Source organism: Pseudomonas sp. VMV1, assembly GCF_056790235.1.
This window is the reverse complement of the sequence record NZ_JBXGSE010000005.1, coordinates 226,691-282,028: the sequence shown is the minus strand read 5'-3', so window position 1 is coordinate 282,028 and position 55,338 is coordinate 226,691. Positions and strand designations below refer to the sequence as shown.

General features: G+C 64.3%; 53 protein-coding genes (1 of these 53 running past the window's edge). 25 read left to right on the top strand and 28 right to left on the bottom strand.

Annotation, left to right across the window (positions count from 1 at the left end; all coding sequences use genetic code 11):
- Positions 1-53: 53 nt before the first annotated feature.
- The 6 genes from ACUCV0_RS17505 (at position 54) to ACUCV0_RS17480 (ending at position 5,583) form a co-directional block, all read left to right on the top strand.
- Positions 54-362 (top strand): PepSY domain-containing protein, encoded by a 309-nt coding sequence (locus tag ACUCV0_RS17505; protein WP_482213257.1) that lies wholly within the window; start codon positions 54-56, stop codon positions 360-362.
- Positions 302-658, top strand: a complete 357-nt coding sequence (locus ACUCV0_RS17500; RefSeq protein WP_482213256.1) for a PepSY domain-containing protein — start codon at positions 302-304, stop codon at positions 656-658. Before ACUCV0_RS17505 ends, ACUCV0_RS17500 begins: the two co-directional genes overlap by 61 nt.
- Positions 659-1,324, top strand: coding sequence for a response regulator transcription factor (locus ACUCV0_RS17495; protein ID WP_323149134.1), 666 nt, complete (start codon positions 659-661; stop codon positions 1,322-1,324).
- Positions 1,321-2,664: a sensor histidine kinase gene (locus tag ACUCV0_RS17490; protein WP_482213255.1), complete on the top strand. Its 1,344-nt coding sequence runs from the start codon at positions 1,321-1,323 to the stop codon at positions 2,662-2,664. The genes ACUCV0_RS17495 and ACUCV0_RS17490 overlap by 4 nt, the downstream gene beginning before the upstream one ends.
- A gap of 67 nt (positions 2,665-2,731) precedes the next feature.
- Positions 2,732-4,408, top strand: a complete 1,677-nt coding sequence (locus ACUCV0_RS17485) for a methyl-accepting chemotaxis protein (protein ID WP_482213254.1) — start codon at positions 2,732-2,734, stop codon at positions 4,406-4,408.
- A 125-nt stretch (positions 4,409-4,533) separates the two neighbouring features.
- Positions 4,534-5,583 (top strand): AI-2E family transporter, encoded by a 1,050-nt coding sequence (locus ACUCV0_RS17480; RefSeq protein WP_059314981.1) that lies wholly within the window; start codon positions 4,534-4,536, stop codon positions 5,581-5,583.
- A 189-nt stretch (positions 5,584-5,772) separates the two neighbouring features.
- On the opposite strand, the gene ACUCV0_RS17475 is transcribed toward ACUCV0_RS17480, so the two are convergent.
- Positions 5,773-6,642, bottom strand: coding sequence for a MurR/RpiR family transcriptional regulator (locus ACUCV0_RS17475; RefSeq protein ID WP_271654949.1), 870 nt, complete (start codon positions 6,640-6,642; stop codon positions 5,773-5,775).
- Positions 6,643-6,805: 163 nt separating this feature from the next.
- On the opposite strand from ACUCV0_RS17475, the gene zwf reads away from it, so the two are divergent.
- The 4 genes from zwf to rluB all read left to right on the top strand — a co-directional run bounded on the left by zwf (position 6,806) and on the right by rluB (position 10,992).
- The gene (zwf, locus tag ACUCV0_RS17470; protein WP_059314979.1) at positions 6,806-8,275 is read left to right on the top strand and encodes a glucose-6-phosphate dehydrogenase; all 1,470 of its coding nucleotides are present in this window, start codon (positions 6,806-6,808) and stop codon (positions 8,273-8,275) included.
- A complete protein-coding gene (gene pgl, locus ACUCV0_RS17465) occupies positions 8,262-8,972 on the top strand; it encodes a 6-phosphogluconolactonase (RefSeq protein WP_059314978.1) in 711 nt (236 codons plus the stop codon). The genes zwf and pgl overlap by 14 nt, the downstream gene beginning before the upstream one ends.
- A 20-nt stretch (positions 8,973-8,992) precedes the next feature.
- The gene (locus tag ACUCV0_RS17460) at positions 8,993-9,631 is read left to right on the top strand and encodes a bifunctional 4-hydroxy-2-oxoglutarate aldolase/2-dehydro-3-deoxy-phosphogluconate aldolase (protein WP_482213253.1); all 639 of its coding nucleotides are present in this window, start codon (positions 8,993-8,995) and stop codon (positions 9,629-9,631) included.
- 308 nt (positions 9,632-9,939) lie between these two features.
- Positions 9,940-10,992: a 23S rRNA pseudouridine(2605) synthase RluB gene (rluB, locus tag ACUCV0_RS17455; protein ID WP_059314977.1), complete on the top strand. Its 1,053-nt coding sequence runs from the start codon at positions 9,940-9,942 to the stop codon at positions 10,990-10,992.
- A gap of 31 nt (positions 10,993-11,023) precedes the next feature.
- On the opposite strand, the gene ACUCV0_RS17450 is transcribed toward rluB, so the two are convergent.
- The 5 genes from ACUCV0_RS17450 to ACUCV0_RS17430 form a co-directional block, all read right to left on the bottom strand.
- Complete coding sequence (locus tag ACUCV0_RS17450; protein ID WP_313649379.1) at positions 11,024-11,947, bottom strand: GGDEF domain-containing protein; 924 nt, start codon at positions 11,945-11,947, stop codon at positions 11,024-11,026.
- Between the two features lie 173 nt (positions 11,948-12,120).
- The gene (locus ACUCV0_RS17445; RefSeq protein WP_059314975.1) at positions 12,121-13,122 is read right to left on the bottom strand and encodes an NADP-dependent oxidoreductase; all 1,002 of its coding nucleotides are present in this window, start codon (positions 13,120-13,122) and stop codon (positions 12,121-12,123) included.
- Between the two features lie 57 nt (positions 13,123-13,179).
- On the bottom strand, positions 13,180-14,364 hold the full coding sequence (locus ACUCV0_RS17440; protein ID WP_434774245.1) for a benzoate/H(+) symporter BenE family transporter: 1,185 nt from the start codon (positions 14,362-14,364) through the stop codon (positions 13,180-13,182).
- Positions 14,365-14,372: 8 nt separating this feature from the next.
- Positions 14,373-14,978: a LysE family translocator gene (locus tag ACUCV0_RS17435; protein WP_313649377.1), complete on the bottom strand. Its 606-nt coding sequence runs from the start codon at positions 14,976-14,978 to the stop codon at positions 14,373-14,375.
- Between the two features lie 108 nt (positions 14,979-15,086).
- Positions 15,087-15,548 carry a MarR family transcriptional regulator gene (locus ACUCV0_RS17430; protein WP_313649376.1) on the bottom strand — a complete coding sequence of 154 codons (462 nt, stop codon included), beginning with the start codon at positions 15,546-15,548 and terminating at the stop codon, positions 15,087-15,089.
- Positions 15,549-15,628: 80 nt separating this feature from the next.
- Between ACUCV0_RS17430 and ACUCV0_RS17425 the strand changes: the two genes are divergently transcribed.
- Positions 15,629-16,798, top strand: coding sequence for an aminotransferase-like domain-containing protein (locus tag ACUCV0_RS17425; protein WP_482213252.1), 1,170 nt, complete (start codon positions 15,629-15,631; stop codon positions 16,796-16,798).
- A gap of 1 nt (position 16,799) precedes the next feature.
- Entirely contained in the window at positions 16,800-17,399 is a 600-nt protein-coding gene (locus ACUCV0_RS17420; protein ID WP_482213251.1) for a glutathione S-transferase family protein, read from the top strand.
- A gap of 45 nt (positions 17,400-17,444) precedes the next feature.
- Here the strand turns inward: ACUCV0_RS17420 and ACUCV0_RS17415 are convergent, their stop codons facing one another.
- From ACUCV0_RS17415 to ACUCV0_RS17405, 3 genes are all read right to left on the bottom strand, one after another.
- Positions 17,445-17,867: a hypothetical protein gene (locus tag ACUCV0_RS17415; RefSeq protein ID WP_237140510.1), complete on the bottom strand. Its 423-nt coding sequence runs from the start codon at positions 17,865-17,867 to the stop codon at positions 17,445-17,447.
- A gap of 339 nt (positions 17,868-18,206) precedes the next feature.
- Entirely contained in the window at positions 18,207-19,106 is a 900-nt protein-coding gene (locus ACUCV0_RS17410; RefSeq protein WP_482213250.1) for a manganese catalase family protein, read from the bottom strand.
- 40 nt (positions 19,107-19,146) lie between these two features.
- The gene (locus ACUCV0_RS17405) at positions 19,147-19,659 is read right to left on the bottom strand and encodes a ferritin-like domain-containing protein (protein ID WP_059314968.1); all 513 of its coding nucleotides are present in this window, start codon (positions 19,657-19,659) and stop codon (positions 19,147-19,149) included.
- Between the two features lie 350 nt (positions 19,660-20,009).
- On the opposite strand from ACUCV0_RS17405, the gene ACUCV0_RS17400 reads away from it, so the two are divergent.
- Entirely contained in the window at positions 20,010-22,883 is a 2,874-nt protein-coding gene (locus ACUCV0_RS17400; protein ID WP_482213249.1) for a sensor domain-containing phosphodiesterase, read from the top strand.
- On the opposite strand, the gene rbsD is transcribed toward ACUCV0_RS17400, so the two are convergent.
- Genes rbsD through ACUCV0_RS17370 form a run of 6 tightly spaced genes read right to left on the bottom strand, consistent with a single transcriptional unit; the run spans position 22,880 to position 28,700 of the window.
- A complete protein-coding gene (gene rbsD / locus ACUCV0_RS17395) occupies positions 22,880-23,284 on the bottom strand; it encodes a D-ribose pyranase (protein ID WP_482213248.1) in 405 nt (134 codons plus the stop codon). The two genes, ACUCV0_RS17400 and rbsD, sit on opposite strands and share 4 nt — an antisense overlap.
- Positions 23,281-24,189: a ribokinase gene (gene rbsK, locus ACUCV0_RS17390; RefSeq protein WP_313649676.1), complete on the bottom strand. Its 909-nt coding sequence runs from the start codon at positions 24,187-24,189 to the stop codon at positions 23,281-23,283. The genes rbsD and rbsK overlap by 4 nt, the downstream gene beginning before the upstream one ends.
- Positions 24,179-25,198 carry a LacI family DNA-binding transcriptional regulator gene (locus ACUCV0_RS17385; RefSeq protein WP_271654936.1) on the bottom strand — a complete coding sequence of 340 codons (1,020 nt, stop codon included), beginning with the start codon at positions 25,196-25,198 and terminating at the stop codon, positions 24,179-24,181. Before ACUCV0_RS17385 ends, rbsK begins: the two co-directional genes overlap by 11 nt.
- On the bottom strand, positions 25,198-26,175 hold the full coding sequence (locus tag ACUCV0_RS17380) for an ABC transporter permease (RefSeq protein WP_059314964.1): 978 nt from the start codon (positions 26,173-26,175) through the stop codon (positions 25,198-25,200). Before ACUCV0_RS17380 ends, ACUCV0_RS17385 begins: the two co-directional genes overlap by 1 nt.
- Positions 26,172-27,728: an ATP-binding cassette domain-containing protein gene (locus ACUCV0_RS17375; RefSeq protein WP_313649678.1), complete on the bottom strand. Its 1,557-nt coding sequence runs from the start codon at positions 27,726-27,728 to the stop codon at positions 26,172-26,174. Before ACUCV0_RS17375 ends, ACUCV0_RS17380 begins: the two co-directional genes overlap by 4 nt.
- A gap of 15 nt (positions 27,729-27,743) precedes the next feature.
- On the bottom strand, positions 27,744-28,700 hold the full coding sequence (locus ACUCV0_RS17370) for a sugar ABC transporter substrate-binding protein (RefSeq protein ID WP_059314962.1): 957 nt from the start codon (positions 28,698-28,700) through the stop codon (positions 27,744-27,746).
- A 207-nt stretch (positions 28,701-28,907) separates the two neighbouring features.
- On the opposite strand from ACUCV0_RS17370, the gene ACUCV0_RS17365 reads away from it, so the two are divergent.
- A complete protein-coding gene (locus tag ACUCV0_RS17365; RefSeq protein WP_059314961.1) occupies positions 28,908-29,456 on the top strand; it encodes an adenine phosphoribosyltransferase in 549 nt (182 codons plus the stop codon).
- Between the two features lie 403 nt (positions 29,457-29,859).
- On the opposite strand, the gene ACUCV0_RS17360 is transcribed toward ACUCV0_RS17365, so the two are convergent.
- From ACUCV0_RS17360 to pnuC, 5 genes are all read right to left on the bottom strand, one after another.
- Entirely contained in the window at positions 29,860-30,165 is a 306-nt protein-coding gene (locus tag ACUCV0_RS17360) for a putative quinol monooxygenase (protein ID WP_059314960.1), read from the bottom strand.
- A gap of 64 nt (positions 30,166-30,229) precedes the next feature.
- Positions 30,230-30,778: a GTP cyclohydrolase I FolE gene (gene folE, locus ACUCV0_RS17355; protein WP_059314959.1), complete on the bottom strand. Its 549-nt coding sequence runs from the start codon at positions 30,776-30,778 to the stop codon at positions 30,230-30,232.
- Positions 30,779-30,841: 63 nt separating this feature from the next.
- Positions 30,842-31,396 (bottom strand): Smr/MutS family protein, encoded by a 555-nt coding sequence (locus ACUCV0_RS17350; RefSeq protein ID WP_059314958.1) that lies wholly within the window; start codon positions 31,394-31,396, stop codon positions 30,842-30,844.
- Between the two features lie 37 nt (positions 31,397-31,433).
- A complete protein-coding gene (locus ACUCV0_RS17345) occupies positions 31,434-31,961 on the bottom strand; it encodes an AAA family ATPase (RefSeq protein ID WP_313649679.1) in 528 nt (175 codons plus the stop codon).
- Entirely contained in the window at positions 31,958-32,521 is a 564-nt protein-coding gene (pnuC, locus tag ACUCV0_RS17340; RefSeq protein ID WP_482213281.1) for a nicotinamide riboside transporter PnuC, read from the bottom strand. The genes ACUCV0_RS17345 and pnuC overlap by 4 nt, the downstream gene beginning before the upstream one ends.
- Positions 32,522-32,787: 266 nt before the next feature.
- Between pnuC and ACUCV0_RS17335 the strand changes: the two genes are divergently transcribed.
- The 3 genes from ACUCV0_RS17335 to ACUCV0_RS17325 all read left to right on the top strand — a co-directional run bounded on the left by ACUCV0_RS17335 (position 32,788) and on the right by ACUCV0_RS17325 (position 35,992).
- Complete coding sequence (locus tag ACUCV0_RS17335) at positions 32,788-33,624, top strand: undecaprenyl-diphosphate phosphatase (RefSeq protein ID WP_482213247.1); 837 nt, start codon at positions 32,788-32,790, stop codon at positions 33,622-33,624.
- Positions 33,621-34,121 (top strand): DUF1294 domain-containing protein, encoded by a 501-nt coding sequence (locus ACUCV0_RS17330; protein ID WP_482213246.1) that lies wholly within the window; start codon positions 33,621-33,623, stop codon positions 34,119-34,121. Before ACUCV0_RS17335 ends, ACUCV0_RS17330 begins: the two co-directional genes overlap by 4 nt.
- 74 nt (positions 34,122-34,195) lie before the next feature.
- Positions 34,196-35,992 carry a gamma-glutamyltransferase family protein gene (locus tag ACUCV0_RS17325; RefSeq protein WP_482213245.1) on the top strand — a complete coding sequence of 599 codons (1,797 nt, stop codon included), beginning with the start codon at positions 34,196-34,198 and terminating at the stop codon, positions 35,990-35,992.
- A gap of 132 nt (positions 35,993-36,124) precedes the next feature.
- Here ACUCV0_RS17325 and mqo read toward each other — a convergent pair whose 3' ends face one another.
- Together mqo and ACUCV0_RS17315 are read right to left on the bottom strand one after the other, a co-directional pair.
- Entirely contained in the window at positions 36,125-37,621 is a 1,497-nt protein-coding gene (gene mqo, locus ACUCV0_RS17320; protein WP_313648585.1) for a malate dehydrogenase (quinone), read from the bottom strand.
- 455 nt (positions 37,622-38,076) lie between these two features.
- Positions 38,077-39,666: an ABC-F family ATPase gene (locus ACUCV0_RS17315; protein ID WP_059314953.1), complete on the bottom strand. Its 1,590-nt coding sequence runs from the start codon at positions 39,664-39,666 to the stop codon at positions 38,077-38,079.
- A gap of 361 nt (positions 39,667-40,027) precedes the next feature.
- Between ACUCV0_RS17315 and ACUCV0_RS17310 the strand changes: the two genes are divergently transcribed.
- Positions 40,028-40,210 (top strand): hypothetical protein, encoded by a 183-nt coding sequence (locus ACUCV0_RS17310; protein ID WP_313648586.1) that lies wholly within the window; start codon positions 40,028-40,030, stop codon positions 40,208-40,210.
- A gap of 706 nt (positions 40,211-40,916) precedes the next feature.
- On the opposite strand, the gene ACUCV0_RS17305 is transcribed toward ACUCV0_RS17310, so the two are convergent.
- Positions 40,917-41,150 (bottom strand): hypothetical protein, encoded by a 234-nt coding sequence (locus tag ACUCV0_RS17305; protein ID WP_313648587.1) that lies wholly within the window; start codon positions 41,148-41,150, stop codon positions 40,917-40,919.
- 157 nt (positions 41,151-41,307) lie between these two features.
- Between ACUCV0_RS17305 and ACUCV0_RS17300 the strand changes: the two genes are divergently transcribed.
- Positions 41,308-41,568 carry a hypothetical protein gene (locus tag ACUCV0_RS17300; protein ID WP_271654925.1) on the top strand — a complete coding sequence of 87 codons (261 nt, stop codon included), beginning with the start codon at positions 41,308-41,310 and terminating at the stop codon, positions 41,566-41,568.
- Positions 41,569-41,886: 318 nt separating this feature from the next.
- On the opposite strand, the gene ACUCV0_RS17295 is transcribed toward ACUCV0_RS17300, so the two are convergent.
- A complete protein-coding gene (locus ACUCV0_RS17295) occupies positions 41,887-42,285 on the bottom strand; it encodes a response regulator (RefSeq protein WP_059314948.1) in 399 nt (132 codons plus the stop codon).
- 227 nt (positions 42,286-42,512) lie between these two features.
- On the opposite strand from ACUCV0_RS17295, the gene ACUCV0_RS17290 reads away from it, so the two are divergent.
- A complete protein-coding gene (locus ACUCV0_RS17290) occupies positions 42,513-42,707 on the top strand; it encodes a hypothetical protein (RefSeq protein ID WP_059314947.1) in 195 nt (64 codons plus the stop codon).
- A gap of 62 nt (positions 42,708-42,769) precedes the next feature.
- Here the strand turns inward: ACUCV0_RS17290 and ACUCV0_RS17285 are convergent, their stop codons facing one another.
- Positions 42,770-43,978, bottom strand: coding sequence for an MFS transporter (locus tag ACUCV0_RS17285; RefSeq protein WP_059314946.1), 1,209 nt, complete (start codon positions 43,976-43,978; stop codon positions 42,770-42,772).
- The gene (locus tag ACUCV0_RS17280) at positions 43,975-45,183 is read right to left on the bottom strand and encodes an MFS transporter (protein WP_313648590.1); all 1,209 of its coding nucleotides are present in this window, start codon (positions 45,181-45,183) and stop codon (positions 43,975-43,977) included. Before ACUCV0_RS17280 ends, ACUCV0_RS17285 begins: the two co-directional genes overlap by 4 nt.
- A gap of 64 nt (positions 45,184-45,247) precedes the next feature.
- On the opposite strand from ACUCV0_RS17280, the gene ACUCV0_RS17275 reads away from it, so the two are divergent.
- Entirely contained in the window at positions 45,248-45,733 is a 486-nt protein-coding gene (locus tag ACUCV0_RS17275; RefSeq protein ID WP_323148505.1) for a DUF192 domain-containing protein, read from the top strand.
- A 358-nt stretch (positions 45,734-46,091) separates the two neighbouring features.
- On the opposite strand, the gene ACUCV0_RS17270 is transcribed toward ACUCV0_RS17275, so the two are convergent.
- Positions 46,092-47,447, bottom strand: coding sequence for a substrate-binding domain-containing protein (locus tag ACUCV0_RS17270; protein ID WP_482213244.1), 1,356 nt, complete (start codon positions 47,445-47,447; stop codon positions 46,092-46,094).
- Between the two features lie 69 nt (positions 47,448-47,516).
- Positions 47,517-48,329 carry an exodeoxyribonuclease III gene (xthA, locus tag ACUCV0_RS17265; protein WP_482213243.1) on the bottom strand — a complete coding sequence of 271 codons (813 nt, stop codon included), beginning with the start codon at positions 48,327-48,329 and terminating at the stop codon, positions 47,517-47,519.
- Positions 48,330-48,507: 178 nt separating this feature from the next.
- Here xthA and ACUCV0_RS17260 point away from each other — a divergent pair, with 178 nt between their 5' ends.
- The 4 genes from ACUCV0_RS17260 to ACUCV0_RS17245 all read left to right on the top strand — a co-directional run.
- Positions 48,508-50,184: an autotransporter assembly complex protein TamA gene (locus ACUCV0_RS17260; protein ID WP_482213280.1), complete on the top strand. Its 1,677-nt coding sequence runs from the start codon at positions 48,508-48,510 to the stop codon at positions 50,182-50,184.
- Positions 50,181-53,873 (top strand): translocation/assembly module TamB domain-containing protein, encoded by a 3,693-nt coding sequence (locus ACUCV0_RS17255; RefSeq protein ID WP_482213242.1) that lies wholly within the window; start codon positions 50,181-50,183, stop codon positions 53,871-53,873. Before ACUCV0_RS17260 ends, ACUCV0_RS17255 begins: the two co-directional genes overlap by 4 nt.
- Before the next feature lie 79 nt (positions 53,874-53,952).
- A complete protein-coding gene (tpx, locus tag ACUCV0_RS17250) occupies positions 53,953-54,453 on the top strand; it encodes a thiol peroxidase (protein WP_271654920.1) in 501 nt (166 codons plus the stop codon).
- Between the two features lie 159 nt (positions 54,454-54,612).
- On the top strand, positions 54,613-55,338 hold the 5' portion of the coding sequence (locus ACUCV0_RS17245; protein ID WP_059314938.1) for an MdtA/MuxA family multidrug efflux RND transporter periplasmic adaptor subunit. Its footprint extends 510 nt past the window's final position; the window shows 726 of its 1,236 coding nt (coding positions 1-726); its start codon is at positions 54,613-54,615; its stop codon lies beyond the right edge, outside the window.

Here is a 55,338-nt window from a genome sequence, read left to right as displayed (position 1 = left end):
TGGCGAATCGCTACTCTGGACCCAGATCGAACTGCAACCAGAGAGGAATCACCATGAAAAAGCTGACCACCATCGCTGCTGCCGCCTTCCTGCTCACCGGCGTGGGCGTAGCCCAGGCCCGCGACCTCGGCCCCGACGAAGCCCTCAAGCTGCGTGACAGTGGCAAGATCAAGAGCTTCGAGGTGCTCAACCAGGCCGCCATTGTCAAGCACCCGGGTTCGACGACCCACGAAACCGAGCTGGAAGAAGAATACGGCCGCTATGTCTACCAATTGGAACTGCGTGACCCCAAAGGTGTGAAATGGGATCTGGAACTCGACGCCACCACCGGCCAAGTCCTGAAAGACCAGCGCGACGACTAGGTGTCGCGCTGGTCGGGCTGCTGTTGCTCGGCAGCCTGCCACCCCTGATCCAGGCTCGCGATCTGGATCAGGACGAGGCCTTGAGGCTTCGCAAGGAAGGGGTGATCCGCCCGTTGGAATCCCTGTTGCAACAGGTCAATGCTCGTTATCCCCAGGCACGGCTGCTGGAGGCCGAGCTGGAGGAGGAGGACGGCCAGTATCGCTACGAGATCGAGATTCTCGTCGATAATGTGGTCCGCGAGCTGGAAATCGGCGCGATGGACGGCGCTATCATGAAAGACGAGGTGGACGATTAGATGCGCTTGCTGCTGGTGGAGGACGACGTAGCCCTGGCCGACGAGATCGCCGCATTCCTTGCCCGCCAGGGTTATGCCGTCGACTGGCTGGCGGATGGTCGGGACGCGGCCTGGCAGGGCGCCCAGGAGCCCTATGATCTCATCGTGCTCGACCTCGGCCTGCCGGGGCGACCAGGCCTGGAGGTGCTCGGCGAGTGGCGCGCCGCCGCCCTGGCAACCCCGGTATTGATCCTGACCGCCCGTGATAGCTGGGCGGAGCGTATCGAGGGTCTCAAGGCCGGTGCCGATGACTACCTAACCAAGCCTTTCCATCCCGAGGAGCTGGGCCTGCGCATCGCCGCGCTGCTGCGGCGGGTGCGGGGCGTGACCAATCAGCCGTTGCTGCAGGCCGCGGGGCTGGCGCTGGACGAGGCGCGCCAGTGCGTGGTTCGCGGCAGCGACACCATCCCCCTGAGCGCCGCGGAGTTTCGCCTGCTGCGCTGCTTCCTGCTGCATCCCGGGCAGATCCTGTCCAAGACGCGCCTGAACGATCATCTTTACGATGGTGAGAGCGAGCGTGATTCCAACGTCATCGAGGTGCACGTCAACCATCTGCGGCGCAAGCTGGGGCGAGACGTCATCGAAACACGCCGCGGTCAGGGCTATCGCCTGGGCGGTGTGGATTGAGGTCCATCCAGGCCCGGCTCAGGATCGGGCTGGTTGCCATTCTGCTGGTGGCGGGGCTGCTGCTGGTGCTGAGCGGTGCCTGGCTGGTGGACCACGCACTGCGGCGCTATCTGGAAACCGGGTTGCGCGGTGAGACGGAAAACCTGCTGGCTGCTCTGGTGCGCGGCCCTCATGGCCTGCAGTTGGACGAAGGCCGCCTGGGCAGTCTGTACACCCGGCCCCTGTCTGGCCGCTATTTCCTCATCGAGATTCCGGCGCTGGATATCCGCTGGCGCTCGCGCTCGCTCTGGGATGCCCAGCTCGAGACACCGTCCGCCGAAGGCCTGACCGAGTCGCTAGCCGACGGACCTAGTGGCCAGCAGCTGCTCACCTATCGTGCCGACTATCAGCGCTATGGCCAGCGCGTGAGGGTGACCGTCGCCGATGACTACAATCCGCTGTTGGCGAGCCTGACCCGTATCCTTGGCCTCGGTGCCCTGTTAGGGCTGGCGACGCTGCTGCTGGTGTTGCTCCTGCAGCGGCTCATCGTCCGCCGCGCGTTGCGACCGCTGGACCAGGTGCGCGAGCAGATCGCCCAGCTGCATCAGGGGCGGCGCACGGCACTGGACGCCACGGTACCTGCCGAGCTGGTACCGCTGGTAGCCGAGATGAATGGGTTGCTGCGACACACGGATGAGGGCCTCAAGCGCGCGCGCCACGGCATTGGCAATCTGGGGCATGCGCTCAAGACGCCCCTGGCGGTGCTCACCAGCCTGACCGAGCGCCCCGAGCTGCAGGCGCTGCCTGATCAGCGCGATGTATTGCGCGAGCAGCTGGCACGCATCCGTGAACGGCTGGAGCGGGAGCTGCGGCGTGCCCGGCTCGCCGGCGAGGCCCTGCCCGGGGCGCACCTGGAGGTCGCGGAGCTACAGGAGCTCTGCGCGTTGCTCAGGCGCGTGCATGGCGAGCACCTGACCTTCGACTGCCAGCTACCGGAGGGGCTCCGCCTGCCCTGGGATCGGGAGGATCTGCTGGAGTTGTTTGGCAATCTGCTGGACAACGCGGGCAAGTGGGCCACGCAGCGGGTACGCCTGGAAGTCCGGCAGGAGGAGGGGTATCTGATCTTGGTCGAGGACGATGGTCCGGGCGTACCGGAAGGTGAGCGTCAGGCCATCTTGAGTCGCGGCAGCCGCCTGGATGAAGCCGTGGCGGGCCACGGTCTGGGACTGGGAATCGCGCGGGACATCGTCGACGGTTGCGCTGGAACCCTTGAGTTAGAAACCTCGGCGCTCGGTGGGCTCGCCGTGGTCATTCGGCTGCCGGCACCAGGAGTGGGTAAAAAAAATTCGTTCGAGAGGTGACTCCGCGGTCAAGTTCGCGGGCAGGAGGCCGATAACGGCCCAAGCTCTTGCGACCAAGGAGAAACCCATGAGCCTGAAAGTCAAAGTTACCCTGTTGGCCTTGCTACCCGTCTGCCTGTTTACCCTTGTACTGGGTGGCCTGTCCTACTGGGTATTGCATGAGCAGGCACTCAAGGATGTCACCGACGCCCGCGAGCGGCTGATGGCCCAGAGTCGTAGTGCGTTGCAGAACACCGTCGAGACGGCCATGACCGTGGTCAAGCCGTTGTACGACAAGGCCGCGGAAGGTGATGCCGAGGCGCGCAAGGAGGCCATCCGCCTGTTGTCGTCGATCAGCTATGGCAAGGACGGCTATATCTTCGGCTACGACTCCAACGTCGTCCGGCTGTTCAAGGGCAATGACCCGGCCGGCATCGGCAAGAGCTTCAAGGACAACCGCGATCCTGCGGGCGTCTACCTCAACCAGGAGTTGGTGCGTGCCGGCAAGGACGGCTCTCACTTCAGCCGCTACAGCTCCTCGCTGCCTGGCAACAAGGACATGCTGGTCCCCAAGCTCGCCTACACCGATTACCTGCCCAAGTGGGACCTGGTGATAGGGTCGGCGGTAAACCTGGACGGTGTGGACGCCGAGGTCGCGGCGGTAGCCGATCAGGTCGCCGAGCGCACCCGTGCCCAGCTCTGGCTGATCCTCGGCGTGGCCGGCGTGCTGCTGGTGGTAATCGGTATCGTGGCGCACGTCTTCGCGGCGCGGACCCTGAGACCCCTGGCGCAGATCCGCGAGAATCTCGACGACATCGCTGCCGGGGAGGGCGATCTCACTCGCCGCCTGCCGGTCAACGGTCGCGACGAGATCGGTGAGCTCGCTGCCTCCTTCAATCGCTTCGTCGATCGGATCCAGGGCACCATCAGCCAGGTCGTCGACATCACCCAGCAATTCACCGGTCTGCTCGGCGATGTCGCTCGGCAGGCCCAGCACACCGATCGCGACATGCAGCGTCAGCGCAGCGAAACCGATCAGGTGGCCACCGCCATCAACCAGATGTCCGCTGCAGCCCAGGAAGTGGCCAGTAGCGCGCTGAAGGCCTCGGAGGCGACCCGGGAGACCGAGGAGCAGGGCCGTCTGGCCCGGGAAACGGTTGCCACCAGCGTGACGCGCATCCATGAACTGGTCGAAGAGGTCCGCCAGAGCAGCGTCTCCCTCGACGGCCTCAAGCAGGATGTGGGGGCCATCGTTGGCGTTCTGGATGTGATCCGCGCCATCGCCGAACAGACCAACCTCCTGGCCCTCAACGCCGCCATCGAGGCAGCCCGGGCCGGTGAAGCCGGTCGCGGCTTCGCCGTCGTGGCCGACGAGGTGCGGGCGCTGGCCAGTCGCACCCAGCAGAGCACCCAGGAGATCCAGGGCATGATCGATCGCCTGCAGCAGGCGACGGGACGTGCGGTAGGCGCCATGGAGCGCTCGGGTGGCATGGGTGAGGCGACCACCGCCCAGGCCGAGCAGGCTGGCACCGCGCTGGCCGCCATCAGCGAGCTGATCGCCACCATCAACGCCATGAACATCCAGATCGCTGGCGCCGCCGAGGAGCAGACCGCGGTGGCCGAGGAGATCAATCGCAGCGTCCATACCATCGCCAATGCCGTCGACAGCATGGCTCAGGGTGCTCAGCAGGGGGCCCAGAGCACCGCCGGGATGGTCGGCCTGGGCGAACGCCTGAACGGGTTGGTCCGCCAGTTCCGTGTATGATCCGGAGGCGCGCCGGAAGCTCCGGCGCGCCTCTCCAGGCCGAGTTGGGGGTGCTTATGGGAACCCCACGGCTTCCGAGGCTCTAAGCAAGGCCTGTCTTCCTTGTTTGGAATCGCGAAACGCCAATGAAAAGTGCTCGGCTGGAAAACAAGACGTTCCTGATCCTGCTGGTGGTGGTCTCGCTGGCCTTCGTCTGGATCCTCACCCCCTTCCTGGGCGCGGTGTTCTGGGGGGCCATCCTCGCCATCCTGTTCGCCCCCCTGCAGCGCTGGTTCGTCAGCCGCTTCAACAACAGACGTAATCTCGGTGCCCTCTGCACCCTGTTCGTGATCCTGCTCATCGTCATCCTGCCGGTGGTGTTCATCGCCATTTCCCTGGTGCAGGAAGGCTCCCTGCTCTACCAACAGATCAGTAGCGGTCAACTCAATTTCGGCCAGTACTACCAGCAGGTCTGGGGTGCGCTACCGGACTCGGTCCGTGGCGTCCTGCAGCGCTTTGGCGCTGGTGACCTGGATGGCATCCGCCAGAAGCTGTCCACCGGCGCCATGCAGGGCAGTCAATGGGTCGCCACCCAGGCGTTCAGCTTTGGCCAGGGCACCTTCCAGTTCCTCATCGGCTTCGGCGTGATGCTCTATCTGCTGTTCTTCCTGCTGCGCGACGGTTCGCAGCTGGTGGCGATGATTCGCAAGGCCATACCGCTCAGCGACATGCACAAGCGCAGCCTGATGGCCAAGTTCACCGCCGTGGTGCGCGCCACGGTCAAGGGCAACATCATCGTCGCTGCAGTACAGGGCGCTCTGGGTGGTTTTATCCTGGGTGTGCTGGGGGTCCAGGGCGCGGTGCTCTGGGGTACCCTGATGGCCTTCCTATCGCTGTTGCCCGCGGTCGGCTCGGCGCTGATCTGGGTACCGGTGGCGATCTACTTCCTGGCGACCGGTTCGGTGCTCAAGGGAGTGATCCTGATCGTCTTCGCGGTGGTGGTAATCGGCCTGGTGGACAACATCTTGCGCCCTATCCTGGTGGGCAAGGACACCAAGATGCCCGACTACGTGGTGCTGATCTCCACCATCGGCGGCATGTCGCTGTTCGGTCTCAACGGCTTCGTCATCGGCCCGCTGATCGCGGCGCTGTTCATGTCGACCTGGGACCTGTTCAGCCACCGCGACGACATCTGAAAACCCGCTTGCGGTCTGCCTGGTGTCGGCCAGGCGTCGTTGAAAATGCGCTGGAAGGCAGCCCTGTTGGAAGCTCGTTTACTAAAGGTAAGCGGGCTTCCTCGGGCGGTTTCGCGGGCTCGTCCAGATCTTGTTCGATGCCGGTGTGCGAGCTCGCAAGCAGGCTTTTACTTGCAGGTCTGGGTGCCCTCAGCCCTGGTCCGGCTCCGAGGGATAGCGGGTCGCGACCAGGCTTTCCTTGACCTTGCGCAGGTGCGGCTGGAAATCCACGCCGCGCTTGAGGGTCACCCCGGTCGCCAGGATGTCCAGCACGGTGAGCTGGATGATCCGCGAGGTCATGGGCATGTAGATGTCGGTGTCTTCCGGCAGCGGGATGTCCAGGCTGAGGGTACAGACCTTGGCCAGCGGGGTATTGCTGGCGGTGAGGCCGAGCACCGAGGCGCCGTTATCCCGCGCCAGCTTGGCCACGTCCACCAGCTCACGGGTGCGTCCGGTATAGGAAATGATCACGAACAGCTCGCCAGTCCGGGCGATGGACGCCAGCATCCGTTGCATCAGCACGTCCGAATGCGCCGAGACCGCCATGTTGAAGCGAAAGAACTTGTGCTGGGCATCCAGGGCCACCGGCGCCGAGGCGCCCAGGCCGAAGAAGTGGATCTGCCGAGCCTGGATCAACAGGTCGACCGCGCGATCCACCACCCCGGCGTCCAGGCGCTGGCGGGCACTGTCCAGCGAGGCGATGGTGCTGCTGAAGATCTTTTCCGCATAGGCCTCGGGACCGTCGTTGGCGGCCACCGCCTGACTGACGTAGACCGCACCACTGGCGATGCTCTGCGCCAGCTGGATCTTCATTTCGGGATAGCCGCTCACGCCAAGGGAGCGGCAGAAACGATTGACCGTGGGTTCGCTGACCTGCGCCGCCTGGGCCAGGGCCGCGATGGTGTAACGCGTGGCCTGCCGGGGATTTTGCAGGATGACCTCGGCGACCTTGCGCTCCGCGCGATTGAGTTCGCCGATACGGGTCTGGATGGTTTGCAGCAGGGTGCTGGCACGATCCATGAGAACTCCTAGTGGTTGTTGTGCCTCTATCCTAAGGCTATAAAAGGTTTGGACCAGGCTGACTCTGGGCCGTATTTTTTAATATAAAGACTACGCGAATCGCCCCGGCTCCCCTATGATGGCGCTGGAATATCTCAAACTTTAAGTAAAAGAACGAATATTTATGGCTGGCGTCCGAGTTCTACCCTGTACCCTGGCAATCTTCGGCGCGTTGGGCGATCTGGCCCTACGCAAACTTTTCCCTGCCCTGTATCAGCTGGATCGTGAAGGTCTGCTGCACGAGGATACCCGCATCATGGCGCTGGCGCGTGACCAGGGCGATGGGGTCAAGCAGCTTGAGCACATCGAGGAGCGTCTGCGCCACTATGTGCCCAAAGCCGATTGGGACGAAGCGGTATGGACCCGGATGCGCGCTCGCCTGGGCTATCGCGCCATCGATTTCCGCAATCGCGAAGACTATACGGGACTGGCGGAGGATGTGGGCGAGACCGCCCCGCTGATCGCCTATTTTGCCACTCCGGCGTTGGTCTACAGTGCCATCTGCGAGAACCTCGCCGCCGTCGGTCTGTGCGAGCGTACCCGGGTGGTGATGGAAAAGCCCATCGGTTATGACCTGGAATCCTCCAAGGTGGTCAACGATGCCGTGGCACGTTTCTTCCCTGAAGACCGCGTCTATCGCATCGACCACTACCTGGGCAAGGAAACCGTCCAGAACCTCATCGCCCTGCGTTTCGCCAACAGCCTGTTCGAGACCCAGTGGAACCAGAACTACATCTCCCACGTGGAAATCACCGTGGCCGAGAAGGTCGGTATCGAAGGTCGCTGGGGCTATTTCGACCAGGCCGGTCAGTTGCGCGACATGGTGCAGAACCATCTGCTACAGCTGCTCTGCCTGACCGCCATGGATCCGCCGGCGGATCTTTCGGCCGATAGCATCCGCGACGAGAAGGTCAAGGTGCTCAAGGCACTGGAGCCCATCACCGCCGATCAGCTGGCCAGCCGCGTGGTCCTGGGGCAGTACACCTCGGGCTACAGCGATGGCAAGCCGGTACCGGGCTACCTGGAAGAGCCCAACTCCAATACCGAAAGCCGCACCGAGACCTTTGTCGCCATCCGCGCGGATATCCGCAACTGGCGCTGGTCCGGTGTGCCTTTCTATCTGCGCACCGGCAAGCGCATGCCGCAGAAGCTGTCGCAGATCGTCATCCACTTCAAGGAACCACCACACTACATCTTCGCGCCGGAGCAACGCAGCCTGATCAGCAACCGCCTGATCATCCGCATCCAGCCGGATGAGGGCATCTCGCTGCAGGTGATGAGCAAGGACCAGGGCCTGCGCAAGGGCATGCAACTGCGCAGTGGTCCGCTGCAACTCAACTTCTCCGAGACCTTCAAGCACCTGCGTACGCCGGATGCCTATGAGCGGCTGCTGCTGGAAGTCATGCAGGGCAACCAGTCGCTGTTCGTTCGCAAGGACGAAATCGAAGCGGCCTGGAAATGGTGCGATCAGCTGATGGACGGCTGGTCGAAGATGGGCGATTCGCCCAAGTCCTATGCCGCCGGCAGCTGGGGTCCGCTGACCTCCATCGCATTGATCGCACGAGACGGGAGATCCTGGTATGGCGACATCTGATCTGGGGCAGGGTGTGACCCTGCACGAATGGCCCGACCGCGAGGCCCACGCCGCGGCGCTGGCCGAGACGGTCACCGCGGCGCTGCGCGAAGCCCTGGCTGCCCGTGGCGAAGCGCTGCTGATCGTTTCCGGTGGCCGCAGTCCGGTGCCTTTCCTGGAGCGTCTGGCCCAGGCCGACCTCGACTGGTCCAAGGTGCTGGTCACCCTGGCCGATGAGCGTTGGGTGCCAGGCGACCATCCCGACAGCAATGGCGGCCTGTTGCGCAAGCACCTCTTCCAGGGACCGGCCGCTGCTGCGGGTTTCGTCGATCTCTACACGCCAGCGGCGACCACGGAAGAGGGCATGGCCCTGACCGAGGCCCGCCTGCGCGATGCCTTGGCGACCCCTGATGTCTTGGTCCTGGGAATGGGCGATGACGCCCACACCGCCTCGCTGTTCCCGGGTAGTCCTGGCCTGGAAGAGGCCCTGGACCCGACCAGCGAACGCTTGAGCTTTCCCGGCGTAGCGCCATCCGCGCCCCAGACCCGGATCACCTTGAGCCGTGCCTATCTGAGCCGCGCCCGTCAGCAGATCCTCGCCGTCCAAGGCGCGGGCAAGCGACAGGTACTGGAAACCGCTCTGGCCGAGGGCGACGAGCTGGCCACTCCGATCAAGGCGTTCCTGCGCGAACCCCTGGTCGTCTATTGGTGCCCCTGACGAGGAGTTGAGTTTTGGACATGCAGAACAAGATCGCGACCCTAGATGCCCTGTGCGCCCGCGCGCGAATCCTGCCGGTGATCGTGATCAACGATCCGGCCGACGTATTGCCGTTCGCCGACGCCATGGCCGCGGGTGGTCTCACTGCGCTGGAGATCACCCTGAGATCAGCCCATGGGTTGGATGCGGTGCGTCTGCTGCGTCAGGAACGTCCCGAGCTGGACGTCGGGGTCGGCACGGTGCTCGATGTGCGGATGTTCGAGGCGGCGGTCGAGGCCGGTGCCCAGTTCATCGTCACACCCGGTACCACCGAGGAGATCCTCCAGGCTGGGGTTTCGGCACCCATTCCGCTGCTGCCAGGCATCGCCACGCCGTCGGAGACCATGCAGGCGTACCGCCTTGGCTATCGCCGCTTCAAGCTGTTCCCCGCCAACGTCTATGGAGGCGTGGATGCACTTAAAGCCTTCGCCGGTCCCTTCGCCGAGCTCAAATTCTGCCCCACCGGTGGCGTCAATCCGGGCAATGTGAAGAACTACTTCCAGCAGCCGAACTTGCTGTGCGTGGGCGGTAGCTGGATGCTGCCCGGCGATGTGGTGAAGGCCAAGGACTGGACGCGCGTCGAACAGCTCTGCCGCGACGCCCTGGCGACGCTCGACTGATACTGCGGCCATTCGTCACCTGCCAGGCTAGTGTGGTGTCTCTGAAGTTCGTGCAAGAATTGGCGAGTGATTTTTTGGCGGTTCGGCGCTCCGATGTGGCGAGGCGCCGGGAGGAGTCATAGCAGGGCTATGGCGAGAAGTGGCAACGCCGCCAAAGCCGAAAAAGCGCCGCCAAGATTGTGCAGTCAACTTCTGAGACGCCACACTCGCTAGGCTGGCGCGAGCAGGGGCGCTATCATGCGCCCCTGTCTTTTTCCTGGTGCCCGTTCCGCGGTGCCTTTGTCGTCCACTACACCGGGAGGTGCCTGATGACCCTCGACAAGAATCTCCAAAACGAATCCCTCGACGAAACCCCACCTGCGCCAGCCGGCGAAAAGCTGCAGAAGGTGCTGTCGCGCCTGGGCGTTGGCTCGCGTCGCGACGTCGAAGCCTGGATCGGCGAAGGCCGCATCAAGGTCAACGGGGTGGTCGCCCCCCTGGGTCTGAGGGTCATGCCCAAGGACGCCATCGCGGTGGACGGGCGCCTGCTCAAGCGCGATCAGGCCGAGGAAGTGGTACGGCGTGTGCTGATCTACAACAAGCCCGAAGGCGAGATCTGCACCCGTGACGACCCCGAAGGTCGGCCTACCGTGTTCGATCGATTGCCCAAGCCCAAGCAGGGTCGCTGGATCAACGTCGGTCGCCTGGACATCAACACCACCGGCCTGCTGCTGTTCACCACCGATGGCGAATTGGCCAACCGGCTGATGCACCCGTCCTACCAGATGGACCGTGAGTACGCGGTACGGGTCCGCGGCGAGGTGACCGAAGAGATGCTGCTGCGCCTGAAGAACGGGGTGATCCTCGAAGACGGTCCTGCGCGCTTCACCGACGTCCAGCAGGCACCTGAGGGTGATGGCTTCAACCACTGGTTCCATTGCGTGGTGATGGAAGGCCGCAACCGCGAAGTACGCCGGCTGTGGGAATCCCAGGGCCTGGTGGTGAGCCGTCTGAAGCGCGTGCGTTTCGGTCCGGTATTCATGACCAGCGATCTGCCGGTTGGACGCTGGCGCGAAATGAACCAGGCGGAGATCGACATCCTCGCGGGCGAAGTCGGCCTGCCACCGGTAGCGCTCCCGTCCATGGGGGGTAAGACCAAGGAAAAGATCGAGCGTCAGCAGCGCAAGACCGCGCGGCCGATCGATGCCGGTCGGGGTTCGCGCAACAAGACCAGCAAGACCAGCAAGCCCCAAGGCTCTGCCGTGGCTGAACGGCCCAGCGAGATGGGACGCAAGCCGGTAAGCAAGGGCCGTACCTCGCCGGGCATCGCCCCGCGTCGTGGACCCAGCGGTGGCGGTACTGGCAAGGGCGGTCGCCGTTAAGCAATAACGGTCGCCTGGCTACAGGCGACCTTCAGGCCAGGCTGCAAAGGCGATTGCGGCCCTCGGCCTTGGCCTGGTACAGGGCTTGATCCGCGCGCAGCACCAAGCAGCGCGGCGACTCTACTTCTCTCAAGGTCGCCAGACCGATGCTCAGGGTCACCGGCAGTGGAATGACCCCATCCGTCGTACCCTGAGCCTCCACTGCCGCCCTCAGACGTTCGGCCACGATCCGCGCCGCCTCATTGCCGGTGGCTGAGAGCAGAACGCAGAATTCCTCGCCGCCAAAGCGAAAGACCATGTCCATGCTTCTCAGGCTGTTGCCGAGCGTGCAGGCGGTCTGGCGCAACACATCGTCACCCACGCTGTGGCCGAAGCGGTCATTGACGCGCTTGAAGTGATCCAGATCCAGCATCAGCAGCGACAGCGGCTGTTGGGTACGCCGTGACAGCTCAAGTTCGCGTACCAGGGCACGATCCAGGGCGCTGCGGTTGCCGACGCCAGTCAGAGGATCGCGGAGGGCATTGTTCAAGGCCTCGCGATAGAGCAGGGCGTTGCGAAGGGGAAACATCAGGCTGCCGAGCAGGTATTCCAGGGCCGAGAGTTCGTTGTCTCGAAACGGGTCGTGACGGATGAAGCTCAGGTCGCCCAGGCGGATGTCACCCTGGCTCAGGTGGTAATGCACCTGATGACCTTCTTCCAGACCGAGGCGGATGGCCACGTCTTCTCGCGCATGGCGGTAGCTGAGTCCGGGTAGCTCGATGAGGGTGCCCACTTCCTGCTGGAAGAGCTGCAGCACCCGTTCGAGATCCAGGGACGACTGCAGCATGGAGGTCAGGCGTTGGCGTAGCGTGCCAAGGACCTCAGGGTTGCTTTCGCGGCTGAAGGCAGCCTGACTGGCGTTACGCTGTTGACGCGCGCGATCGAGATTGATGGTGTTGGATGAGGGCGGGACCATGCCTGTTCTCCTTGGCCGATGGCCTCGCTACAGCGAGAACCGTGCCAGCTCAGGAGAATCAATGAAATCAACTACTTAGCGATATGCTGGCCAGTGGCCGTCTGTAAGTTGACGTCTTTTACCCAAGCGGACCGCCAAAGCGGCCCGCTCGTGACGATTTTCCGACGCCTAGTTCAGACCTTGAGAACCAGCTTGCCGAAGTTCTCGCCAGAGAACAGCTTCATCAGGGTCTCGGGGAAGGTATCCAGGCCTTCCACCACGTGCTCGCGGGATTTGAGCTGACCATCGGCCAGCCAGATCGCCAGCTGCTGTTGGGCTTCGGCGTAGCGAGCGGCGTGGTCCAGCACGATGAAACCTTCCATGCGTGCCCGGTTGCTGAGCAGCGCCAGGTAGTTCTGCGGGCCCTGGACCTTGTCGCTGTTGTACTGGCTGATGGCGCCACAGAGCACCACCCGCGCGCGGAAGTTGATCTGTGTCAGCACCGCATCCAGGGTTTCGCCGCCGACGTTGTCGAAATAGACGTCGATACCGTTGGGGCATTCGCGACGCAGCGCAGCCGCCAGATCCGGCTCAGCCTTGTAGTCGATGGCGGCGTCGAAGCCCAGTTCCTCGATCAGATAGCGGCATTTTTCCGCGCCGCCGGCGATGCCCACTACGTGGCAGGCCTTGAGCTTGCCGATCTGGCCGACCATGCTGCCCACCGCACCGGCAGCGCCGGAGACCACGATGGTCTGGCCAGCCTTGGGCTCACCGACCTCCAGCAGACCGAAGTAGGCGGTCAGACCGGTCATGCCGAGCACCGAGAGATACTGAGGCAGGCTGGCCTTGCTCGGATCCACCTTGTAGAAGCCTTGGGGGTCGCCGAGGTAGTAGTCCTGGATGCCGAGCATGCCGTTGACCGTGTCGCCGGTCTTGAAATCCGGGTGGTTGGATGCGACCACCTCACCCACGCCCAGCGCGCGAATGACCTCGCCGATGCCGATGGGCTTGATATAGGACTTGCCTTCGTTCATCCAGCCACGCATGGCTGGGTCGAGAGAGAGAAACAGGTTCTTGATCAGCACCTGACCGGCGCCGGGTTCGCCGACTGGCTGCTCGACGCGCTCGAAGGTGTCGGCGGTGGGTTCTCCGGACGGGCGCTTGGCGAGCAGGAACTGGCGATTGGTACGGGACATGGTGTTCTCCTGACGTGAAGGATCCAGTTCCGACCGGTCAGGAGGGGCTGAGGTTTCCTAGCGGCGTGCGGTGAGTAGCAAACTGGCCAAAAGACCAGCCACCAGGCCCCAGAAGGCGGAGCCGATGCCGGCCAGCGTCAGCCCCGATGCAGTGACCAAAAAGGTGATCAGCGCCGGTTCGCGCTGGCCAGGGTCGGCCAGGGCGCCATGCAGGCCGTTCATGATGGAACCTAGCAGGGCCAGCGCGGCCACCGAGATTACCAGTTCGCCCGGCAGGGAGGCGAACAGCGCCGCCAGGGTCGCGCCGAACAGACCGGCCATGCCATAGAAGAGGCCGCACCAGACCGCGGCGGTGTAGCGCTTGCTGGCATCTTCATGGGCCTGAGGGCCGGTGCAGATCGCGGCGCTGATAGCCGCCAGGTTGATGCCGTGAGAGCCGAAGGGGGCCAGTAGCAGTGAAGCGATCCCTGTGGTGGCGATCAGCGGCGAAGCCGGTACGTCGTAGCCATCGGTACGCAGCACGGCGATACCGGGCATGTTCTGGGAGGCCATGGCCACCACGAACAGCGGGATGGCGATGCCGATGGTTGCAGCCAGGGAAAAGGTCGGCACGGTCCATACCGGGACGGCCAGCTCCAGCCGCAAGCCATGGAAGTCCAGCAGGCCCAGCCCGGCGGCCAGCATGAGGCCGACCATCAGAGCCACCAGTACGCAATAGCGCGGCCACAGCCGCTTGGCCACCAGATAGGCGAGGGCCATGCCCAGTACCAGCGCGGTCTGGTGCTGGACCGCAGTACAGATCTCGATGCCGATGCGAAACAGGATGCCTGCCAGGAGGGCGGCGGCGAGCGCTGGCGGCACCCGGCGCAGCAGGCGGTCGACGCTACCGGTCAGGCCGCAGAGGGCAAGTAGCACCGCGCAGATCACGAAGGCGCCGATGGCATCGCTGTAGGGCACCGACGGCAGGCTGGTGACCAGCAGGGCGGCGCCCGGAGTCGACCAGGCGATGACGATGGGGGTGCGGTACTTCAGCGAGAGGCCGATGGTGGTCACGGCCATGCCGATGGACAGCGCCCAGATCCAGGAGGAAATCTGTCCGGTGCTCAGGCCGGCGTTCTGACCGGCCTGGAACATCAGCACCAGGGAGCTGGTGTAGCCCACCAGCATGGCGACGAAACCGGCGACCACGGCGGCGGGAGAGCTATCGGCCAGAGGTGTCAGCCGTTGCGGAGCAGCGTGCATGGCGAGCCTCAGTGATGGCCAAACAGGATGGGGTAGAGGGACAGTACCAGCAGCAGCGCCATGCTCCAATTGAACAATCGCAGTCGCGCAGGACTGCTGAGCAGCCGCCGCAAGCCCATGCCGAACAGCGTCCAGAGGCTGACGCTGGGCAGGTTGATCAGGGCGAAGAGCACGGCGACCAGCAACAGGTTGCCGGTGAAGTTCTCGGCCGGGATATAGGCGGTGACGGCGCCGATGGCCATGACCCAGGCCTTGGGATTCACCCACTGGAAGGCCGCGGCCTGAAAGAAGCCGAAGGGCTTGCCGCTACCTGTCTCTCGTGGTGTGGGCGCTGACGCGGTAGCCAGTTTCCAGGCCAGATAGAGCAGGTAGGCGCCACCAATCACCCGCAAGGCGATCTGCAGGGGTGGATAGAGCACGAACAGCTGGCCCAGGCCCAGGCCGGTACAGATGACCAGCAGCATATGACCGAGGCTGATGCCGAACATGTGCGGCAGGGTACGCCGGAAGCCGAAGTTGACCCCTGATGCCAGCAGCATCATGTTGTTGGGGCCCGGCGTGGCGGAGGAGACAAAGGCGAAGAGCATGAAGGCAGAGAGCAGTTCGACGGTCATGAGGACATTCCTGGGCTTTGCGCCAGCTTAGCCAGGCGTCGACAGGCGGTATCCGTACACCAAGGCCGCGAACGACCGATACAGTTCTGCATGATCGATCAGGTGTTCTCAACTGTCCTGGCTAACAGCCTCGGTATCGTGATGGCCGGCCAAGGCCTGATTGAACGCCAGCCAACCCGCGGCGGCGTCCGGGCCGACTGCGCCCAGGGCCGCTTGCACCAGCCGCATCTGTTCCCGTCTCAGGGTCTGTTCCAGCGCCGCACCGCCACGGGTCAGCGACAGCCGCCGTTTACGCTTGTCCGCGGTATCCGTCTCCATGATCACGAGTTGCATCTCCAGCAACTGCCGCAGCGGGATGTTCAGCGCCTGCTTGCTGACGTTGAGCACCTCCAGCAAGGCTTTGTTGCTCAGCCCGGGTTCGCGGGCGATGAAGAACAGGATGCGCTGGTGCACTCGGCTCAGTCCGCGGCGGGCCAGCATGTCGTCGGCCTTGGCGGTGAAGGCCTGGTAACCGAAGAAAAAGGTCTCCATGACCAGGCGCTGCTGGGTGGTCTGATTTAGGTCAAGCATATTGACTTGTCTTTCAAGGGTGGATTAGGGTCGGTCAAGTAGTTTGACTCATTGCCAGGCCGCGGGCCACAGGAGGGCAGATGGCATTTTCCGAACGGGTGACCCGACTCAAGAGCAGCCTGATCCGTGACATCCTGGCGGCGGCACAGCGGCCGGAGGTGATGTCCTTCGCCGGTGGCCTGCCGGCTGAGTGTTGTCTGCCCACCGTGGACTGGAGTGGAATGCCACCCGGGCTTGGGCAGTACGGCATGAGCGAGGGTGAACCGGCGCTACGCGAGGCCATCGCCGCCCAGGCGCGTGCCTATGGGCTGGACTGCACGGCGGAACAGGTGCTGGTGACCACGGGCTCACAGCAGGCGCTGGATCTGATCGCCAAGCTGTACCTCGACGTCGGCACCCCGGTACTGGTGGAAGGGCCTACTTACCTGGCGGCCCTGCAGAGCTTCCAGTTCTTTGGCGCTGAGTGCCTGGGTGTCAGCCTGACCTCCGAGGGGCTCGATCTGGAGGAGCTGCGTGAACGCCTGGAGCAGCAGCGGCCAGCGTTCGCCTATCTGATCCCGACCTTCCAGAATCCCTCCGGCGTGCGTTATTCCACGGCCAATCGCGCGGCGGTGGCGGCGCTGCTGGATGAATTCGCGGTGACCCTGGTCGAGGACGAGCCCTATCGCGAACTCAGCTACGACGGCGCACCGGCGCGGCCGCTGTGCGCTCAGCTCAAGCGCAGCGCCTGGATCCATACCGGCAGTCTGTCCAAGTCGCTGATGCCTGGTTTGCGGGTGGGCTATCTGATCGCCTCACCCGACCTGCTCCAGCCGCTAAGAGCCCTCAAGCAGGCCGCCGATCTGCATACCTGCCGCATGAGCCAATGGCAGGTGCTGCAGTGGCTGGGCAGTGAGCGTTATGAGCGGCACCTGGCCGAGTTGCGCAGTTTCTATCGCGAGCGCCGGGACGGTTTCGCCGCGGCGCTCACGCGACACTTCAGCGATATCGCCGACTGGGAGCTACCCCAGGGTGGCCTGTTTTTCTGGCTGCGACTGAAAACGCCACTGGATACCCGTACGCTGCTGGACAGGGCGCTGGCACAGGATGTCGCCTTCATGCCGGGTGAGCCCTTCTTCGCCGATCCGGATCGACACCCTGGTCTGCTACGACTCAATTTCAGTCATGTGCTGCCCGCGCGGCTGGATACCGGCCTGGCGCGCCTGGCGGGCGTGATTCGGGACGCCACCCCTACCAACAAGGAGCTGTGAGATGTATCAGGTCTATGGCGATCGTCGTTCCGGCAACTGCTACAAGGTGGTGCTGATGCTGCACCTGCTAGGGCTGGACTATCACTGGCACGAGATCGATATCCTCGCCGGTGAAACCCAGCGCGAGGCGTTCCTGGCAAAGAATCCCAACGGCAAGATTCCGGTACTGGAACTGGAAGACGGCACCTGCCTGTGGGAGTCCAACGCCATCCTCAATTTCCTGGCCGAAGGCACGACCTTTCTGCCCCGCGAGCCCCGGCTACGGACCCAGGTGCTGCAGTGGCAATTCTTCGAACAGTACAGTCACGAGCCCTATGTGGCGGTGGCACGCTTCATCCAGCTCTACCAGGGAATGCCAGAGGAGCGTCGAGCCGAGCATCGACAGTGCCTGACGCGTGGTTACCGGGCGCTGGCAGTGATGGAGCAGCAGTTGCAGCGAACGCCTTTCCTGGTCGGCGAGTGCTACTCCATCGCCGATATCGCGCTCTATGCCTATACCCATGTGGCCGAGGAGGGCGGCTTTGCGCTGGACGATTTTCCGGCGATCAGCGCCTGGCTGGGCCGGGTCGCAGCGCAACCGGGCCATGTCGCCATCGGCTGAAATGAAAAAGGGGAGCAGTGCTCCCCTAGGCTGGCGCGCCTGGGTTCAGCGTGCGCTGACCACGAATTGCCAGTACTGGTTGAGCCGCCGCTCGCCACCGTTGGCGGTCAGCAGTACCGAGGACGGCGGCTTGGACTGCAGCGCCGGCAGGGATTTCATGAGGGTCAGCCAATTGCTGTAGTAGGTCTGCAGGCAGCGTCGTGCGGTACCGTTGTTTCGCAGGGAGGTCAGCGCCTTCTGGTAGGCGGGCTCGACCTGCGACAGGGCCTGGTCGACACAGCTGTCGGTATCGGAGAAACGTGCGGTGTCGCCGATGCGGGTACCGGCGATGACTGCCTTGTTCGCGCAACTCTTGAAGGCAAGCATGCTGGCCTGCTCGAACTGTAGGGCATCCTGGTCCATGGCGAAGGCGGGGGTACTGCATACGACGGCTGCAACGAAGGCTAAGGCGTAAGCGTGGCGTTTCATGGTGGCGTCCCTGGCTACGTCGAGATGACGTGATGGCATCAATGCACAGCGGCAGACTGCGCTGCGGGGCAAATGTTCAGCGCTAAAAGCGGCAAAACGCCATCAGGTGAATTCCACCAGACCGACGGTAGTGAGACCTATGAACAGGGCGGTCAGAGCGACCATGGCGAAGGCCAACAGATAATCTTCCATCAGGGGTTCCCTACTACGATGAGAGCGGTAGGACCGATGGCAAATGGCCAGGTTCGTGCAAAAGAGGGGGTAGGGCGAATTGGCCGACGGAAGGTCGTCAGCGCGGGGAGAAAGCGGCGACGCCATAAAGGCGTCGCCGCTTCTACATCACTCGTCCAGGCGGTTCTTGTCGAGCTGCTTGGCCAGGCCAGCGCCCAGATCGGCACCAGTCACCGGCGCGGCTTCGGGATCCGACATGGTCCGGGTGGCGAGCTGCTCCACCGCCTTGGCCTGCATGGGCGGCAGCTTGACGCTGGCCATGCCGTCGCCGCCATCCGCGGCAGGTCCGGGCTGCTCCACGTATTCCCAATCCTGACCCTGGTTCCAGGGACCGCGCAGATCGCCTTCGCCTTGCGACATGTTGTAGTAGACGCTGGCGAACTCCGGACGCGGCGGCATCTTGCCCTGGGGAAAGTTGGGCTGGATGGAGTGCAGGGCATTCTCGAAGGATTTCTGGTGGGCGATCTCGCGCGTCATCAGAAAGCTCAGGGTGTCCTTGATGCCCGCATCGTCGGTGACGTTGATCAGGCGTTCGTAGACGATCTTGGCCCGTGCTTCGGCGGCGATGTTGGACCTCAGGTCGATGGTCGGTTCACCGATGGTGTCGATGTAGGCCGCGGTCCAGGGTACGCCAGCCGAATTGGTCAGGGCCGGGCCACCACCGTAGAGAATCTGGGTGAGGTGGGAGTCGTTGCCCGCGCCGGTCAGGGAGCGATACATGTCCGCTTCTTCCTGGGTTTTCTCGGCCAGGTCGCCTTTGGCGCCCTTGTTCAGCATGGCGATCATCGAGCCGATGATTTCCAGGTGGCTGAGCTCTTCGGTGGCGATGTCGAACAGCATGTCCTTACGACCCGGGTCGAGCTCGGCTATCGCCTGGGTGAAATAGCGCATGGCGGCGGCGAGTTCGCCTTGGGGACCGCCGAATTGTTCCAGCATCAGGTTGGCAAGGCCCGGATTGGGCTCCGACACGCGCACGGTATATTGCAGTCGCTTGTTATGGACGAACATGTAACCTCCAGGGGCTAGTCACGGGTAGAGCACGGGCGGTTCAGCGCTTCGCAGTCAAATCGGGGTCGGCGGAGCGTTCCAGGAAGGCTCGGGTGGTGACGGGCAGGTCTTCCAGCAACCAGGCCGCCATGGCCTTCTCTTGTTCGAGGATGCGTTCGCAGGCCTGCTGCGTTTCGCGGTCGCCGACATCGGCAGCCGCTGCAATCAGGACGGTATAGGTAGCAATTTCGATGTTTTCGAACATGTAGCCGGCGATGGCGCCCTTGATGACCTCATCGCTCATGGGCGCGCCACCGATGGCCTGCCCCAGCGCCATCAACTTGCCGCCCATGTCCTTGAGGGTGGAGGCGCTGCTGCCGAGGCGGGTTAGGCAGCCTTCGAGCACTTGGCGTTGTTCCTGGGTTTCCTGGATGTGCTGCTCGATGCGCTGGCGCAGCTGCGGATAGTGCTCCAGTCGCGCGGACTGGGCGGAGAGCATTTTCTCGGCCTGTTCTTCCATGGCGTGGGCATCGCGCAGCCAGTCGATGAGGTTGTCTTTTTTGGAAGCGGTCATGAAAAACTCCTGCTCTTGAAGAGAGGCGACAACGGGCTGGAAGGCCCCGCCAGATTGCGATCTGTCTGCTTATTAGTGGCTTCTCTCTAGCCATAGATTCGCTGCGTGGTGGCCTTTCGGATCGATGGAAAGGTAGGCGACTGTTTGTTCTACAAGCGCAGCGGCAACGGGGTATCTGGCAGGGCGTTTTATTGGACAAGATTCCTTTTGCTGTACAAGTCTTGTCGCGGATTTTTTTGGTTTAGTCATATCTTTGCCGTTCGCACCCCCAGGTAAACCGTTCACCCCTAACTTGCCGGGCCCACTGGCTTCTGTGTCAGGATTCGAAAAGTGCAAGGGAAGGAGTCAGCATGAAGGTGCCTGAGAAGCAGCAGCTGGACGCGCGCTTACCGGGGCTGCAACGTTCGCCAGAAGGAAGCTGGCCGGATCCGAATGCGCCTGGATTGGAGGTAGAGGAGATCATCGCGCAGCTGCGCATGGCGACAGCGGATGCCGACTGGGCCTGGTATCAGCGGCGGGGTAACTGGTCGCGCATGGCCATGGGCAGCGGCGCCAGCGACTGGCCGCAGGTCCTCGATGACGATGAGCTGACTCAGCGTCGCGCCGAGATAGGGGCCAGCTGCCATCCGACGGGAGGCGGGCCGACGCCCCTGGGCTGGCTCCTTGCGCGCCCTGACGGTCATACCGATTTCGCCGCCCTGGCCCTCAGGTTCGGCTTCGTCCTGCAACGGCTACAACTGCAGCGCGCCCAGGCCGTTCAGCAGGTGCTCTATGATATTACCTACCTGGCCAGTTCGACGGTGGATCGTCAGCTGTTCATGCGGCGCACCCATGAATTGCTGGTGACGCTGATCGACGCCGAGAACTTCTGCCTGGCGCTACAGGATGTCGACTCGGAGCAGATCCACTATCCCTATTATTTCGACCAGCGCGATGAAAGCCCGCCAGAGCCAGGCTCCTTCGAGCTCATGGACCGGACGCGCCCCTCCCTGACGGCCTATGTGCTCATGCACGGGGTGCCCCTGCTGCTGCCCAAGGAGGCCATCGAAGCCGCTCAGGTACAGGGTCCCTATTATTGCCAGGGATCGGTCCCCGAATTCTGGATGGGCATCCCGCTCAAGGATGGCACCGATCGCACCTTTGGCGTGCTCAGCCTGCAGGTCTATGACCGTGAGCGGCGCTACGGCAGCGAGGACCAGGCGCTGTTCCAGGTGATCGCGCGCGACGTGGCCATGGCCTTGGATCGCATCCTTCGGCGCGAGGATATGGAGGCCACGGTAGGGCAGCGCACCCAGGAACTGTCCGAGGTCAATGCCCGGCTGCGCGAACAGATCGCCGAACGCGAGCGCGCCGAGCAACTGCAGGCCGCCCTGTTTCGCATCGCCGAGCTCTCCAGCGCCAGCACGGACATGCCCGAGTTGCTAGGCGGTCTGCACCAGGTGGTCAGTGAACTGCTCTATGCCCACAACTTCTACATCGCGCTCTACGACGACGCGTCGGGTGAGGTGAGCTTTCCCTATTTCGCCGACGAGCGCCGCGCCACGGCGCCGGTCGCCCGGCGTGGCAGCCGGGGTTACACGGAATACACCATCCGCCAGCGGCGGCCCTGTCTCATCGATCGGCAGAAGGCTCGCTTGCTGGTCGCCCAGGGGGAAATCACCCCGGTGCCGGGTACCGTCGAGGCCTGGTCCTGGCTGGGCATCCCGCTCTACGATGGCAAGCACGTTCGTGGGGTGCTGGCGGTACAGAGTTATCGCGAAGACGTCTACTACAGCCGACGCGATCAGGAGTTGTTGACGTTCGTGTCGCGCCATATCGACACCGCGCTGTCACGGCGCAGCGCCGCCGAGGCGATTCAGCAGTCCCGCCATGCCCTGGAAGTGCGGGTGCAGGAACGGACCCGGGCGCTGGACGAGGCCAACGCCCGGCTGCTGTACGAGAACAATCATGACGCCCTGACGCGGCTGCCCAATCGCAGCTTCTTCCAGCAGCGCCTGAGCCTGCACTGGTCGGCCCTGGAGCGCGAGGGGACGGGCCTGGCGGTGATGTTTCTCGATCTGGATCGCTTCAAGAGGATCAACGATCAGTTCGGCCACCCCTTTGGCGATCTCCTGTTGATCGCAGCCGGCGAGCGCCTGTCCAGCTGCCTGAGGGACACCGACCTGCTGGCGCGGCTGGGCGGCGACGAGTTCGCCATTCTGGTGCCTGGCGGCGGTCTGGAACCGCCAGTGGCCATCGCCCAGCGCATCATCGAGGCCTTCGACCGTCCCCTGGTGTTCGACGACCACAGTCTGTTCGCCTCCTGCAGCATCGGCATCGTGGTTGCCGATCCTGCGCTGCATCGGCAGCCGGACGACCTGCTGCGCGATGCCGACACGGCCATGTACCGGGTGAAGCAGGGTGGGCGCGACAACTTCGCGGTGTTCAACCAGGAACTGCGCCAGGTGGTGTCCGACCAGGTGGTACGTGAGGGTGCACTGCGCAAGGCGCTGAAGAACGGCAACGAGCTGGAGCCGTTCTTCCAGCCCATCGTCGAGGTGGGGACCGGGCGGGTCGCGGCGCTGGAAGCCCTGATCCGCTGGCGTCAGCCTGACGGCAGCGTACTGGCCCCCGCGGCTTTCCTGACCGAGCTGGAGGGGCTGCGCCTGATCGGGCGCCTGGATACCTACATGCTGACGCGGATCGCCGCCATCCTGGCCGAGCCCGCCCAGGCCCACTGGCCGGTGGTGCACGTCAATTGCTCCAGCTACAGCATCGTGCGGCCGGAATTCGCCGACGAGGTGCTGGGCATCCTGGCGGCGCATGGCGTGGCACCTTCGCGCATCTGCCTGGAATTGACCGAGGGCGCCCTGGTGGCCGAGCCTGAGCGGGCCAAGGCCACCATGGAGGCCCTCGACCGCCAGGGCGTCTCGGTGGTGCTGGATGATTTCGGCGCGGGTTTTTCGTCGCTGGGCTACGTCCACGAATATCGCTTTCGTGGCCTCAAGATCGACAAGTCCTTTGTCTTGCGCCTGGCGGAAAGCAATCGCAGTGTCGCCATCGTTCGCGCCATCGTGCGCATGGCCGAGTCCCTGGGGCTGGATGTGGTCGCCGAGGGTGTCGAGGACGCCCAGGCGCTGCAATTGCTCAAGGACATGGGCGCGCGCCATGCCCAGGGCTATCACTTCGCCCGGCCCCTGGAGCTGCTGGCAACCCGGCGTCTGTTGCTGCCCGCGGCAGGCTAGAAGGCCACGCCGGCGACCAGGATCAGGTTGGTATAGGGCTGGCATTCACCGGTGCGGATCTGGACCCGCGCCTGGCGACACAGGGTCTTCATCTCCCCATGGGAGACCAGGTGCCGAGTACCCAGGGCGCCCTCCGTGGTCAGGCGCTCCAGTTCAGCCAGCGCGGGCGGTTGGGCGGCGAGGGACTCCTCGGCGAGCAGATGGCTTTCCACCTGCATCTCGCTGAGCAGGGCGCGCAGGACGCTGAGGAAGTCTGGCACGCCAGGCGTGACGGCCAGGTCCACCAGCGGCGTACCGGGCGGCACGGGCATGCCAGCGTCACCGATGACCACCAGATCACCATGACCGAGACTGGCGACGGCCTGGGACAGGGCGATATTGAGCAAAGGCGTCTTTTTCACCGGGCGAGCTCCTGGCGAGTGGGGATGGAGGGCTGGGCGCCAGGACGGGTAACGGCGATGGCCGCTGCCTGCTGGCCCAGGGCGATGGCCTCATCGACACTCAGGCCTTCGGCGAGACCTGCCGCGAAGCCACCGAGAAAGGTGTCGCCGGCGGCGGTGGTGTCCACCGCCTTGACCGGAGTGGCCGGGTGGTGACGGCAGCTGTCGGCGCTGACCTGCAGCAGGCCCTGGCCGCCCAGGGTCAGCAGCACCTGGCGGGCGCCGGCGGCGACCAGCTGGCGTGCAGCCGCTTCCGCCTGCTGCAGATCGTCCACCGGCAGGCCGGTGAGCAGGCTGGCCTCGCTTTCGTTGGGCACCAGATAGTCGATATGGGCGTACCAGTCGGCTGGTAGCGGCCCCGTGGCAGGTGCTGGATTGAGGATCACCGTCTTGCCCAGGGCATGAGCGCGGGCCAGGGCGTCGCCTACGGTGGCCAGCGGAACCTCCAGCTGGGCGATCACCAGCTTGGCCTGGTCGAGCAGCGTCGCCTGTTCTTCCAGGTGCGCGGCGGACAGCTCGCCGTTGCCGCCAGCGACGATGACAATGGCGTTCTGGCCCTGGTCGTCCACCAGAATCGAGGCGATGCCTGTAGGCACCTCGGCGGCCACCGACACGCCGCGGCAATCGATGCCTTCCTGGACCAGGCTGCGGGTGAGGAAGTCTCCATAGGGATCGGCGCCGACGCAGCCGATCATGGCGACCCGGGCGCCCAGGCGCGCAGCCGCGACCGCCTGGTTGGCGCCCTTGCCGCCAGGCGCCGTGGTGAAGTCATGGCCGGCGAGGGTCTCGCCGCCCTTGGGCAGGCGCGGGGCGCGCACCACCAGATCCATGTTGAGGCTGCCGATGACGACGACGTCAGGGTGCATGGGAGGTCTCCAGAGCAGGGGGCGCCGCGGTGGATTCGCGCAGCACCAGCCGGGGTACGGCGATGTCGTGGGTGGAAGGGCTGCCGACCGCCTCGCGTCGCGCCAGCAGCAACTGGGCCGCGCGCTCGCCGAGGTCGCGGATCGACTGGCCGATGGTGGTCAGGGCAGGGTAGAGATAGCGGCTGAGTTCGATGTCATCGAAGCCTACTACCGAGAGCTGGCCGGGTACGCTGAGCCCGTGTTCGGCGGCCGCGCGCAGCACGCCCAGGGCGATGGTGTCGTTGCCGGCGAAGATCGCGGTCGGACGCTCTTGCTGGGCCAGCAGCTCGCGCGCCGCGGCATGACCGGCGGCGGCGGTGAAGGGGCAGCGCCGGATGGTACCTGCTGGCACGCCCGCGTCCGCCAGGGCCTGCTGGTAGCCGGTAATACGCTCGCTGGCGACCGGAGAGTCGCCAGGGCCGCCAATGCAGGCGATGCGGCGGTGGCCGAGTTCCAGCAGATGGCGGGTGGCGAGCAGCCCGCCCTGGTGGTGATCGACGCGAATGTGTGCGGCCTGGACGCCTTCCAGTGGCCGGTCGGCCAGGACCAAGGGGATGCGCAGGCCGGCCAGGGCCCTGGCGAAGCGCGGATCGCCGTCAACGGTGGCGACCACCAGACCGTCGATCCGTCGCTCCTTGAGTACTCGTAGATAGCGCAGCTGCTTGTCCGCATCGTCATCGGAATTGCAGAGGATGACGCTGTAGCCCTGGCGCTCGCAGTGATCTTCGATACCGCGTGCCAGTTCGGCGAAATAGGGGTTCACCGCATTGGGCACCAGCACGCCAAAGGTGCCGGTGGCGCGGCTGCGCAGGGAGCGGGCCACGCCGCTGGGCACGTAGCCCAACTCGGCGATGGCCGCCTCGACCTTTTCCCGCACGCCCGGACTGACCGGGCGGCTATTGTTCACCACATGGGAGACCGTGGTGTAGGAGATGCCGGCGCGCGCGGCGACATCCTTGATGGTCGCCATCAGCCCTGTCTCTTGGCGCGCTGGCTACGGTAGGTGTCGAGGATCACCGCGACGACGATGACCGCGCCGGTGATGATGCGCTTGGTCGGTTCGCTGGCGCCGATCTGGGCCAGGCCCGCGGCCAGCACCGAGATGATCAGCACGCCGAAGAAGGTGCTGATCACCGAGCCACGGCCGCCCATGAGGCTGGTCCCGCCGATCACCACGGCGGCGATCACCTGCAGTTCCAGGCCGACGCCGGCATTGGGGTCGGCGGCTTCCAGGCGCGATATCTGGAACAGCGCGGCCAGGCCCGCCAGCAGGCCCATCAGGGCGAAGACGATGATCTTGTAGGGCTTGGGGTTGATCCCCGCGAGGCGGACCGCTTCCTCGTTGGTGCCGATGGCGATCAGGTAGCGGCCGAGCACCGAACGGGTCAGCAGCAGCTGCGCGACCACGATCACCAGCAGCGCGATGACGAAGGACGGCGAGATGCCGAAGGCGACGGGCGTCGACAGCCAGGCATAGGCATCGCCGATGTAGGCGGTGCGCGAATCGGTCAGCTGGTAGGCCACACCACGCGCCATCTCCAGTACGCCCAGGGAGACGATGAAGGACGGGATGCGCCAGGCGACGGTCACGCTGCCAGTGAGGGTGCCGGTCAGGGCCGCGCAGAGCATGCCCAGGGCGGCAGCCGGCAGGATGCCCCAGCCCCACTCCAGGGTGGCGACGCTGACCACGGCGGCGGCCAGGGCCACCACCGAGCCCACCGACAGGTCGATGCCGCCGATGATCAGGATGAAGGTCATCCCGGTGGCCAGCACCATGAGATCGGGGATCTGGTTGGCCAGGGTGGTGAAGGTCGCGTAGGACAGGAAGTGACTGCTCAACAGGGAGAACAGCACGATCATCGCCAGCAGCGCGGCGGCCAGGCCTACGTAGGTGCCGAGGCCCAGGCCGAAGGCACGGCGGGAGGAGGTGACGGGAAGACTGCTCATCGAATGGCTTCCTGAGAAAGAGGTTGCGGCGGGACAGGTTCTTCCAGCATGGCTTCGCGCGAGCGATAGCCGGCGAAGGCGGCGGCCAGCAGCCGCTCCTGATCCCAGTCATGGCGTTCGAAGGTGGCTTCCAGGCGCCCGGCGGAGATCACGCCGATGCGATCGCAGATCAGCATCAGCTCGCGCAGGTCACTGGAGACCACCACCAGGGCCTTGCCCTGGCGAGTGAGTTCGGCCAGCAGGCCATAGATCTCGAATTTGGCACCGACGTCGATGCCGCGCGTGGGTTCGTCGAACAGCAGCACCTGGCAGTCGCGTTCGAGCCAACGCCCGATCACCACCTTCTGCTGGTTGCCGCCGGAGAGCTCGCCCACCGGCTGGGTGCCATCGTTGCAGCGGATGCGCAGGCTCTTGATATGGCGCTCGGCCAGGGCTGCCTCGCGGGCGCCGCTGACCACGCCCTGCCGGGCGACCTTGGCCATATTGCCGAGAGCGATATTGGCGCTGATCGGCTGGCTGAGAAGCAGCCCTTCGCCCTTGCGATCCTCGGTGATGAGGGCGATGCCCTGACGCACCACCTTGGCCGGCGAGCCCAGGTCGACCGGCTTGCCAGCCAGGCGCACCGCGCCGGAGTCGGCACGGTCGGCACCAAAGATCAGGCGCAGCAATTCGGTGCGACCGGCGCCGATGAGGCCGGAGATACCGTAGATCTCGCCCGCGCGGACGCTGAAGGAGACGTCGCGCACCTTGTCCGCGCGATTCAGGCCCTGGACTTCCAGCAGCGGTGGCCCGAAGCGGCGCTCGCCCATGTCCAGGTGTTCGCCAAGATCGCGACCCACCATGAGGCTGACGATCTCGTCGATGCCGTAGTGCGCCATGGGCGCATCGGCCACCAGGCGGCCGTCGCGCAGCACCACCAGTTGCTGGGCGATACGCTTGAGTTCTTCCAGGCGATGGGAGATGTAGACCAGCGCCACGCCTCGGGCGCGCAGGCGCTCGATCTGCTCGAACAGCAGCTCCACCTCGCGGGAGGTGAGCATGGCGGTGGGCTCGTCGAGGATCAGCACCCGGCAATCGCCGATCAGGTTGCGGGCGATTTCCACCATCTGCTGGTGACCCACACCGAGCTCGGCGATGGGGGTATCGGGATCGATGGACTCCAGACCGACCTGGGCCATGGCCAGCCGCGCCTGTTCGCGCAGCTGGCGCCGGTCGATCCAGCCCAAACGGCGGGGCAGGCGGTCGAGGAAGAGATTTTCCGCCACGGTGAGGGTGGGCAGCAGATTGAGCTCCTGCATGACCATCCGCACACCCTGGGCTTCCGCCTCGCGGCGGCTACCCGGTGCATAGGGGCGGCCGAGGAAGCTCAGCTCACCGGTGGTGGGCTGCACCAGGCCACAGAGGATCTTGGACAGGGTGCTCTTGCCGGCGCCGTTTTCCCCGGTGAGCGCCAGCACCTGGCCGGCGCGCAATTCCAGGTCCACGCCGCCGAGTACCGGCTGGGCATAGGTCTTGCCGATGCCGCGGGCGCTGAGGATGACCTCGGACGACATGGGGTTCTCCTCGGATCAGGGCTGGGTGACGAGTTCGACCGGCGTCTCGATCACCCCGTCCTTGGCACCGGTGGGCTCGCCCTTGACCAGCTTGAGCGCGGCTTCGATACCGAACACGGCCTGTTTGGCGGCGTACTGGTCGGCGGTGGCGAGGATGCGGCCGTCCTTGAGCATCGGCTTGATGGCCTTGATGTTGTCGTAGCCGACCACCTGCACCTGGCCTTTCTTGCCAGCGGCGCGCACGGCGGAAACGGCACCCAGCGCCATGCTGTCGTTGCCCGCCAGCAGGGCCTTCAGGTCCGGGTATTCGTTGAGCATGGCCGCGGCGACAGCGTTGCCCTTGTCGATCTCCCAGTTGCCGGACTGCACGCCGACGATCTTCATGCCGGCCGCTTCCATGGCGTCCTTGAAGCCCGCGGTGCGCTGCTGGGCGTTGGTGGTGGTGGAGACGCCCTCGATGATGCCGACCTGGTCACCCTGCTTGAGCTGCTTGGCCAGGTATTCGCCCACCAGGCGTGCGCCCTTGCGGTTGTCGGGGCCGACGAAGGGAATGTCCAGGGCCTTGGACTTGAGCACCTCGGGATCCAGGCGGTTGTCGATGTTGACCACCTTGATACCGGCGTCGCTGGCTTTCTTCAGCACCGGAACCAGGGCCTTGGAGTCGGCCGGCGCGATGACCAGGGCATCGACCTTGGAGACGATCATCTGCTCGACGATGCGGATCTGGCTGGAGGTATCGGTCTCGTCCTTGATCCCGTTGGAGATCAGGTCGAAGTCCGCGGAATGCGCTTTCTGGTAGGTCTTGGCGCCGTCTTCCATGGTCAGGAAGAATTCGTTGGCGAGGGACTTCATGACCAGCGCGACCTTGGGCTTTTCGGCGGCCGTGGCATGACTGGCGGTGAGCGGCAGGATCAGCGAAGCGGAGGTGAGAGCGATAGCCGCCAGCAGGCGGGCAGGGCGAAAGGCCAGCATAGGGGATCTCCGAATTCTTATGGTTCTTGTGGTCGCGCAAACGTTTGCGCGGGAAGGAGGATGTCCGCTTCGTTGGTAGCTGTCAACGGAAGTCACTACATGAATCGATTCAGCTTCCAGGGACGGCTGGTTGGCCCTGGCTGGGCAGGCCCCGGTATACTGTGCAATCGTGTTCAACCAGGCGCCCGACGCCCGAGAGTCTCTGCCATGTCCTTTTCCGAATCCGCCCTGAAATCCCTCATCCGTGCCGTGCCCGATTTTCCCAAGCCGGGGGTGATCTTTCGGGACATCACGCCGTTGTTCCAGTCGCCCGAAGGCCTGCGTGCCGTCATGGAGGCACTGCTGGAACGCTATCGCTCGGCGTCCTTCAGCCATGTCGGGGCGCTGGATGCGCGCGGATTCCTCATCGGCCCGATCCTGGCCTATGAACTGGGCAAACCACTGGTGCTGTTTCGCAAGCAGGGCAAACTGCCGGCGGAGCTGCTGACCGAGGTCTACAGCACCGAATACGGCGACTCGGTGATCGAGGTGCACAAGGACAGCGTCGGCGCCGGTGATTCGGTGCTCCTGGTGGACGACCTCATCGCCACTGGCGGCACCCTGGTCGCCGCTGGCAACCTGATCAAGCGCCTGGGCGCCGAGGTCCATGAAGCCGCCGCCATCGTCGACCTGCCTGAGCTGGGTGGCTCCAAGCGCCTGGAAGCGGCAGGCATTCCCACTTTCGCCCTGACGAGCTTTGCGCTGTCCGAGTATTGAGTTGCAGTTGATCGCGACTATCGCGGTCCGCACTGCTGTGCCTTTGCTCTCGTTTATCGCGGCCATGGGCCGCTCCTACAGGTACACCGAACAAATGTAGGAGCGGCCCATGGCCGCGATTGCGTCCAGCCCGTAGCGTGGAAAACCGCGTAGCGTTTTCCACCTGATGCCGATGCCCGTTCGTGGACAAGGCTGCGCCGTTGTCCACCCTACGACGGTGGTACCTTTTCGGGACCGGCCGCGTCTGCAGATCGCAATGGCCGTAAAAGGTCAATCAAGTCGTAGGTTGGGCTGAGCCCAGCAAAGCCCAACAGCTCCTGCCTTGGCGCCGGCCCCGTTGGGCTTCGACGATAAAGCCGTCTCAGCCCAACCTACGCTTTATCGCAAGCCTGGCAGCCTCTCGTCAAAGCTCAGCCGTAGGCTTTTTGGGCTCCAGCGGATACAGATCCACCTCGTCCGCCAGCTTGGGCAACTCGTCCAGAAAGGCGAGGGTATGCGGCTGGTTGAAGTGATCGTCCTGGGCGGCGACCGAGGCCCAGCGGGCCTGGATCACCCAGAGATCGCGGTCTTCACCGCCCTGGAATACCCGGTAGTCCAGGCATCCCGCATCCGTCACGGCCAGGGTGGCCAGATCCAGCAGATGGGCGCCCAGCGCCAGAGAGCGTTCGGGCTGCGCCCTGAGCAGGGTAAGGCTATGGACGTCCGGCATGGTGTGGGAGTCTCCTGAAGGATCGAGGTTTCGACCCTTCAGGATAGCGGACGTCGCAGCGGTCTCAGCGATTGATCAGGCCGAGGAATTCCGCGCGGGTGGCATCGTTGGCGCGGAACTGGCCGAGCATCACCGAGGTGACCATGGACGAGTTCTGCTTTTCCACGCCGCGCATCATCATGCACATGTGTTGTGCCTCGATCACCACGGCGACACCTGCCGCGCCGGTGACCTGCTCGATGGCCTCGGCGATCTGCCGGGTCATGTTTTCCTGGATCTGCAGGCGGCGGGCGAACATGTCGACCACTCGTGCGACCTTGGACAGGCCCAGTACCTTGCCCTTGGGCATGTAGGCGACATGGGCCTTGCCGATGAAGGGCAGCATGTGGTGCTCGCACAGGGAATACAGCTCGATGTTCTTCACCAGCACCATCTCGCTGTTGTCCGAGGTGAAGAGGGCGTCGCCCACCACTTCTTCCAGCGTCTGGTTGTAGCCGCGGCAGAGATACTGCATGGCCTTGGCCGCCCGCTTGGGCGTGTCCACCAGCCCCTCCCGGCTGATGTCTTCGCCGAGTCCGGTCAGGATCGAGGAGTAGTGCTGTTCGAGAGACATTTGGGTTCCTGTTTGTCGATAAGGAAGAGAGCGCTCGGATGAGACGTCACCCGAGTCACAGGATCACTCGTCGCGACCTTCTAGCATGGTGCGCTTGAGCAAGACATAAAGCGAGCCGGTCCCGCCATGGCGCGGCAGGCAGGACGTGAAACCCAACACCTGGGGGTGCTGGCGCAGCCAGGTGTTGACGTGACTCTTGATCAGCGGCCGGCGGCCATCCGTGCGCGCGGCCTTGCCGTGGGTGACCCGCACGCAACGGATTTCCAGGCGGGTCGCCTCGGCGAGAAAGTCCCAGAGGGTTTCGCGCGCCTTCTCCACGGTCATGCCGTGCAGGTCCAGGCTACCTTCGAAGGGGATCTGCCCCCCCTTGAGGCGGCGCAACTGGCTGTCCTGCAGTCCGTCACGGCCCCAGTAGAGTTCGTCCTCGGCGCCCACGTCGATGACGAAGGCATCGCTCAGGCCGTCGACCCGGATCGCGGTCGTGGTTCTGGTCGCATCGGCGCGGCGCTGGGCGACCTGGCCGAGGTCGGCGCGTGGCTTGCCGGTGTCGGCGCGATCCTGCTTGAGCGGACGGATCCCGCGGGTGAAGTCAGCGAAAGAGGCATCGTCGTCGTGCATGGCGTTCTCCGGTACAGGGCGTCATTCTACCGGCGGGTCAGGACTCGTGCAGCAATCGGCTCACCGCGGCCAGCGCGGCCTGTTGCCGCTCGGCCCAATCGCCGGAGATTTCCAGGACCGGCTGGCGATGCGCCCGCAGCCAGTCCCGGCAGTGGGCGAAGAATGCCAGGCGCTCGGCGAGATCCGGCTGGCAGCGCTGCCCATCGTCCTGCCAGGCCACATCGCGGGGATCGAGCAGCAGGTGCAGGTCGTAGCGGCGGGCCAGCAGCGCGGGTTCCAGCCAGGCAGGCGCGTCGCCGAACAGCAGGCGACTCCACAGCAGGTTGCTGAGCAGATGGGTGTCGAGCAGCAGCAGGGCCGGCGCGGCGGCCCGCGCCTGGTCTTCGCGGCGCAATTGCTCCCGGGCGATGACCTCCACGTCCGCCAGGGTGGTGTCGGTGCCGTGCCGCTCGCAGTATTCCCGGACGTACTCGTCGACCCGGACACCGCCGAATCGCTTGGCGAGGACCGTCGTCAGCCAGGATTTGCCACTCGACTCGGGGCCGGTCAGCACCACCACCTTCATCGAGGGCTCGCCAGGGCGCGGCGCCAGTCGAGCCAGCCGTAGGCGGCCAGGGCGACAAAGACCGCATAGAGAAGCGCGGTGGGATAGAGGCCCTTGTAATAGAAGAGGCCCACATAGATGACGTCCAGCACGAACCACAGCACCCAGCACTGCAGCCGCTTCTGCGCCATCCAGAATTGGGCGACCAGGCTGAAGCCGGTGAGCGCCGCGTCCAGCCAGGGCAGGGCGGCGTCGGTGTGGGTGCCCATGAGATAGCCGAGCGCAAGGCTACCCAGCGCACCCGCCAGGAGGCCGGCCAGCAACGGCTTGGCGGTGAGCGAGCTGACCACCCGACCCTGATGTTGCTGGCCGCCACGCAGCCACTGCCACCAGCCGTAGAGCTGCAGCACCGCATAGACGCACTGCAGCAGCATGTCGGAATAGAGCTTCACGTCTAGGAAGATCCAGGCGTAGAGCACCACCATCACCAACCCGATGGGCCAGGCCCAGATGTTCTGGCGCACCGTTAGCCAGACGGCGATCACCCCGAGAACGGCGGCCAGCAGCTCCACGGGCGACATGCCCAGCAGGGTGGTGAGCGACTCCAGAAACGACATGCTTCACATCCGGAAAGATTGAATTTGTCATTGTACGGCACCTAATGGCCGTCTATCGGTCTCTTCAACCGGTCTCGCTCTGGTAAGGTGCCGGGCGGCCGCTACAGCATGAGCTGTCCTGGGTACCGCGAAGGGCCACGCCCTGCGGAGCGTCACGGTTCGAACCCCGTTGCCGCCGGCGTCTTCGGACCCGGCTACCTGCAAATGTTTCACTTGGATGGAGTAATACCATGGACCTATGGAGTGCCTTGCAGGCGCTGATTTTGGGGATCGTCGAGGGCATCACCGAATTCCTGCCGGTTTCCAGTACCGGCCACCAGATCGTGGTGGCTGACCTGATCGGCTTTCGCGGCGATACCGTCATCGCCTTCAACATCGTGATTCAGCTGGCGGCCATCCTGGCCGTGGTCTGGGAGTACCGCTTCAAGGTCTTCGAGATCGTCACCGACCTGCCGCGCAAATCCTATGCGCAGCGGTTCACCGGCAACCTGGTCGTGGCCTTCCTGCCGGCGGCGGTGCTGGGTGTGATCCTGGGCGACCTGATCCACGAGTACCTGTTCAACCCCATCACCGTGGCCTTCGCCCTGGTGATCGGCGGCGTGATCATGATCTGGGCGGAAAAGCGCAAGCACCGCATCCGCGTGGAAGAAGTGGACGACATGCGCTGGCACGACGCCCTCAAGGTCGGCTTCGCCCAGTGCCTGGCGATGATTCCAGGCACCTCCCGTTCCGGCTCGACCATCATCGGCGGCCTGTTGTTCGGCCTGTCCCGCAAAGCGGCCACCGAGTTCTCCTTTTTTCTGGCCATGCCCACCATGGTCGGCGCGACGGTCTACTCGGTATACAAGTACCGCCACATGTTCGTCCCTAGCGACGCCATGATCTTCGCAGTTGGTTTCGTCACCTCCTTCATCTTCGCCATGCTGGCGGTGAAGGCGCTGCTGAAGTTCATCGGCAATCACAGCTACGTGGTCTTCGGCTGGTACCGCATTGTCTTTGGACTGCTGATCCTGGCCACCTGGCAGTTCGGCTGGATCGACTGGCATGCGGCCAAGGCGGCCGGGTGAAACCCGAAAAGGAACAGCAGAGCCGGCGCAAGCCGGCTCGTGCATCTGCGCAGTCCGCTACGCCCAAGACCGCCAAGCGGGCGTCCGCACCGACGCCCTATCAACAGCGCGCGGCCATCGCCCGTCAGGACATGCTGGCGCTGCTGCAGATCACAGTCTTCATCCTGCCCCTGGTCGGCATGCTGTCCCTGGCCTTTGGTCGCGGCGTGCTCTGGCCACTGCCGCTATACCTGATCGCCAGCATCGTTACCTACCTGCTCTACAAGCATGACAAGCAACGCGCACGCGACAAGGGCTGGCGGGTGCCGGAGCGGGTCCTGCACCTGGGCGAGCTACTCGGCGGCTGGCCGGGCGCCCTGATCGCCCAGCAGCGGTTTCGCCACAAGACGGTCAAGCTGAGTTTTCGCCTGGTGTTCTTCGCCATCGTCGCCCTGCATCAGTTGCTGTGGCTGGATGTGCTCTGCGGCGGCTTTCTGCACCGTCACCTGCCGCTCTGAGGTCAGGCAAGCGGCACCGATGCAGGTGATGGGCTAGGCTTGCGGGCGAATGCCGCCCGTTGCCCAGGAGCCCCATGTTGCGAACCCCTCGAACGATCCTCACGCCACTGTTCTTGTCCCTGATCCTGGCCGCCTGTAGCCAGAGTCGCGAAATCCCCTTGCCCACGGCTCCCGAGGCCGGTTCTGGTTACCGGGCCGGACTGACGGCCAGTGAAGCCACCCGGCAGATGGCGGCAGCGGCCAATCCCCTCGCCGCCGAGGCGGGGCGCGAGATCCTGCGCCGAGGTGGTTCGGCCATCGATGCCGCCATCGCCATGCAGGCGGTTCTGACCCTGGTCGAGCCCCAGTCCTCGGGTATCGGCGGCGGTGCTTTCCTGCTCTATTGGGACGGTCACCGGGTCCAGGCCTACGACGGTCGCGAGACGGCGCCCGCAGGTGCCACGGAAAATCTCTTCCTGCACGCGGATGGCAGCCCCATGGCCTTCGAAGAGGCCCGCATCGGTGGTCGTTCGGTGGGCGTACCGGGGGTATTGCGCGCCCTGGAGCTCGCCCATCGCGACCATGGCAAGCTGGCTTGGCAAAGCCTGTTCGAGCCGGCCATTCGCCTGGCGCGGGAAGGCTTTCCACTGTCGCCACGGTTGCACAACCAGCTCCTCCACGATCCCTTCCTTAGGCAATCGCCCGGCATGGCTGCGCTCTATCTGGATGCCCAAGGCCAGGTGAAGCCGGTGGGAACCCGCCTGCGTAACCCCGAGCTGGCCGATACCCTGGCGCTGATCGCCAAGGAGGGTGCGGCCGCGCTCTATCGCGGCGACCTGGCCAAAGCCATCGCCACAGCGGTACAGGGGAGTCCCAATCCCGGTAGCCTGAGCCTCAAGGACCTTGCCGGTTATCGCGCCAAGGTCCGCACGCCGCTGTGCACCGACTACCAACGCTGGCGCGTCTGCGGCATGCCGCCGCCGGCCGGTGGTATCACCGTGGCCCAGACGCTCGGCATTCTCCAGGCGCTGAAGGCGCGCGACCCGGCCTGGGCCCTGGCTCCCTTGCGCCCGGTGCCAACCGCGCTGCCGGCGGCGCAGGAGCCCAGACCAGAAGCCGTGCACCTGATCAGTGAGGCCGAACGCCTGGCCTATGCCGATCGCGCCCAATACGTGGCGGACCCGGATCTGGTGTCGGTCAACGTCAGCGGCCTGCTCGATTCAGGGTATCTGGCCAGTCGCGCTCAGCAGGTAGGCGAGCGCAGCCTGGGCAAGGCCGCCCCGGGTACGCCGCCGGGGCCGACCCTGGCCTGGGCGCCGGATCGTTCACCGCTGCGCATCTCCACCTCCCAGGTGGTCGCTGCGGATGCCTGGGGTGGCGCGCTGTCCATGACGACCACGGTAGAGAGTTACTTCGGCTCCCACCTGATGGTGAAGGGCTTCATGCTCAACAACCAGTTGACGGACTTTTCCTTCGTGCCCCGCGAGAAGGGTTTGCCAGTGGCCAATCGGGTCGAACCGGGCAAGCGCCCGCGCTCGACCATGTCGCCCACCCTGGTGTTTGATCGCCAGAGCGGCGACCTGGTAGCGGCTCTGGGGTCGCCGGGTGGCTCGCAGATCGCCGGCTATGTGGTGAAGACACTGGTTGGTCTGCTGGACTGGCAGCTGGATCCCCAATCGGCGGCGGGCCTGCCGAATTTCGGCAGCCGTAACGGCCCCACCGAGCTGGAGCGCGGCGAGACCACGCCGGCCTTGCGCCAGGCGCTGGAGCAGCGTGGGCATCAGGTGCGCGAAGACGAGATGACCAGTGGCATCCAGGTCATTCGCCGGGTGGGATCAGGATGGCAGGGTGGCGCCGATCCGCGGCGCGAGGGCGCGGCACTGGGGGATTAGGTCGCGGGTCGTCGGGGCAGGGGAGGATCCTCACCCAGTCCTCTCCCAGGGGGAGAGGAAGCCACTAGGGCGCTGGCGCAGGCCCGCGGGGAAAGGAGGCGCCGGACCGCTTCCGGTTCGGCACCTTGGGTATCACGCCGGCTGGTCGAGTTGCAGTACGCGGGTGGTGCGCTCCCGCACTTCCCGCAGCAGCTCCGGCTCTTCGGCCAGCTTGTGACCAAAGGAGGGGAACATGGTGCGCAGCTTGGTCTGCCACTCTTCGCTCTGGTAACGGCTCGGGAAACAGCGCTCGACCAGGGTCAGCATGATGGACACCGAGGTGGAAGCACCTGGAGAGGCGCCCAGCAGGGCGGCGATGGTACCGTCACCGGAAGCGACGATCTCGGTGCCGAACTGCAGGATGCCGCCTTTCTGCGGGTCCTTTTTGATGATCTGCACCCGCTGGCCGGCCACTTCCAGACGCCAGTCCTGCTTGCGCACGGCCGGGTAGAAGGCGCGCAGCTCTTCGACGCGCTGGTCGAAGGACTGCAGTACCTGGCCGACCAGGTAGCGGGTCAGCGGCATGTTGTCCCGCGCCACGGCGAGCATGGGGCCGATATTGCCCGACTTGATCGACTTGGGCAGGTCGAGGAAGGAACCGCGCTTGAGGAACTTGGTGGTGAAACCGGCGAAGGGTCCGAACAGCAACGACTTCTTGCCATCCACCACGCGGGTGTCCAGGTGCGGTACCGACATCGGCGGGGAGTTGACCCCGGCCAGGCCGTAGACCTTGGCCTGGTGCCGTTCGACGATGTGCGGATCGTCGCAGCGCAGCCATTGGCCGCTCACCGGGAATCCACCGTAGCCGGCGCCTTCGGGGATGCCGGACTTCTGCAGCAGCGGCAGGGCCGCGCCACCGGCGCCGAGGAAGACGAACTTGGCGATCAGCGTGCGGGTAGCACCGGAGCGACTGTCCTCGATGGTCAGGCGCCAACGCTGATCCGCTTCGCGGGTCAGGTCCACCACCTTCTGGTTGTAGCGGACCTGGGTGCCGGGGCGGGTCTGCAGGTGACCCAGCAGGCTCATGGTCAGGGCGCCGAAATTGACGTCGGTACCACCGGCCACATGGGTCGCCGCCACGGCTTCGGTAGCTGGCCGGCCTTCCATCACCAGGGGCATCCACTCGCGCAGCTTGGCGTGGTCCTCGGAATATTCCATGCCGTCGAAGCAGGCGTGGTCCTTGAGGGCCTCATAGCGCTTGCGCAGGAAGGCGATGTCCTTTGCGCCATGCACGAACGACATGTGTGGCACGGGGCTGATGAAGGCGCGCGGCGAACCGAAGTGGCCTTCCTCGACCAGGTAGGACCAGAACTGCCTGGAGGCCTCGAACATGCCGTTGATGCTGAGGGCCTTGGTGACGTCGATGCTGCCGTCCGCCTTTTCGGGCGTGTAGTTCAACTCGCAGAGGGCCGCATGGCCGGTTCCGGCGTTGTTCCAGGGGTTGGAACTCTCCGCCGCGCCTACGTCGAGCAGTTCGAGTACCTCGACGGTACTCGTGGGCTCCAGCTCCTTGAGCATGACCGCCAGGGTCGCACTCATGATTCCCGCGCCGACGAAAACGAAATCCGACTCTTCGTTACCACTGTGCATTCATCGTACTCCTGAGACAGTGTCTCGCTTTACACCTGAGGGAGATCGGGCGTCGGAGCCCGACCTCGAGTTGGGCAACCCCGAGCTGGCCGCAAAGGGCCGAGCAGGGGTGAGCAACCGGTAGGGCATGGCAGTCAGTTGCGACAGCGGCCGTCCGGCAATGTTCTGATTTATTGAGTTGGAGCCAAATGTCCTGGTGGATCGGCGGAGGCCGATGCCAGGCGGGGCGGCCAGGATGCGACAGGGAGCCCGTCGAGCGTGCCGGAAGGGGGCGCTACGTGTTACGAGACGTGGCAGGAGACCTCTGGTCTCCCGGCGCAAACGATAGGTATTGATCGCGGCGATCCTGGTCGAGTACCCGTTTCGGTGCGAAATGATACCTAGGGTAACTGCTTAGGGCACCATCTATTTTAACCGTGTAGTGGGCATCAAGACCCACTACACGGACCTCGCGCTTAGCCGTTGATGCCTTGGCTGCGCAGGTAATCGTCATAGCTGCCGCTGAAATCCACCACACCGCTCTCGCTCATGTCGAGGATGCGGGTGGCCAGGGAGGACACGAATTCGCGGTCGTGGCTGACGAAGATCAGGGTGCCCGGATAGTTTTCCAGCGCCAGGTTCAGCGCCTCGATGGACTCCATGTCCAGGTGGTTGGTGGGCTCGTCCATCACCAGCACGTTGGGCTTCTTCAGGATCAGCTTGCCGAACAGCATGCGTCCCTGTTCACCACCAGAAATGACCTTGATCGACTTCTGGATGTCGTCGCTGGAGAACAGCATGCGGCCCAGGGTACCGCGTACCATTTGCTCGCCGCCCTGGGTCCATTGGGCCATCCACTCGAACAGCGTGGCATCGTCGGCGAAGTCCTCGGCGTGGTCCTGGGCGAAGTAGCCGACATCAGCGCTGTCGGTCCATTTCACTTCACCGCTCTGGGGAGCCATCTCGCCCACCAGGGTGCGCAGCAGGGTGGTCTTGCCGATGCCGTTGGGGCCGATGATGGCGACCCGCTCGCCGGCTTCGATCTGCAGGCCCAGGCGCTTGAACAGCGGGGTGCCGTCGAAGCCTTGAGTGACGTTCTCCAGGGTCACCGCCTGGCGGTGCAGCTTCTTGTTCTGCTCGAAGCGGATGAAGGGGCTGACGCGGCTGGACGGCTTGACCTCGTCCAGCTGGATCTTGTCGATCTGGCGCGCCCGGCTGGTGGCCTGCTTGGCCTTGGAGGCGTTGGCCGAGAAGCGACTGACGAACTGCTGCAGTTCGGCGATCTGGGCCTTCTTCTTGGCGTTGTCCGACAGCAGGCGCTCGCGGGCCTGGGTGGCGGCGGTCATGTACTCGTCGTAGTTGCCCGGGAACAGGCGCAGCTCACCGTAGTCCAGGTCGGCCATGTGGGTGCAGACGCTGTTCAGGAAGTGGCGGTCGTGGGAGATGATGATCATGGTGCTGTTGCGCGCGACCAGGATGCCTTCCAGCCAACGGATGGTGTTGATGTCCAGGTGGTTGGTAGGTTCGTCGAGCAGAAGCAGTTCCGGATCGGAGAACAGTGCCTGGGCCAGCAGTACCCGTAGCTTCCAACCGGGGGCGACGGCGCTCATGGGGCCAAAGTGCTGGTCCTGCGGGATGCCCAGGCCGAGCAGCAGCTCGCCCGCCCGCGCTTCGGCGGTGTAGCCATCGTATTCGGCGAACTGCACTTCCAGTTCGGCCACTGCCATGCCGTCGTCTTCGCTCATTTCCGGCAGGGAGTAGATGCGGTCGCGCTCGGCCTTGACCTTGGCCAACTCGGCGTGGCCCATGATCACGGTATCGATGACCGTGCAGTCTTCGTAGGCGAACTGATCCTGGCGCAGCTTGCCCAGGCGCACGTTGGGTTCGAGCATCACCTGGCCGCCGGTGGGCTCGAGATCACCCCCGAGAATCTTCATGAAGGTGGACTTGCCGCAGCCGTTGGCACCGATCAGGCCATAGCGATGGCCGTTGCCGAATTTGACGGACACGTTCTCGAACAGCGGCTTGGCGCCAAACTGCATGGTGATGTTAGCGGTGGAGATCAAGGGGGTACCTATCAGGGACTAAAGGCGTCGCGAGAGCTGACGGTATCTATTCGATACCGACGCCGAGCTTGGCTATCTCGCTCGGAGCTGAACCTGTGCCGATCCAGCGAGCGTAGGTGGAAAGAAAAAATCTGGAGGAGGGTTTCCCAGCTGTAGGGCGATGAGGCCGAAGCTCATGCCGGACATTGCGTTCATTGTCTCATAGGTCCGCCAGCGGTGATAAGGCCGCCGTGGGTACCGAAGCGCTGCTCCGACTCCCCTGGGTCGCGCGATTTTCGGACCGCTGGTGATGATGGCCAGTGAACGGCGATCACCCGCACGCTTATCATGCTGCACCGATGCAGCCATCCCAGGAGCAGATATGTCCGAGCAGACGAAGAGCCGTATAGATGCTGGAGCGCCGCGGGAGCAGTTGCCGCCCACGCTGGAGGAGACCCAGGCCCGCAATGCCGAGCTGCGGATGCAGAAGATGGCGAAGCAACACCAGCAGGCGCTGGCGGAACGGTCGCTCACCGCTGCCAGGAATGAAAAGCAGGTGCCTTGAGCCTCGGGACCATCGGTCATAGTGGCCACCGAACAGGTACCTCCTTGCGCGTCTCCAATACAGTGAGGCCACTATTGGCCTCACTGCGAGGTGACCCATGATCACAACGACCACTCATTGGCAAAGATTCAGTTCGCCACAGGCTCCCGGAATGATCGCAAGGTCGATGTTCGGGATCGACGTCCAGCTGGCTGGGGAGCAAGGTGGGCAGGCCACAGAGCCCGCTCCGGCTAAGCCACCGGAGCCTGCCGATACGGATGGCGCCGATCCTGACGAGCCCTCGACGCCGGTGCCTGGCGAAAGCGACGACCAGGAACCAGCGCCTCGGTAATCCCCCTGAGTCCCGACAGAGCCCAGCCGACGTGCTCGGCTCTGTCACGGACAGTGGTAGGTAAAGCGCCAATATGAAGAGCCTATCTGTTGAACGCTTTCAGCCGCGGGAGGAGTGCCCTTCTTTGGTTTAGGCTAGATGTCTCTTTTGTTTTGAATAAAAGGAGATTTTTTCTAAAACTTCAGAGCTCTTTGCTGAAGGTGATGCAATCGGCAATATTGGAAAGTAATGATAAGAGGGGATTCAGTTCTCTGATTGCCCTATTCGCCCTGTATTAAACGAAGCGGCTAAAAGAGTAAAGAATTCGAGTGGGAATTGATGGTGGGTGTAAAGCATGGCTTGAGTAACCACCTGTGGAGGGTAAGTGCCGCTTCGCTATTTGATAACTGGCTTGTCTTGTAGGTCGAGTAAAAAGCGAAACGCACTTTGAACGGTGGTCTGGCGGTCCTGTATCTCTGCGATGCACAGCGTCAGCATGTCCCTGAGCGCTTCTGAGTCAGCGGTTCCGTGGCATTCGTATATCTGTCGCAGTAGCTGGTTGATCGCATCCTGTTCCGCGGCGTATCGCTCCAGCAGCAGCAGGCCATGCTTTCGGTCCTGTTCGTTCATGCGACTTCCTCCGGTACGGGTTGATCGGTATCCGGCGATCGTTTTGCCACCGTTAGGAAAGAGTTTAAACCCGAAGTGTCGGATGGGTGGTCAACGACAGCGTTGCGAGATATATGTCAAAGGATGAGACGTATCGGTAGTTTCACTCGGGAGCCCCATGAACAGGTTAAAAGAAGCGTTGGAGATGCTGGATCCTCCGGTGAAGCATTTCATCGAATACCGGGGTGAAGACGTCTTGCTGACGCTTCTGGATCCCAAGGTGCCAGCAAAGGTATCGCGCCTCATTGCCAAACGCACGGTACTGAATAGTGAGGCACTCAATGTCATGGTGTTGTATGCCGTCAACGAACTTCGTCTGAAAGGCTCTCTTGTTCCTTTGCAAGCCGATACGGTGCTCATCGGCAGGAAGGCGCCTTAATTCGCATCAGAGGTTAAGTGAGTGATAAAGATGATGGTTGACCATTGCCACCTGGGATGGGCGCCCTTGGCCATCGCAGTGGGTAACTGCCGGCCGTAAGGGCCGCGTTCTTTCTCATCCGCGTCGGCCTCTGATAACCGTATTCGATGCACGAACGTCTGCCTGGCAGCAGCCGATGTCTGTGGGGTCACCTTGGCGATGCCATGCAGTAGGTGACTTGGTTATTTCCTAACCTGCGAGATCTGTCCTGCTGATACAGATGCCTTGAGCGTTCGGTTCCCCGTCAACGGGTCGGCGGACATCTCTGTCCATGGCGACCTAAGGCGCCGGTAGCGGAACGACCTTCCAAACGGCCTCGGTCAGCTGATCGAGGGTCCAGGGTTTATGCAGGAAGGGCACGCCGGGTGGCACGTCGTTTCTCAGGCCGGCATAGCCGGACATCAGCACGAAGGGCACGGCGGGCCAGCGCTCGGTAACGATCTTGGCCAGCTGGATGCCATCGATCACCCCAGGCATTCGTACGTTCGACACCACTACGTTCACCTGCTGCCAGTGCAGTTCCAGAAACTGCAGGGCGGCATCGGCGGTCCCGAAGGTTTCCACCTGGAAGCCTTCCTGCTTGAGCACCTCGCGCACCAGGGCTTGCAGCAGCAATTCGTCTTCTGAGACGACGGCGAGCAGATTGGCATCGTTGGCTGGACGGGTCGGCGTATCCATAGGCGGCGTTCCAGGAATGGAGGATATCTGGAGTCTAGTCAAGCGCCGGCTTTTTGCCTGGCCGATTGTGCCAAGGCAAATTCCTGATCGAGTCTGGCCTTGGGCGTTGCTCTGGCCAGGGCCTCGCCACGAGCGATGCCCTGGCGACGTGCGGTCACGGCTTCGCTGCAACCTCTGCGGCTGACCGCCTACTAATGCTCAAGACCTACCCCTCATAGGAGCTTGGCATGAACCTGTTGCTTTCTTCCGCACCCGACACGACGGTACCCCTGGCCTGGTGGCTGGGTGGTGACCAGGCGCCGCTCAACGACTCCGACATGGCCGACGAGGAGATCGATACCGAGATCCCCGATGAGGTGGCGGAGAACCTGACCGAGCCGGCCAAGCCGCCCGCGCCGATTCCGGATCCTGGTCCACTGTAGGAAAAGCAGCCAGGCGGGGGCGTCGCGCCGGACCACTAGGGCATCGCCCTCCCCAGGCTGGCCTAGGCGCCTGAGGCGGTGAGATTTTCCCTGAGCGCTCGTCGATAGAGCAGGGCGCTCAGACCCAGACCCGCCAGGGCCATCAAGCCAGCGAAGAGAAAGATGGCGCTGAAACCGAAGCCATTGGCAATCGCACCGGCCAGTGGCCCGGTAATCCCCAAGGCCAGATCCAGGCACAGAGAGTAGGCACCCAGGGCAGCGCTGCGATTGGTGGGCGGTACCTTGACGATGGCCTCGACTCCCAGGGCCGGATAGACCAGTGACAAGCCGAAGCCGGCCATGGCGGCGCCAACCAGGGCCATCTCGGGCGTGACCGCCAACCAGAGCAGCAGCAGCCCCAGGGTTTCGACCGTGAAGCAGGCCAGGGCAACGCGGAAGCCGCCGATCTTGTTGATAGCCCCGGCGAACAGTAGCCGGGCGCAGATGAAGGCGGCGCCAAAGGCGGTCAGGCAGAAGGCCGCGTTCGGCCAGCCATTGCTGGCGTAGTAGAGGGTGACGAAGGTGGCGATCGCGCCAAAGCCGATGGAGCTCAGCAGCAGGCAAAGACCGAAAGGACTGATGCGCCAGAATACCTTGTGGAAGGGTAGTCGATCGCCGGCGATAACCGGGGCCGGTTCCTTGTTCCAGGCCAGCGCCAGGCCCAGAGCACCCAGCAGGGCGATAGCGACACCCAGGCTCCAGAGCCCCAGGCTGGCCACCATGGCGACGCCCAAAGGCGCGCCTATAGCAAGGGCACCGTAGGCGGCGATGCCGTTCCAGGAGATCACCTTGCTTACGTGCTGCATGCCGACGCTGCCCATGCCCCAACTCAGGCAGCCAGTGCCAATCATGGCCTGGGACATGCCCAGAATCACCCGGCCGACGATCAGCAAGCCCAGGCTAAGCGCCGGCACGCTCTGCAACGAAGTCGCGAGCAAGGTAAGGACGCCGCAGGCGACGCAGCCGAACAATCCGTAAATGACCCCGCGCTTGGCGCCGATGCTATCGGCCAGCTTGCCGGCGAGCGGTCGAGTGAACAGCGTCGCCAGGTACTGGATACTGATCGCCAGCCCCGCGATCACCGAACCGTAGCCGAGATCGTCATGCACATAGCCCGGCAGGATCGCCAGTGGCAGACCAATGGCCAGGAACAGCAGAAAACTGAAGATGACGATGGAAACGATGCGTCGATTGATGGCGAGTGCGGTGACAGGCGGGGCGGTCGTGGTCATGGCTGTTCTCGAGAAGACTCGTCGAAACGGCGGAGGAGGCGGACGCTGAGGCCCAGGCCGGCAAGGGCGGACAGTGCGGCGCACAGGAAGCTGGCGGCATAGCCGAAGTGGGTGGCTACCGCGCCGATGAGCGGGCCGGTCACCGCCAGCGAAAGGTCGATGAACACCGAATAGCCTGCCAGGGCAGCGCCCCGGTTGGAGGCCGGGACCCGCTGCACCGCTTCCACGGCCAGCGCCGGGAACACCAGCGAGAAGCCGATCCCGGTGAGGGCGGCGCCGACCAGGGCAGTGGTCATGCTGGGCGCCAGCCACAGCGTGGCCAGGCCGATGGCTTCCACCGCCAGGCTGACGATGGCGACACGGAAGCCGCCATGCCGGTTGATGGCATTGGCGCATACCAGGCGCACGCCTATGAAAAAGCAGCCGAACACCGTGAGACACAGCGCCGCGCCGCTCCAGCCCTGGCTGGCGTAATACAGGGTGATGAAGGTGGCCAGGGTACCGAAACCGATTCCACCCAGCGCCAGGCCGAGCCCAAAGGGCAGGACCCGCCCGAGCACCGTGGTGAAGGGAAGGCGTTCACCGCGTACCGGAACGATGGGTGGGCGCGGCTTGGCGATGCGGTAGCCCAATACCGCCAGGGCTATGATGCTGGCGCCCATGACCCAGAGACCCAGCAGGTCGACTAGCACGACGCCAAGGGGCGCGCCGATGGCCAGGGCGCCATAGCTGGCGACGCCATTCCAGGAGATCACCTTGGCGGTATTGGACGGGCCGACGCGGCCGATTGCCCATGAAATGGCACCGGTACCCGAGAGACTTTCCGCACAGCCCAGTACCAGGCGCCCGAGCAGCAGGGCGCCGAGACTGATCCAGGGCCAGTCCTGCAGGAGGATCGACGCCAGCATCAGCAGTCCGCTGATGCCGCAACCGAGCATGCCGTAGAGCACCGACTGCTTGGCCCCTACCGTGTCGATAAGGCGGCCGGCGTGGGAGCGCGAGAGCAGGGTAGCCAGGTACTGACTGCTGATGACCAGACCCGCGATGATGGAGTTGAAGCCCAGATCCTCATGCACATAGCCCGGCAGCACGGCCAACGGAATACCGATGGTCAGGTAGGCGATGAAGGTGAAGAGCACCGTCCCGAGGGTGATGCGGGTGGCCAGCGCGGGTGAGGGTGCGGGTGGTAGGCTTGCGGTCGACATCGGACTCGAGAGGTTGTCTGACAATGTGGGATAGATTGCTTTCGCCTGGCAAAGGTCACACGTCATGAGGTTTTTTGTCCATGATCCCCAGGCACTCGGGCAGCGCCGGTCGCCGGGCATGGCCAGACTGGCTGTCCTATTGGCGGCACTGAGTGCTTTTTCGGTTGCGGCAGCCGAGCCCCTTGTTCTACGGATCGGTGACCATCGGCTCCGCGTCGAGGTGGCGAGTACGCCTGAGCAACGGGCGCGTGGGCTCATGGGGCGTTCGCCCCTGGGAGCGGACGAAGGCATGCTGTTCGTCTTCCCTGGTGACGACGCGCGCTGCCTATGGATGCGCGATACGCCCAGTGCGCTGGCCGCCGCCTTCATCTCTGCGCAAGGCGACATTCTGAACGTCGTCGAGATGCGCCCATTGAGCGACACCCATCACTGCTCGCGTGCACCTGCGCGTTACGCCTTGGAAACGGCCACGGGTTGGTTCTCGACGCGGGGCATTCATCCGGGGGAGCGCATCCAGGGGCTCGGTGCCGTCGCGCCTGTGCCCAGATGATTACGACGCGCAAGAAGCATTGGTTGGGCTGCCTGGTCTGGGTGACACAAGCCATGCCTGGGCTCAGGTCGATTGCGCATTGAAGATATCAAGATGGGAATTGAGGCTATCCCAGCTAGAACGAAATGCGATTTACTGCCTGATAAATATGATTTTTATCAATAGGTTAAGTAGGCTTAGTGAAGTCCTCTATTAACTAATCTTGAGAAACCACTTTAAGTCTCCCCGCGTGGTGCACACGAGCTAGGGATGTCGGGACGGCCGTCAGGAAACGTCTTTTCACTAGCCTGCAACGGCCAATCGCGTAGCGCCTTACGCTGCCGTTACGCGTTCGCCTCAAAGCCAGGATGCGCGATCTCTAATGAATCCAGGCCTCGACGCGGCGATTCTTCACGCGGCCATTGGGAGATAGCCCCGCCACTGGCAACTGGTCGCCAAGCCAGAGCAATTCGTTGGCGAAGGCTTTCTGGTGACGCAAGGCCGTGGCGACTGCGGTGGCCCGCAGGCGGGCCAGGAGGGCGGCGCGCGCGGGGTCTTCGGTGGTGTCGTTGAAGCCGACCAGGATGAGCTGGCGTTGCGCATTCTCCGGGCGGCGCATGAAGGCGGCCAGCCGCTCCACGTCGCGTAGCGCCTTGTTGTCGAGATGCGCACTGCCGGCGGTGAAGCGAAAGTTGACCGTGAGGCGCTGGGCGCGTCGGGCCAGTTCGCCATAGGGGGCCGGCATACCCTGGGTATCACTGATCTTGACTGGCTCGATGCGCTGGGCGACGAACCCGCTCTGCTGGACCACGGCCTGGCCCGCCGGCGTCTGGCTGAATTCGAGCAGGGCGCGGGCCCAATCCGAACGCCGCGCCGGCGGGCCGTAGAGGAACAGTCGCCGTGCCAGCGGATAGTCTTCGGTGGCGATGCTGGCTTCGCTGGGTACGATGGCACGACCCTGGCCATCGCGCAGGGCGAGCTTCGGCAGCTTGGCCGCCGCCGCCAGACTCGTGAAGCCAATGCCCGCCGGATCACTGGCGACCTGTTGCGCGAGCTCCTCGTTCGATTCATAGCGTTTGGCGGCGGCGTTGAGGTGCTTGCCCTGCGGGTTCAGAACCAGCTCGCGAAAGGTGTCGTAGGTGCCCGAGCGATCATCCCGGGCATAGAGCCGGATCGGACCAGGCTTGCCGCCCAGCTGTTGCCAGTCGGTAATCTCTCCGGCGAAGACCTGCGCCAGTTGCTGGAGGTTGAGCTCGTGCAAGGAGTTGCCCGGATGCACGATGATCGCCAGGCCGTCCAGGCCGATGACATATTCCGCGTCCTTGCTGCGCAAGTCTCCCAGGCCGGCCAGAGCGTTGACTTCAGCATCATTGATCGGTCGCGAGGCGGCGGCCAGGTCCGTGGTGCCGGCGGCCAGCGCGGTGAAACCAGTGCTGGAGCCATGGGCGGCGATGGGGACTGCCACCCAGGTGCCGTCCGGAGCGCGGGCGGTCAGCCGCCATTCGTCCATCACGTCGGTAGGTACCACTTGGGGATCGCGATAGCCGCGCTCGGCGAGTAGCGCCGCAACCAGACGGGGTCCCAGGCGTGCGTTGATGGTGTTGGAGCCCTGCAGACGCAGCAGGGTGGTTGCCGGCTGGCTGGCCAGGAGCGGCAAGGGCAGCAGCAGAAACAGCAGCATGAGTACTGCGCTCTCCAGGAACAGGCGGCGGAATACTGGCGCAGAGCGGTTCATGGTCGAGCCTCGAAGCTGAAACGAGGCCGCCACCTTAGGCACGCCGTGTGACGGCGGCGTGACAGGACTTCACGTCAATTCTAGCCAGACCGGCGCGTGGTCGGAGGGCTTCTCCATACCGCGGATTTCATAGTCCACGCCCGCCCCGGCGATACGCTCGCGCAAAGCCCGGGAGGCCAGGATGGTGTCGATGCGCAGGCCACGCTTGGGCTCGTCTTCGAAACCCCGGCTGCGATAGGGGAACCAGCTGAAGCGATCGTACACGTCCGGATGCAGATGACGGTAGCTGTCGATCAGGCCCCAGCCCAGCAGGCGCTGCATCCATTCGCGCTCTTCGGGCTGGAAGCTGCAGGCACCGGTTCTCAGCCAGCGCTTGGCATTGGCTACACCGATGCCGATATCGTGATCCTGGGCGGAGATATTGAAGTCACCCATGAGCAGCAAAGGCGTGTCAGGCGAGAAACGCTCTTCAAGTAGATTCTGAAGATCGGCGTAGAACTTCCTCTTACCAGGGAATTTTGTAGGGTGAGCGATATTCTCGCCTTGAGGAAAATAGCCATTCATGACAACCAGGGGCTGGCCCTGCCTGTCGGCGAAGACCCCGTAGATAAATCTTTTCTGAGACTCTTCGCCGTCGCCCGGAAAGCCCTTGTGCAGCTCCAACGGCGCCAGACGCGACAGCAGCGCCACACCGTAGTGACCCTTTTGGCCGTGGTAATGCACGTGATACCCGAGAGACTCCACGTCCGCCAGGGGAAACTGGTCATCCGATACCTTGGTTTCCTGCAGGCCGATCACGTCGGGATCGTAGCGTTCTATGATTGCAGAAAGCTGATGAGGTCTTGCGCGTAATCCATTGATATTGAAGCAAATAATCTTCATGTTACCTTCCTGAAAGATGATTGGTCCTAGCCTATCAGAAAGCGCCTTGCCGAAGCGGCCACCAGGCGAACCCTGGCCTTTCCGGTTTGTCTCACAGCGCAACGCCCGTTAGCATTCCTGTATGAATAAACCGAACGCTCTACGCCGTGCCCTGATTGGTGTTTGTTGTCTGCATGGCATGGCCTGGGCGGCGCCGGCCGAGGTCAGCGTTCGTGTTCAGCCGGCCAACAACCCGCTGCGAGACAACATCCAGGCCTATATCGGCTCTGTCGAGGGGCGCGATGCGGCAGGCTTGCAGCGTCTGCGTCCGGCGACGGAGCGGCAGGCCGAGCAGGCGGCGCAGGCGCTGGGTTACTACCACGCGCAGATCGAGACCCGGGTCGAGCCGGGGGAGACGCCGAGATTGGTGGTCGAGGTGCGTCCAGGCGAGCCGGTCAAGTTGCGCCATGTCGACATCCGTATCGAAGGTCCGGCGCGAGAGCTGCGCGCCTTCCAACGGCCGGTTCCAGCGGGTTTGAAGCCAGGTCAGGCGCTGAATCAGGGACTTTATGAAGACGCCAAGAGCCTGATCCAGAACAAGGCGCAGCGCTACGGCTTCTTTCGCGGCACCTTTACCCAGCATCAGTTGCGTATCGATCCTGCCACCGGGTTCGCCGACATCGCGCTGGTGTTCGACAGCGGCCCGCGTTTCGTCCTGGGCAAGGTTTCCTTCGAAGGCAATGCCCCCTTCGATCCCGATCTGCTGCAGCGCATGGTGCCCTTCGCCCCGGGTACGCCCTACGATTCCGAGCTGATCGCCGATTTCCAGAGCAACCTGCTGGCCAGTGGCTTCTTCGACGGTGCGCGGCTCGATACCTATCCCAAGTCCGAAGGCGCCGCCGAGGTGCCGGTGACCGTGACCCTGAGAACCCGCAAGCCGCGGACCTTCGGCTTTGGCCCCGGCTATTCCACGGACGTTGGCCCGCGACTCAGATTCACCTGGGAAAACCACTGGCTCAACCCTCAGGGGCATAGCCTGGGCGCCGAGGCCGAGCTGTCTGCGCCCCGGCAGAGCATCGCCACCTGGTACGACATCCCTGGCCAGGATCCGATCAACGACAAGTTCCGCTTCGCCGGCGGCTACCAGTACGAGCAGATCGCCGACGACGATTCCCTGAGCCAGCTGCTTACCGTGGGCCCCGAGTGGCACCGCAAGTTTCCCAACGGGTGGGAGCGGGTGCTGTCCCTCAAATGGCGTAACGAAAGCTATCGCCTGGGCAACGACGAGGGCACCTCCAACCTGGTGATGCCTGGGGTGGACTTCTCGCTCCTGCGCAGTGACAACCGGATCGACCCCAATCGCGGCTATCGGCTGCAGTTCGGCGTCTCGGCGGCGAAGGAGGGGTTGCTCTCGGACGCCAACATGATCCATGCCACCGCCCTGGCTCGTGGCCTGATCACGGTGGGGGATGGCCATCGCTTCCTGGGGCGGCTGCAACTGGGGGGCAACCTCACCAACGGCTACAACAAGGTCCCACCGTCGTTGCGGTTCTTTGCGGGGGGCGACCAGAGCGTCCGCGGCTATGACTACCAGACCCTGTCGCCGGAAAACGACGAAGGCGACTACGTGGGCGGCCGGTACCTCGTCGCGGGCGGCGTCGAGTATCAGTATCCCTTGCGCGACAAGTGGCGCCTGGCGACTTTCATCGACCAGGGCAGCGCCTTCAACGACCTCAACAATTACGAACTCAAGACCAGCGTCGGCATAGGCGTACGCTGGGTCTCGCCGGTAGGACCGATCCGTGTCGACCTGGCCCACGGCCTCGACGAACCCGGCGGCATCCGTCTGCACTTTTCCATAGGACCTGAGCTGTGAAGTCGGTAGGTGGTGTCATCCTTGGCGTACTGGCGACTCTGCTCGGTGCACTGATCCTGCTGCTGGCCCTGGTGCTGGGTAACGGCAGTATCGGCCGTCTGGTGCTGGATCACGTTCCTGGTTTGACCCTAGCCGATTTCCAGGGCCGCCTGGGCGGCCACTGGCAGGCGCGGCAGCTGGTGTGGGATGGCGGCGCCACGCGGGTGACGGTCGAGGCGCCCGAGTTCGCCTGGCGGCCCGGTTGCCTGTTCCGGTTGCAGCTGTGCATCGACACCCTGGTCGCCTCGCGGATCGTCATCGACCAGGCGCCCAGCACCGAGCCCGCGCCAGAGAAGGACGGTCCGGTTCGCTTGCCCAACCTGGACGTGCCGCTCGGTGTGCAATTGGGCGAGGTCCGCATCGGCGAAGTGCTCTACAACGGTGCCGAGCAGGCACGAGACGTGGAATTGCAGGCCCGCTGGCAGGCCGATGGCATCGCCATCGAGCGTCTGGCCGGCGCAGCCCACGGCGTCACCCTGGATACCCATGGTCGGTTGCAACCCAACGGCGACTGGCCGCTGCAACTGCAGGGCGCTTTGGGCCTGCCCGCGCCGGATAATGCTCCCTGGCCGCTGACGCTCAAGCTCGAAGGCGAACTGCAGAAGACCCTGCACCTGGAGGCCGATAGCAGTGGTTATCTACCCGGACGGCTGACCGGCACGGTCCAGCCGCTGGTGGAGAATGTCCCGGCCGATTTGCAACTGGTGGCTGATGGTTTCAAGGCGGCGGCCAGTCTGCCCGACACCCTGCGCCTGAATGACCTCACGTTGACCGCCCGGGGCGATCTTGCCGCCGGCTACGCCCTGGTGGGCCAGGCGAAATTGCCGGGCGAGGGTGGTCCGGTGGCCCTGAATCTGGATGGCCGCGTCGATGCCCAGGGCGCGCGGATCGCCGCCCTGCGCCTGCAGGCCACGCCCGAACAACGGGTGGTGCTGGCTGGGCAGGTCGACTGGCACGAGGGATTGGCCGCCGATGCCACGCTGGACTGGCGTGATTTCCCCTGGCGGCGGCTGTATCCCATGGCGGAGCCACCGGTGAGCCTGCAGCGCCTGCAAGGCGAAGTGGCCTATCGAGATGGTGCCTACCTGGGCAATCTTAAGGCCGCCGCCACGGGCCCGGCCGGCGCCTTTACCCTGGCCACCCCCTTCAGCGGCGACACCACCCAGCTCAATTTGCCGTCCCTGGATCTCCAGGCCGGCCAGGGGCGGGCACAGGGCAAGGTCAATCTGGGCTTCACCGACGGCGTCAGCTGGCAGGTGGCCCTGGACCTGAGCCGCCTCGATCCGGCCTTCTGGGTAGCCCAGCTGCCCGGCAGCCTGGGCGGTCCGCTGCGCAGCTCGGGCGCTTTCAAGGATGGTCGCCTGCAGCTGGATGCCGATCTGGACCTCAAGGGTCGACTGCGCAACCAGCCGGCCGTGCTGGCTGCCAAGGCCAAGGGCGCTGGCGAGCAGTGGCAGGTATCCGAGCTCGACATTCGCCTGGGTGACAACCGTATTCAGGGGCAGGGTGCCCTCGACCAGCGTCTGCAAGGTCAGCTCCAGCTGGACCTGCGCCGCCTGGCCCAGCTCTGGCCCGATCTTTCCGGTAGCGCCCAAGGCCGCCTGGACGTGGCCGGGAGCCTCAAGGCCCCTGCCGGTCAGTTGCGCCTCGACGGTCGCCAGCTGGCCTATGCCGACAGCCGCATCAGCAGCCTCGCGCTGGCCGCCAACCTGGATGATCGCCAACGCGGCACGCTGGACCTGACCGCCCAGGGGCTGCAGGCCGCCGGTCGCGATTTCGGTGTCTTGCGCCTGCAGGGACAGGGTGATCGCCGTCAGCAGCAGGCGGATCTTTCGCTCAAGGGGTCGCAACTGAACCTGATGCTCGCGGCAGGTGGCACCCTGGCCGGCAACGGGGACTGGAAGGGTCAGCTGTCTCGTGGGTCAGTCGCGGCCAGCGGCCAGAACTGGACTCTGCAGAGTCCGGCCCGCATTGAGCGCCTGAACAGTGGTCGTCTGGAGCTGGGTCGCCACTGCTGGCGCTCCGGCGCGGCCAGCCTCTGTGGCGACGATCAGCAGTTGCTGCCCGATACCCGTCTCGCCTGGCACCTGCGTGCCTTCCCGCTGGCCAGTCTGCAACCCCTGTTGCCACCGGAGCTGGCCTGGCAGGGCACCCTCGACGGCGACGTCGACCTGCGCCTGCCCAAGGGCGGGCCCGATGGCGAGATACGCCTGCAGGCCGGGCGCGGTAGCCTCAAGCTGCGCGACGCCGCCGGTCAGTGGCAGACCTTCAGCTATGACCGCCTCGATGTCACCAGCGCCCTGAAGCCGCAACAGGTGGATACCCAGGTGCAACTGGCCAGTGCCGACCTCGGGCAACTTAATGTCCAGGCCCGGTTGGATCCTCGCGATCCGCGTCAGGCGCTGGCCGGGCGCTTTCAGTTGCAGGGGCTGAACCTGGCCCTGGGCAAGGCCTTCGTCGAAGGCATAGAGCATCTCGAAGGCAAGGTCAGCGGCTCCGGCGAACTGGGCGGCACCCTGCTGCAGCCGCGGGTCAATGGCCAGATCCAGCTCACTGGCGGCGACATTGGCGGCGGTAGCGTGCCGACCCGTCTGCAAGATCTCGGTCTTACCGCACGCATCCAGGGCGATACCGCGATCCTCGACGGGGGCTGGCGCAGCGGCACCCAGGGGCGTGGACAGATCCAGGGCAGTGTCGGCTGGGCCGAAGGCCTGGATGTCGACGTGGCGGTTACCGGCGACAAGTTGCCGGTCAACGTCGAGCCCTATGCGCAGCTGGAAGTGGCGCCCAATCTCAAGATCCTGATGAAGGATGGCCGCCTGGCCCTGGCCGGTGAGGTCCGGGTGCCCCGCGGCCGTATCCGGGTGCAGCAGCTGCCTCCGTCCACGGTCAAGGTGTCGGACGATGTCGTCATCGTCGGCCAGGAGGCACCGGCCAAGCAGCAGGCCATGCAGATCGCCATGGACGTCGACGTTCTAGTCGGGTCCGACAAGCTCACCTTCGATGCCTTCGGCCTGTCCGCCGAAATCGTCGGCAAGGTGCATATCGGTGACAACCTCGACACCCGTGGCGAGCTGAATCTGCGCAACGGTCGCTACAACGCCTACGGTCAGCGGCTGACCATGAGGCGCGCCCGACTGTTCTTCCAGGGCCCCATCGCCCAGCCCTACATCGATGTGGAGGCGGTGCGCGTGGTGCAGGAGCAGAACGTCACCGCGGGGCTGCGCCTCTCGGGCTTCGCCCAGCAGCCACGTATCGAGGTGTTCTCCGAGCCGAGCATGAGCCAGGAGCAGGCGCTGGCCTACCTGGTCCTGGGGCGACCGCTGTCGAGCGGAAGCGAGGGAGACAACAACGTGCTCGGTCAGGCCGCCCTGGCACTGGGCCTGGCCGGCAGCTCGGGTACTGCGGGCGCCCTGGCGCAGCGCCTGGGCATCCAGAACTTCCAGCTGGATACCGCCGGGTCAGGAGACAAGACCAGCGTCGTCGCCTCGGGCAACCTTACCGATCGATTGTCGGTGCGCTATGGCGTAGGGGTGTTCGATTCGGCCAATACCGTGGCGCTACGCTACCAGCTCACCCGACGGCTCTATCTGGAGATTGCCAGCGGTCTGGCTAATTCCCTGGATTTCTTCTATCGCCGCGATTTTTAAAGCAGGGGCGTGTAACGCTTTGATCGTCCGCGGAAAACGTGTTTACTCCCTGTCCCGTCTCATGAGAAAGGAGCAGTTCATGGCAACCGTCAATTTGCGCGGCAATCCGGTCGAGGTGCAGGGTAACCTGCCGCAGCCCGGGCAGCAGGCGCCGGCCTTCAGCCTGGTCAATGGCGATCTGCAGGACATCACCCTGGCCAGCCTCGCCGGCAAGCGCAAGGTGCTCAACATCTTCCCCAGCGTCGACACCCCGACCTGCGCCACCTCGGTGCGCAAGTTCAACACCGAAGTCGACAAGCTGGATAACACCCTGGTGCTGTGCATTTCCGCCGATCTGCCGTTCGCCCAGAAGCGCTTCTGTGGCGCTGAAGGCCTGGAGAAGGTGATGAACCTCTCCACCCTGCGCGGTGCCGAATTCCTGCAGGACTATGGCGTCGCCCTGGCCAGCGGTCCGCTGCAAGGCCTGGCTGCCCGCGCCGTGGTCGTGCTGGACGAGCAGGACAAAGTGCTGCACAGCGAGCTGGTGCCCGAGATCGGCCAGGAGCCGGACTACGCGGCCGCACTCGCCGTTCTCGGCTGATTGCCGACAACCCACCGCCCAGAGCGGTGGGCGCTTCGAAACGGGCAGGCGCCTTTTGTGCCTGCCCGTTTTGCTTTAGGTAAAATCGCAGTAAAGGCGCTGGTTAGCCGTCTCGCTACTGCTTATCTTCCGCCTTCTCCAGCGTGTACGTATTCTCCGATGGCCGACTCTTCGCTCCGCTCCTCCTCCCGTCGCCGACTCGTCTGGCTGCTCGTCCTCATCGTGCTGGCGGCCGCTGGCGGCTGGTACTGGTATCACCAGCACGGGCAGAAGAGCGAGGCTGCCGCGGGCAAGGGCGCGCGCTCGCCCTTTGGCATGACCGGGCCGACGCCGGTGCGCGTGGTGGCGGTCGAGCAGCGCAGCTTTCCCATCGTGCGCCGGTCCATCGGCACGGTAACCGCGCTCAATACCGTGAACGTCCGCACTCGGGTCGCCGGTGAGCTGGTACGCGTTGCCTTCGAGGAAGGGCAGAAGGTCAAGGCCGGCGACCTGTTGGCCACCATAGATCCACGACCCTATCAGGTGGCCCTGCAGCAGGCCGAGGGCACCCTGCAGCAGAATCAGGCGCAGCTGCGCAACGCCGAGCTGGACCTCAAGCGCTATCAGGGCCTGTTCCGCGAAGACAGCATCGCCAAGCAGACGCTGGATACCCAGGAAGCCCTGGTCAACCAGTATCGCGGCACCCTCAAGAACAGCCAGGCCGCGGTGGCCGATGCCAAGCTGAATCTGGCCTTCACCCAGATCAAGGCGCCCATCGCCGGCCGCGTCGGCTTGCGTCAGCTCGACGGCGGGAACCTGCTGTCCGCCAACGACAGCACCGTGGTGGCCGTCATCACCCAGACCCAGCCGATTTCGGTGGTCTTCACCCTGCCGGAAAGCCAGCTC

What these genes read in the sequence shown, in the direction of transcription:
- ACUCV0_RS17505 (WP_482213257.1), top strand. Translation starts at nt 54, where the DNA reads ATGAAAAAGCTGACCACCATCGCTGCTGCCGCCTTCCTGCTCACCGGC.
- ACUCV0_RS17500 (WP_482213256.1), top strand. Translation starts at nt 302, where the DNA reads ATGGGATCTGGAACTCGACGCCACCACCGGCCAAGTCCTGAAAGACCA.
- ACUCV0_RS17495 (WP_323149134.1), top strand. Translation starts at nt 659, where the DNA reads ATGCGCTTGCTGCTGGTGGAGGACGACGTAGCCCTGGCCGACGAGATC.
- ACUCV0_RS17485 (WP_482213254.1), top strand. Translation starts at nt 2,732, where the DNA reads ATGAGCCTGAAAGTCAAAGTTACCCTGTTGGCCTTGCTACCCGTCTGC.
- ACUCV0_RS17480 (WP_059314981.1), top strand. Translation starts at nt 4,534, where the DNA reads ATGAAAAGTGCTCGGCTGGAAAACAAGACGTTCCTGATCCTGCTGGTG.
- ACUCV0_RS17475 (WP_271654949.1), bottom strand. Translation starts at nt 6,642, where the DNA reads ATGGATCGTGCCAGCACCCTGCTGCAAACCATCCAGACCCGTATCGGC.
- zwf (WP_059314979.1), top strand. Translation starts at nt 6,806, where the DNA reads ATGGCTGGCGTCCGAGTTCTACCCTGTACCCTGGCAATCTTCGGCGCG.
- pgl (WP_059314978.1), top strand. Translation starts at nt 8,262, where the DNA reads ATGGCGACATCTGATCTGGGGCAGGGTGTGACCCTGCACGAATGGCCC.
- ACUCV0_RS17460 (WP_482213253.1), top strand. Translation starts at nt 8,993, where the DNA reads ATGCAGAACAAGATCGCGACCCTAGATGCCCTGTGCGCCCGCGCGCGA.
- rluB (WP_059314977.1), top strand. Translation starts at nt 9,940, where the DNA reads ATGACCCTCGACAAGAATCTCCAAAACGAATCCCTCGACGAAACCCCA.
- ACUCV0_RS17450 (WP_313649379.1), bottom strand. Translation starts at nt 11,947, where the DNA reads ATGGTCCCGCCCTCATCCAACACCATCAATCTCGATCGCGCGCGTCAA.
- ACUCV0_RS17445 (WP_059314975.1), bottom strand. Translation starts at nt 13,122, where the DNA reads ATGTCCCGTACCAATCGCCAGTTCCTGCTCGCCAAGCGCCCGTCCGGA.
- ACUCV0_RS17440 (WP_434774245.1), bottom strand. Translation starts at nt 14,364, where the DNA reads ATGCACGCTGCTCCGCAACGGCTGACACCTCTGGCCGATAGCTCTCCC.
- ACUCV0_RS17435 (WP_313649377.1), bottom strand. Translation starts at nt 14,978, where the DNA reads ATGACCGTCGAACTGCTCTCTGCCTTCATGCTCTTCGCCTTTGTCTCC.
- ACUCV0_RS17430 (WP_313649376.1), bottom strand. Translation starts at nt 15,548, where the DNA reads ATGCTTGACCTAAATCAGACCACCCAGCAGCGCCTGGTCATGGAGACC.
- ACUCV0_RS17425 (WP_482213252.1), top strand. Translation starts at nt 15,629, where the DNA reads ATGGCATTTTCCGAACGGGTGACCCGACTCAAGAGCAGCCTGATCCGT.
- ACUCV0_RS17420 (WP_482213251.1), top strand. Translation starts at nt 16,800, where the DNA reads ATGTATCAGGTCTATGGCGATCGTCGTTCCGGCAACTGCTACAAGGTG.
- ACUCV0_RS17415 (WP_237140510.1), bottom strand. Translation starts at nt 17,867, where the DNA reads ATGAAACGCCACGCTTACGCCTTAGCCTTCGTTGCAGCCGTCGTATGC.
- ACUCV0_RS17410 (WP_482213250.1), bottom strand. Translation starts at nt 19,106, where the DNA reads ATGTTCGTCCATAACAAGCGACTGCAATATACCGTGCGCGTGTCGGAG.
- ACUCV0_RS17405 (WP_059314968.1), bottom strand. Translation starts at nt 19,659, where the DNA reads ATGACCGCTTCCAAAAAAGACAACCTCATCGACTGGCTGCGCGATGCC.
- ACUCV0_RS17400 (WP_482213249.1), top strand. Translation starts at nt 20,010, where the DNA reads ATGAAGGTGCCTGAGAAGCAGCAGCTGGACGCGCGCTTACCGGGGCTG.
- rbsK (WP_313649676.1), bottom strand. Translation starts at nt 24,189, where the DNA reads ATGCACCCTGACGTCGTCGTCATCGGCAGCCTCAACATGGATCTGGTG.
- ACUCV0_RS17385 (WP_271654936.1), bottom strand. Translation starts at nt 25,198, where the DNA reads ATGGCGACCATCAAGGATGTCGCCGCGCGCGCCGGCATCTCCTACACC.
- ACUCV0_RS17380 (WP_059314964.1), bottom strand. Translation starts at nt 26,175, where the DNA reads ATGAGCAGTCTTCCCGTCACCTCCTCCCGCCGTGCCTTCGGCCTGGGC.
- ACUCV0_RS17375 (WP_313649678.1), bottom strand. Translation starts at nt 27,728, where the DNA reads ATGTCGTCCGAGGTCATCCTCAGCGCCCGCGGCATCGGCAAGACCTAT.
- ACUCV0_RS17370 (WP_059314962.1), bottom strand. Translation starts at nt 28,700, where the DNA reads ATGCTGGCCTTTCGCCCTGCCCGCCTGCTGGCGGCTATCGCTCTCACC.
- ACUCV0_RS17365 (WP_059314961.1), top strand. Translation starts at nt 28,908, where the DNA reads ATGTCCTTTTCCGAATCCGCCCTGAAATCCCTCATCCGTGCCGTGCCC.
- ACUCV0_RS17360 (WP_059314960.1), bottom strand. Translation starts at nt 30,165, where the DNA reads ATGCCGGACGTCCATAGCCTTACCCTGCTCAGGGCGCAGCCCGAACGC.
- folE (WP_059314959.1), bottom strand. Translation starts at nt 30,778, where the DNA reads ATGTCTCTCGAACAGCACTACTCCTCGATCCTGACCGGACTCGGCGAA.
- ACUCV0_RS17350 (WP_059314958.1), bottom strand. Translation starts at nt 31,396, where the DNA reads ATGCACGACGACGATGCCTCTTTCGCTGACTTCACCCGCGGGATCCGT.
- ACUCV0_RS17345 (WP_313649679.1), bottom strand. Translation starts at nt 31,961, where the DNA reads ATGAAGGTGGTGGTGCTGACCGGCCCCGAGTCGAGTGGCAAATCCTGG.
- pnuC (WP_482213281.1), bottom strand. Translation starts at nt 32,521, where the DNA reads ATGTCGCCCGTGGAGCTGCTGGCCGCCGTTCTCGGGGTGATCGCCGTC.
- ACUCV0_RS17335 (WP_482213247.1), top strand. Translation starts at nt 32,788, where the DNA reads ATGGACCTATGGAGTGCCTTGCAGGCGCTGATTTTGGGGATCGTCGAG.
- ACUCV0_RS17325 (WP_482213245.1), top strand. Translation starts at nt 34,196, where the DNA reads ATGTTGCGAACCCCTCGAACGATCCTCACGCCACTGTTCTTGTCCCTG.
- mqo (WP_313648585.1), bottom strand. Translation starts at nt 37,621, where the DNA reads ATGCACAGTGGTAACGAAGAGTCGGATTTCGTTTTCGTCGGCGCGGGA.
- ACUCV0_RS17310 (WP_313648586.1), top strand. Translation starts at nt 40,028, where the DNA reads ATGTCCGAGCAGACGAAGAGCCGTATAGATGCTGGAGCGCCGCGGGAG.
- ACUCV0_RS17305 (WP_313648587.1), bottom strand. Translation starts at nt 41,150, where the DNA reads ATGAACGAACAGGACCGAAAGCATGGCCTGCTGCTGCTGGAGCGATAC.
- ACUCV0_RS17300 (WP_271654925.1), top strand. Translation starts at nt 41,308, where the DNA reads ATGAACAGGTTAAAAGAAGCGTTGGAGATGCTGGATCCTCCGGTGAAG.
- ACUCV0_RS17295 (WP_059314948.1), bottom strand. Translation starts at nt 42,285, where the DNA reads ATGGATACGCCGACCCGTCCAGCCAACGATGCCAATCTGCTCGCCGTC.
- ACUCV0_RS17290 (WP_059314947.1), top strand. Translation starts at nt 42,513, where the DNA reads ATGAACCTGTTGCTTTCTTCCGCACCCGACACGACGGTACCCCTGGCC.
- ACUCV0_RS17285 (WP_059314946.1), bottom strand. Translation starts at nt 43,978, where the DNA reads ATGACCACGACCGCCCCGCCTGTCACCGCACTCGCCATCAATCGACGC.
- ACUCV0_RS17280 (WP_313648590.1), bottom strand. Translation starts at nt 45,183, where the DNA reads ATGTCGACCGCAAGCCTACCACCCGCACCCTCACCCGCGCTGGCCACC.
- ACUCV0_RS17275 (WP_323148505.1), top strand. Translation starts at nt 45,248, where the DNA reads ATGAGGTTTTTTGTCCATGATCCCCAGGCACTCGGGCAGCGCCGGTCG.
- ACUCV0_RS17270 (WP_482213244.1), bottom strand. Translation starts at nt 47,447, where the DNA reads ATGAACCGCTCTGCGCCAGTATTCCGCCGCCTGTTCCTGGAGAGCGCA.
- xthA (WP_482213243.1), bottom strand. Translation starts at nt 48,329, where the DNA reads ATGAAGATTATTTGCTTCAATATCAATGGATTACGCGCAAGACCTCAT.
- ACUCV0_RS17260 (WP_482213280.1), top strand. Translation starts at nt 48,508, where the DNA reads ATGGCCTGGGCGGCGCCGGCCGAGGTCAGCGTTCGTGTTCAGCCGGCC.
- tpx (WP_271654920.1), top strand. Translation starts at nt 53,953, where the DNA reads ATGGCAACCGTCAATTTGCGCGGCAATCCGGTCGAGGTGCAGGGTAAC.